The organism is Crocosphaera chwakensis CCY0110, from assembly GCF_000169335.1.
GTDB classification, from domain to species: domain Bacteria; phylum Cyanobacteriota; class Cyanobacteriia; order Cyanobacteriales; family Microcystaceae; genus Crocosphaera; species Crocosphaera chwakensis.
Genome location: NZ_AAXW01000025.1, coordinates 1 through 57,671, shown reverse-complemented (window position 1 = coordinate 57,671; position 57,671 = coordinate 1). Strand labels below are relative to the sequence as shown.

51 protein-coding genes (1 of these 51 running past the window's edge) are annotated in these 57,671 nt (G+C 36.9%); 19 read left to right on the top strand and 32 right to left on the bottom strand.

Going from position 1 to position 57,671, the window contains the following annotated elements; all coding sequences use genetic code 11:
- The 3 genes in view from CY0110_RS15905 to CY0110_RS15895 are tightly spaced (at most 28 nt apart) and all read left to right on the top strand, a layout consistent with a single transcriptional unit that may run on beyond the window.
- On the top strand, positions 1 to 451 hold the 3' portion of the coding sequence (locus CY0110_RS15905) for a hypothetical protein (RefSeq protein ID WP_008276506.1). Its footprint begins 344 nt before the window's first position; the window shows 451 of its 795 coding nt (coding positions 345-795); its start codon lies off the left edge, out of view; the stop codon is at positions 449 to 451.
- Positions 448 to 1,194 (top strand): RNA methyltransferase, encoded by a 747-nt coding sequence (locus CY0110_RS15900; RefSeq protein ID WP_008276505.1) that lies wholly within the window; start codon positions 448 to 450, stop codon positions 1,192 to 1,194. The genes CY0110_RS15905 and CY0110_RS15900 overlap by 4 nt, the downstream gene beginning before the upstream one ends.
- Positions 1,195 to 1,222: 28 nt before the next feature.
- The gene (locus CY0110_RS15895; RefSeq protein ID WP_008276504.1) at positions 1,223 to 1,783 is read left to right on the top strand and encodes a hypothetical protein; all 561 of its coding nucleotides are present in this window, start codon (positions 1,223 to 1,225) and stop codon (positions 1,781 to 1,783) included.
- 6 nt (positions 1,784 to 1,789) lie between these two features.
- On the opposite strand, the gene CY0110_RS15890 is transcribed toward CY0110_RS15895, so the two are convergent.
- Positions 1,790 to 2,650: an SWIM zinc finger family protein gene (locus tag CY0110_RS15890; protein WP_008276503.1), complete on the bottom strand. Its 861-nt coding sequence runs from the start codon at positions 2,648 to 2,650 to the stop codon at positions 1,790 to 1,792.
- 17 nt (positions 2,651 to 2,667) lie between these two features.
- Entirely contained in the window at positions 2,668 to 3,456 is a 789-nt protein-coding gene (locus tag CY0110_RS15885; RefSeq protein WP_008276502.1) for a M15 family metallopeptidase, read from the bottom strand.
- 190 nt (positions 3,457 to 3,646) lie between these two features.
- Here CY0110_RS15885 and CY0110_RS15880 point away from each other — a divergent pair, with 190 nt between their 5' ends.
- Entirely contained in the window at positions 3,647 to 4,378 is a 732-nt protein-coding gene (locus CY0110_RS15880; protein WP_008276501.1) for an ATP-binding response regulator, read from the top strand.
- Here the strand turns inward: CY0110_RS15880 and CY0110_RS15875 are convergent.
- Positions 4,326 to 6,578: an EAL domain-containing protein gene (locus CY0110_RS15875; RefSeq protein WP_008276500.1), complete on the bottom strand. Its 2,253-nt coding sequence runs from the start codon at positions 6,576 to 6,578 to the stop codon at positions 4,326 to 4,328. The two genes, CY0110_RS15880 and CY0110_RS15875, sit on opposite strands and share 53 nt — an antisense overlap.
- A 466-nt stretch (positions 6,579 to 7,044) precedes the next feature.
- Here CY0110_RS15875 and CY0110_RS27995 point away from each other — a divergent pair, with 466 nt between their 5' ends.
- The 5 genes from CY0110_RS27995 (at position 7,045) to CY0110_RS15850 (ending at position 16,007) form a co-directional block, all read left to right on the top strand.
- Positions 7,045 to 7,536, top strand: a complete 492-nt coding sequence (locus CY0110_RS27995) for a chemotaxis protein CheW (protein WP_008276499.1) — start codon at positions 7,045 to 7,047, stop codon at positions 7,534 to 7,536.
- A gap of 62 nt (positions 7,537 to 7,598) precedes the next feature.
- The gene (locus CY0110_RS15865; protein WP_008276498.1) at positions 7,599 to 11,714 is read left to right on the top strand and encodes a GAF domain-containing protein; all 4,116 of its coding nucleotides are present in this window, start codon (positions 7,599 to 7,601) and stop codon (positions 11,712 to 11,714) included.
- 181 nt (positions 11,715 to 11,895) lie between these two features.
- Positions 11,896 to 14,532, top strand: coding sequence for a hybrid sensor histidine kinase/response regulator (locus tag CY0110_RS15860; RefSeq protein ID WP_008276497.1), 2,637 nt, complete (start codon positions 11,896 to 11,898; stop codon positions 14,530 to 14,532).
- Positions 14,533 to 14,792: 260 nt separating this feature from the next.
- A complete protein-coding gene (locus tag CY0110_RS15855) occupies positions 14,793 to 15,125 on the top strand; it encodes a hypothetical protein (RefSeq protein WP_008276496.1) in 333 nt (110 codons plus the stop codon).
- A gap of 225 nt (positions 15,126 to 15,350) precedes the next feature.
- Complete coding sequence (locus CY0110_RS15850; protein WP_008276495.1) at positions 15,351 to 16,007, top strand: DUF4079 domain-containing protein; 657 nt, start codon at positions 15,351 to 15,353, stop codon at positions 16,005 to 16,007.
- A 234-nt stretch (positions 16,008 to 16,241) separates the two neighbouring features.
- Here the strand turns inward: CY0110_RS15850 and rpoD are convergent, their stop codons facing one another.
- The 3 genes from rpoD to crtE form a co-directional block, all read right to left on the bottom strand.
- Positions 16,242 to 17,531 carry an RNA polymerase sigma factor RpoD gene (gene rpoD / locus CY0110_RS15845; RefSeq protein ID WP_269719986.1) on the bottom strand — a complete coding sequence of 430 codons (1,290 nt, stop codon included), beginning with the start codon at positions 17,529 to 17,531 and terminating at the stop codon, positions 16,242 to 16,244.
- A 757-nt stretch (positions 17,532 to 18,288) separates the two neighbouring features.
- On the bottom strand, positions 18,289 to 18,747 hold the full coding sequence (locus CY0110_RS15840) for a divergent PAP2 family protein (RefSeq protein ID WP_035799631.1): 459 nt from the start codon (positions 18,745 to 18,747) through the stop codon (positions 18,289 to 18,291).
- An 18-nt stretch (positions 18,748 to 18,765) separates the two neighbouring features.
- Positions 18,766 to 19,695 (bottom strand): geranylgeranyl diphosphate synthase CrtE, encoded by a 930-nt coding sequence (gene crtE / locus CY0110_RS15835; RefSeq protein ID WP_008276492.1) that lies wholly within the window; start codon positions 19,693 to 19,695, stop codon positions 18,766 to 18,768.
- An 86-nt stretch (positions 19,696 to 19,781) separates the two neighbouring features.
- Here crtE and coaD point away from each other — a divergent pair, with 86 nt between their 5' ends.
- The 5 genes from coaD (at position 19,782) to CY0110_RS15810 (ending at position 23,748) form a co-directional block, all read left to right on the top strand.
- Entirely contained in the window at positions 19,782 to 20,264 is a 483-nt protein-coding gene (coaD, locus tag CY0110_RS15830; RefSeq protein ID WP_008276491.1) for a pantetheine-phosphate adenylyltransferase, read from the top strand.
- 185 nt (positions 20,265 to 20,449) lie between these two features.
- Positions 20,450 to 21,079, top strand: a complete 630-nt coding sequence (locus tag CY0110_RS15825) for a tetratricopeptide repeat protein (RefSeq protein WP_008276490.1) — start codon at positions 20,450 to 20,452, stop codon at positions 21,077 to 21,079.
- Between the two features lie 436 nt (positions 21,080 to 21,515).
- A complete protein-coding gene (locus tag CY0110_RS15820) occupies positions 21,516 to 22,472 on the top strand; it encodes an ABC transporter permease (RefSeq protein ID WP_008276489.1) in 957 nt (318 codons plus the stop codon).
- 132 nt (positions 22,473 to 22,604) lie between these two features.
- The gene (locus tag CY0110_RS15815; RefSeq protein WP_008276488.1) at positions 22,605 to 23,114 is read left to right on the top strand and encodes a hypothetical protein; all 510 of its coding nucleotides are present in this window, start codon (positions 22,605 to 22,607) and stop codon (positions 23,112 to 23,114) included.
- A gap of 289 nt (positions 23,115 to 23,403) precedes the next feature.
- A complete protein-coding gene (locus tag CY0110_RS15810) occupies positions 23,404 to 23,748 on the top strand; it encodes a hypothetical protein (RefSeq protein ID WP_035799639.1) in 345 nt (114 codons plus the stop codon).
- A gap of 177 nt (positions 23,749 to 23,925) precedes the next feature.
- On the opposite strand, the gene petH is transcribed toward CY0110_RS15810, so the two are convergent.
- Positions 23,926 to 25,152, bottom strand: coding sequence for a ferredoxin--NADP reductase (gene petH / locus CY0110_RS15805; RefSeq protein WP_008276486.1), 1,227 nt, complete (start codon positions 25,150 to 25,152; stop codon positions 23,926 to 23,928).
- A 457-nt stretch (positions 25,153 to 25,609) separates the two neighbouring features.
- On the opposite strand from petH, the gene CY0110_RS15800 reads away from it, so the two are divergent.
- Positions 25,610 to 26,608: a phosphoribulokinase gene (locus CY0110_RS15800; protein ID WP_008276485.1), complete on the top strand. Its 999-nt coding sequence runs from the start codon at positions 25,610 to 25,612 to the stop codon at positions 26,606 to 26,608.
- 285 nt (positions 26,609 to 26,893) lie between these two features.
- On the opposite strand, the gene CY0110_RS30435 is transcribed toward CY0110_RS15800, so the two are convergent.
- Genes CY0110_RS30435 through CY0110_RS15790 form a run of 3 tightly spaced genes read right to left on the bottom strand, consistent with a single transcriptional unit; the run spans position 26,894 to position 29,321 of the window.
- On the bottom strand, positions 26,894 to 27,055 hold the full coding sequence (locus CY0110_RS30435; protein WP_008276484.1) for a DUF5989 family protein: 162 nt from the start codon (positions 27,053 to 27,055) through the stop codon (positions 26,894 to 26,896).
- Positions 27,055 to 27,462 carry an SxtJ family membrane protein gene (locus CY0110_RS15795; protein WP_008276483.1) on the bottom strand — a complete coding sequence of 136 codons (408 nt, stop codon included), beginning with the start codon at positions 27,460 to 27,462 and terminating at the stop codon, positions 27,055 to 27,057. The genes CY0110_RS30435 and CY0110_RS15795 overlap by 1 nt, the downstream gene beginning before the upstream one ends.
- Positions 27,463 to 27,482: 20 nt before the next feature.
- Positions 27,483 to 29,321 carry a carbamoyltransferase family protein gene (locus CY0110_RS15790; RefSeq protein WP_008276482.1) on the bottom strand — a complete coding sequence of 613 codons (1,839 nt, stop codon included), beginning with the start codon at positions 29,319 to 29,321 and terminating at the stop codon, positions 27,483 to 27,485.
- A 271-nt stretch (positions 29,322 to 29,592) separates the two neighbouring features.
- Here CY0110_RS15790 and CY0110_RS15785 point away from each other — a divergent pair, with 271 nt between their 5' ends.
- Positions 29,593 to 31,626: a carbohydrate-binding module family 20 domain-containing protein gene (locus CY0110_RS15785; protein ID WP_008276481.1), complete on the top strand. Its 2,034-nt coding sequence runs from the start codon at positions 29,593 to 29,595 to the stop codon at positions 31,624 to 31,626.
- A gap of 505 nt (positions 31,627 to 32,131) precedes the next feature.
- Here the strand turns inward: CY0110_RS15785 and CY0110_RS15780 are convergent.
- The 6 genes from CY0110_RS15780 to nuoH all read right to left on the bottom strand — a co-directional run bounded on the left by CY0110_RS15780 (position 32,132) and on the right by nuoH (position 35,713).
- Positions 32,132 to 32,446 (bottom strand): hypothetical protein, encoded by a 315-nt coding sequence (locus CY0110_RS15780; protein WP_008276480.1) that lies wholly within the window; start codon positions 32,444 to 32,446, stop codon positions 32,132 to 32,134.
- A 2-nt stretch (positions 32,447 to 32,448) separates the two neighbouring features.
- Positions 32,449 to 32,625 carry a hypothetical protein gene (locus CY0110_RS30430; protein ID WP_008276479.1) on the bottom strand — a complete coding sequence of 59 codons (177 nt, stop codon included), beginning with the start codon at positions 32,623 to 32,625 and terminating at the stop codon, positions 32,449 to 32,451.
- Positions 32,626 to 32,895: 270 nt separating this feature from the next.
- A complete protein-coding gene (gene nuoK, locus CY0110_RS15775) occupies positions 32,896 to 33,201 on the bottom strand; it encodes an NADH-quinone oxidoreductase subunit NuoK (protein WP_198019428.1) in 306 nt (101 codons plus the stop codon).
- A 50-nt stretch (positions 33,202 to 33,251) separates the two neighbouring features.
- A complete protein-coding gene (locus CY0110_RS15770) occupies positions 33,252 to 33,878 on the bottom strand; it encodes an NADH-quinone oxidoreductase subunit J (RefSeq protein ID WP_008276477.1) in 627 nt (208 codons plus the stop codon).
- 92 nt (positions 33,879 to 33,970) lie between these two features.
- Complete coding sequence (gene ndhI, locus CY0110_RS15765) at positions 33,971 to 34,561, bottom strand: NAD(P)H-quinone oxidoreductase subunit I (RefSeq protein ID WP_008276476.1); 591 nt, start codon at positions 34,559 to 34,561, stop codon at positions 33,971 to 33,973.
- 33 nt (positions 34,562 to 34,594) lie between these two features.
- On the bottom strand, positions 34,595 to 35,713 hold the full coding sequence (gene nuoH, locus CY0110_RS15760) for an NADH-quinone oxidoreductase subunit NuoH (RefSeq protein WP_008276475.1): 1,119 nt from the start codon (positions 35,711 to 35,713) through the stop codon (positions 34,595 to 34,597).
- Positions 35,714 to 36,147: 434 nt separating this feature from the next.
- Here nuoH and CY0110_RS15755 point away from each other — a divergent pair, with 434 nt between their 5' ends.
- Together CY0110_RS15755 and CY0110_RS15750 are read left to right on the top strand one after the other, a co-directional pair.
- Positions 36,148 to 36,447 carry a type II toxin-antitoxin system RelE/ParE family toxin gene (locus CY0110_RS15755; RefSeq protein WP_035799635.1) on the top strand — a complete coding sequence of 100 codons (300 nt, stop codon included), beginning with the start codon at positions 36,148 to 36,150 and terminating at the stop codon, positions 36,445 to 36,447.
- A gap of 13 nt (positions 36,448 to 36,460) precedes the next feature.
- Positions 36,461 to 37,543, top strand: a complete 1,083-nt coding sequence (locus CY0110_RS15750; RefSeq protein WP_008276473.1) for a HigA family addiction module antitoxin — start codon at positions 36,461 to 36,463, stop codon at positions 37,541 to 37,543.
- Positions 37,544 to 37,935: 392 nt separating this feature from the next.
- Here the strand turns inward: CY0110_RS15750 and CY0110_RS15745 are convergent, their stop codons facing one another.
- The 9 genes from CY0110_RS15745 to CY0110_RS15705 form a co-directional block, all read right to left on the bottom strand.
- The gene (locus tag CY0110_RS15745) at positions 37,936 to 38,745 is read right to left on the bottom strand and encodes a PD-(D/E)XK nuclease family protein (protein ID WP_008276472.1); all 810 of its coding nucleotides are present in this window, start codon (positions 38,743 to 38,745) and stop codon (positions 37,936 to 37,938) included.
- A gap of 71 nt (positions 38,746 to 38,816) precedes the next feature.
- Positions 38,817 to 41,108 (bottom strand): secretin N-terminal domain-containing protein, encoded by a 2,292-nt coding sequence (locus CY0110_RS15740; protein ID WP_050780005.1) that lies wholly within the window; start codon positions 41,106 to 41,108, stop codon positions 38,817 to 38,819.
- A 128-nt stretch (positions 41,109 to 41,236) separates the two neighbouring features.
- Positions 41,237 to 42,055, bottom strand: a complete 819-nt coding sequence (locus tag CY0110_RS15735) for a hypothetical protein (protein ID WP_008276470.1) — start codon at positions 42,053 to 42,055, stop codon at positions 41,237 to 41,239.
- Positions 42,052 to 42,783 carry a PilN domain-containing protein gene (locus tag CY0110_RS15730; RefSeq protein ID WP_008276469.1) on the bottom strand — a complete coding sequence of 244 codons (732 nt, stop codon included), beginning with the start codon at positions 42,781 to 42,783 and terminating at the stop codon, positions 42,052 to 42,054. The genes CY0110_RS15735 and CY0110_RS15730 overlap by 4 nt, the downstream gene beginning before the upstream one ends.
- 3 nt (positions 42,784 to 42,786) lie before the next feature.
- Positions 42,787 to 43,902: a type IV pilus assembly protein PilM gene (pilM, locus tag CY0110_RS15725; protein WP_008276468.1), complete on the bottom strand. Its 1,116-nt coding sequence runs from the start codon at positions 43,900 to 43,902 to the stop codon at positions 42,787 to 42,789.
- 246 nt (positions 43,903 to 44,148) lie between these two features.
- Positions 44,149 to 44,442 carry a hypothetical protein gene (locus CY0110_RS15720; RefSeq protein WP_008276467.1) on the bottom strand — a complete coding sequence of 98 codons (294 nt, stop codon included), beginning with the start codon at positions 44,440 to 44,442 and terminating at the stop codon, positions 44,149 to 44,151.
- A gap of 193 nt (positions 44,443 to 44,635) precedes the next feature.
- Complete coding sequence (locus CY0110_RS15715; RefSeq protein WP_008276466.1) at positions 44,636 to 45,334, bottom strand: response regulator transcription factor; 699 nt, start codon at positions 45,332 to 45,334, stop codon at positions 44,636 to 44,638.
- A gap of 18 nt (positions 45,335 to 45,352) precedes the next feature.
- Positions 45,353 to 45,655, bottom strand: coding sequence for a YkvA family protein (locus CY0110_RS15710; RefSeq protein WP_008276465.1), 303 nt, complete (start codon positions 45,653 to 45,655; stop codon positions 45,353 to 45,355).
- Positions 45,656 to 45,845: 190 nt separating this feature from the next.
- On the bottom strand, positions 45,846 to 46,895 hold the full coding sequence (locus CY0110_RS15705; RefSeq protein ID WP_008276464.1) for an adenosine deaminase: 1,050 nt from the start codon (positions 46,893 to 46,895) through the stop codon (positions 45,846 to 45,848).
- A gap of 166 nt (positions 46,896 to 47,061) precedes the next feature.
- On the opposite strand from CY0110_RS15705, the gene CY0110_RS15700 reads away from it, so the two are divergent.
- Positions 47,062 to 47,946 carry a glycosyltransferase family 2 protein gene (locus CY0110_RS15700; protein WP_008276463.1) on the top strand — a complete coding sequence of 295 codons (885 nt, stop codon included), beginning with the start codon at positions 47,062 to 47,064 and terminating at the stop codon, positions 47,944 to 47,946.
- 125 nt (positions 47,947 to 48,071) lie between these two features.
- Here CY0110_RS15700 and CY0110_RS15695 read toward each other — a convergent pair whose 3' ends face one another.
- From CY0110_RS15695 to CY0110_RS15670, 7 genes are all read right to left on the bottom strand, one after another.
- Positions 48,072 to 49,484, bottom strand: a complete 1,413-nt coding sequence (locus CY0110_RS15695; protein ID WP_008276462.1) for a protein adenylyltransferase SelO — start codon at positions 49,482 to 49,484, stop codon at positions 48,072 to 48,074.
- 77 nt (positions 49,485 to 49,561) lie between these two features.
- The gene (locus tag CY0110_RS15690) at positions 49,562 to 52,024 is read right to left on the bottom strand and encodes a pentapeptide repeat-containing protein (RefSeq protein WP_008276461.1); all 2,463 of its coding nucleotides are present in this window, start codon (positions 52,022 to 52,024) and stop codon (positions 49,562 to 49,564) included.
- A gap of 41 nt (positions 52,025 to 52,065) precedes the next feature.
- Complete coding sequence (locus CY0110_RS15685; RefSeq protein ID WP_008276460.1) at positions 52,066 to 52,677, bottom strand: flavin prenyltransferase UbiX; 612 nt, start codon at positions 52,675 to 52,677, stop codon at positions 52,066 to 52,068.
- The gene (locus tag CY0110_RS15680; protein WP_008276459.1) at positions 52,677 to 53,429 is read right to left on the bottom strand and encodes a HEAT repeat domain-containing protein; all 753 of its coding nucleotides are present in this window, start codon (positions 53,427 to 53,429) and stop codon (positions 52,677 to 52,679) included. Before CY0110_RS15680 ends, CY0110_RS15685 begins: the two co-directional genes overlap by 1 nt.
- Positions 53,430 to 53,550: 121 nt before the next feature.
- Positions 53,551 to 53,736: a hypothetical protein gene (locus tag CY0110_RS28655; RefSeq protein WP_071943848.1), complete on the bottom strand. Its 186-nt coding sequence runs from the start codon at positions 53,734 to 53,736 to the stop codon at positions 53,551 to 53,553.
- A gap of 361 nt (positions 53,737 to 54,097) precedes the next feature.
- Positions 54,098 to 55,021, bottom strand: a complete 924-nt coding sequence (locus CY0110_RS15675) for a response regulator (protein WP_035799619.1) — start codon at positions 55,019 to 55,021, stop codon at positions 54,098 to 54,100.
- A gap of 3 nt (positions 55,022 to 55,024) precedes the next feature.
- Positions 55,025 to 57,671: response regulator (locus tag CY0110_RS15670; protein ID WP_008276456.1), on the bottom strand; the 2,647-nt coding region annotated here is incomplete at its 5' end.

The window sequence follows — 57,671 nt, the reverse complement described above, 5'->3', positions numbered from 1 at the left end:
AGACGACTTATCCTCTGGGGTTCCTATTAAAAGTGGAGACTTTTCGATTCGGGGACAAGTCGTTTATGCGTCCCATCCCAAAAAAATTGTCATTGTTAAAATTCGTCAGTCTCCTAAGAACGCCTCCGGAAAACCTAAGTTTTTTAAATTAAAATTACAAGGGACCCTTCCTGACAAAGCAGTGGGGTGTTTTTGGGACTTGAGTGTAGAACTGCTCGAAAATCAACTGACTATTAAAACAGGGACTAATTTAGGAAGTATGGGTCAAAAGAAGGGTTCATGGGACAAAAAACGAAGTTCATCACAATTTCGCCCTCAAAAACCCTCCCCAAAGAGCGACCACCCTTCACCTTCTAGCCCAAGTTTAGATCGTCCCCTGTCTTCTCCTCGTCGTCTTCCCTTACCGAAACCCATTAAACCAGTGAAAAATAATTATCATAAATCTGAATGAATGAAACTGCGCTGACTAGAGTTCGTATTGTTTTGGTAGAACCGGCAGGGCCTTTAAATGTGGGATCTGTAGCCCGTGTAATGAAAAATATGAGCTTAAATCAGCTATTTTTAGTAAAACCTCATTGCGATCGCCTCGGTGAAGAAGCTAGACTGATGGCTGTTCATGGAATTGATGTGTTAGAGAAGTCTCAAGTTGTTGATACCATTCCCCAAGCATTACAAGGGTGTCATCGGATCATCGCTACTACAGGGCGATCGCTTTCTCTCCCTACCCATCTCGAAACCCCACGCAACGCTTTACCCTGGTTATTAACTGACGATTTAAACACGGCATTAATATTCGGGCCTGAAGATCGGGGCTTAAATAATGAAGAACTCAGTTATGCTCAACGTTTTGTCTGTATTCCGGCTAACTCTGACTATTCTTCCCTAAATTTAGCACAAGCTGTGGCTGTCTGTAGTTACGAACTTTATCAAGTAGCGCAAAACCCCCTTGAAAATACATCAAATCCCTCTTTTGATCCTGCTGCTTTTGAAGCTTTAGAAGGATATTATCAACATTTAGAAGCGGTTTTACTGAAAATTGGTTATCTTTATCCTCATACGGCTAAAGCCCGTCTAGAGAAATTTCGCAGACTTTACAATAAAGCTAACCTAACAACAGAAGAAGTAGCCTTATTACGGGGTATTTTGCGACAAGTTGATTGGGCTTGTCAAGATTTTTCATCAAAAAATAAATAAGAAAAATATCAAATCAATTTAGTTTTTTATGGATACAGAAGAGTCTAGTTTATATTTAATATGTCCTGGATTTCATGATCTGGCTTTGACGGATTCTTTTCTCACAAATTTTAGCCATTCCTCAATTAATCGAGAGAATTTATTAATCTTTCCAACGGATAAATATCCCCCTTATTCTGGATTTCATTTATTACATTATTTACAAAAAAAATGCTATGAAAAATCACAAAAATTAACGATTATTGCTTTTAGCGCAGGGGTAGTTGCAGCTATTACTGCTGCTTGGCAATGGCAGTTACAAGGCAATACGATTAAAGGGTTAATTGCTTTTGATGGGTGGGGAGTTCCTTTATTTGGTCCTTTTCCCATTTATCGCGTTAGCCATGACCAATTTACTCATGATAGTTCTATTCTATTAGGTACAGGATCAATTAATTTTTATGCTGATCCTGCTGTTGAACATTTGGATTTATGGCGATCGCCTCATCTAGTTCAAGGTTGGATGACACAAACCATATCTTCTAAGCAAACTATGGTATCTCAGATGTCTTTAATTGACTTTTTAATCACTATAATTCCTAACATATAATATTAATTATTCATCTCGATTTAATGCTGTCATCATTGCTTGTTGTGACACCATTTGATAAACTTGTTGAAGATAATCTTTAACAGTTTTCGCTTCTTCATAAGCTAATGGTATGTTTCCTAGAACATCTAATACTGTTTTATTATCTGGAGGAGGGACAATAACAACTAAAGATGGATCTAAAGATTCTTTATATTGCCAAAAGTTTTTGACATTTAATTCCTGATGTTCTTGCTTTTCTTTTCCTTTTACTTTTTGCTCTTTTTTAATTACCTGTTCACTATTTTCTGATGGAGTTTCCTGGGGATTTCTTTGTTGTTTACGGAGTTGCCTCAAGCCTTCTAAGATTTGTGTTTTGGTTCTTCCTCTCAATTGAAAAATAATAAAAGGATCTTCGCTAAATCTTTCAGCCAATTGATAATAAATTGCTCCAATATGTTTGCAAGGGTTAGCTTTATCGGGACAACTACAACGGGAATGAACATCAGATAAAGTAAAAGGGAAAACACTCAAACCATTTTCTGTAAAAACTTTTTCAATATTATCAGGCATTTTTCCTGCTAATAATTGAGCAGAAAAAATAGCTTTTTTTGATAAACTTTCAATAATAAAATTCCAATCTTCATCCGTAAAAGGATCAAGAGAAAGAGAAACTTGATAAGGATCTGGTTCTGTTCCTTGGACTTTAGATAATACCTCAGAGCCAGAAAATTCAATACTTAATACATGACCTTCTCTAGCATAATTTCTTGCTCGTTCTAACCGTTTTTTAAAGCGATAGGAATCCAATAATTCTAACCAACGAATTACCCACCATTCCTGCTGAGGTAAATTATTACCGCCTTGTGCTACATTAGCTTGTGTCATAATAAATAAACTTGATCTTAATTAACTACATTTTCGTCAGAAGAGAAATTATTTTGTAATTGTTGTGCTTCGTAAAACGTTTTCAAACTATCAGTATCTCCCACATATCTCCAGTGCCAAGGTTCATAACTAATTCCCTGGGAATTATTACGGGGAAATGACAATTCAAAACTATATTTTGCTGCATTATTTTCTAACCAGCGAAAGGCAGGGGTTTGTTCAAAATTTTCGCTTAAATTAGTAGCAGGAACTTGACCATCACCGATATCAACAGCATATCCTGTATGATGTTCGCTATACTTTGGAGGTGCGCTAACTTCAGCCCTTTCACGAGTATCCTGGTTTCGTTGACGTTTAATTTCAAAAAATAAATATTTTTGTTGTTCAACGGTTCTAAAACCCGAAATTGGATTTAAAATAATGCCACTTGCTCGCGCATCTCGCTGCATTTGTAAGAAGCTATCGGCTGCTTTTTTCCTCAGTTTAATGTTTCCGTCGTTTGTAATAGCTTTTAATTGACTGGGATCAGCTTCTTCGTAAGGTAAATGTCCTAAAATATTTTCGATTGTTTCTGGTGATGGGGTAGGAGTCGGTGATGGGGTTGGTTCAACGGATACCGTATTAGGTTGAGACAAGGAGGAAACCAACATTATAATCCCTGAAATCCCAAGAACTATTATAATCAACCCACCTAACCCAAGCATAATTAGTCTAGGGTTTACAGAAGATGATTTAGGAGACACTGGAATATCTCGTAATGCTTCAGGAATATCTTCTGTGGATCTTTGTTTTTTTTTATTGTTCATTGATCGCTAATGAATAAATCAACCCTTATTCATATTTTAGAGGGAATTTAACATTATATCGGTTTTGTTGTGCAACTTGCTGAAGAGGGTAAAGGGATGATGACAACTGGTTAGATATCAATGGACTATAGATTTAACCTATATTATAGAGAAAGTACAAATTAACGTTATATTAAATGGATGGGGGAAAATGAAACAAAAAATTCTTATTATTGAAGATGATCGAGCAACTCGAACAAACCTTTTAAAATTTTTAGAGATAGAAGGATTTTATCCCATCGAAGCAGAAGATGGTCGTCAAGGAATTGAATTAGCTCAAATTCATTTACCTGAGTTAATTATTTGTGATATTTTAATGCCTGAATTAGACGGGTATGATGTCTTAAATGAACTACAAAAAGATCCTCAAACAGCAACTATTCCTTTTATTTTTCTTACAGTTTCTAGCAATAATGAGGATCTTCGTCATGGGATGGAATTAGGAGCAGATGATTATCTCAATAAACCTGTTACTAGCGAACAGTTGCGTGCAGCGATTACTTCAAGATTGAGAAAGAAACAAGTTTTCTTGCAACGATATTCAAACCTAACTGAATCAACTGAAACCTTAGAACAAAAAATAGAAAAACTGCAAGAATTACTGCAGGCGAAAGACACGCTTTTGGAATATTTATCTCATACTATTCGTAAACCCCTCTCATTTATGGTTAGTACCCTAGATCAGTTAAAAAATTCATCCACAGAAGAAGAACGTAATATTCATATTAAAACTTTACAACAAGAATCTGCGCGTTTTTTGGCAATGGTCAATAAAATATCGGAATTACAGAGAATTTTGACCCCTGAAAATGCTCAAGTGCTGAATCAATTTAATTTTCTTGATTCTGAGTTTGAAGACTATCAAATAAAGGACAAGGTTTAGCAATACCATAGCCTTGTGCATAGTCTATATTCATTTTCTGTAATTTTTGAAGAATTTCATTACTTTCTACAAATTCAGCAATAGTTTGAATCCCCATAACGTGACCAACTCGATTAATACATTCAACCATCTCACAATCGATGGGATCTTTAAGAATATCTTTAATAAAACTGCCATCAATTTTTAAATAATCAATGGGTAAATTTTTTAAATAACCAAAAGAACTCATTCCACTGCCAAAATCATCTAAAGCAAAATGACATCCTATTTTTTTCAGTTCACGAATAAACGTGATCGCTTTACTCAAATTAGCAATGGCAGTGGTTTCTGTAATTTCAAAACAAAGGGTTTCTGGAGAGATGGGATGTTCCTTTAATTGTTGCTTGAGAAAATTAAGAAACTGCTCACTGGTTAAACTACTTCCTGAAAGATTGATAGTATATATTTCCTGTTTTTGACTGTTCGTTAGGGTGGAATAATACTTAAAAAAGTGACTCACAACCCATCGATCTAAGACTGGCATCAAATCATAGCGTTCTGCAGCCGGGATAAAGGCCATGGGAGGTACGATCTTGCCTTCCCTATCGATCATGCGTATTAATAATTCATTATGATTGTTTTGACCCTTTTTTGAGGGGTTAACGGGGATAATTTTTTGTTGATATAAACAGAAACGATTCTCTTCTAGTGCTAAGTGAATTTTTGAGATCCACTGTCTCTCTTCTCTCTGCTTTGCTACTTCATGATCGTCCGCTTGATAGATGTGTAGTCGATTTCTACCATTGTCTTTGGCTGCATAACAAGCTGCATCAGCAGCACTTAATAAACTGTTCAAATCTAAGGTATCTTCGTTAATTTCAACTAAACCAATACTTGCACCAATGGCAAAGGTTTTATCATCCCAAGTAAATCGAAAATCCTCGATCAGCTTGCGAAGTTTATCAGCAATTTGTTTACCCGCTTGAAGAGGACATTGATGAAGAAGAATACCAAATTCGTCCCCTCCTAAACGAGCAATCTTGTCACTGGTACGAACTTGATGATTGAATAATTCTGCTAATTGACGTAACAATTCATCCCCAGCAATATGACCGCAGGTATCATTAACTACTTTGAATTGATCTAAATCCAAATAACAGAGAATATGGCTATTTTGATGGGTTCGTGCCTCTAAAATAGCTCTGTCTAGTTGTTCTTCAAAGCTGCGTCGATTCATTAATTTTGTTAACCCATCATGATTGGCTTGCCAAGCAATTTTACGCGCTAATTGACGGGGTTTGGTGACATCGCGGAAGACTAAAACAGTACCAATCATTTCTTGATTGTGATTGTAGATAGGGGAAGCTGATTCATCAATGGCGTATCGACTTCCGTCGCGAGAGATGAGTAAAATATCATCGTTAACACAGATTGAAGTTTCTTGACGCAATAGTTGGCATACACAACTTTCTATCGGTTCCTCATTGAGTTCGTTAATGGTTTGAAAGATGGCTGTTACGGGTTTGCCTTTTGCTGTCTCAACAGTCCAACCAGTCAGTTTTTCAGCTACAGGATTGAGATATAAAACTTCTCCAGAAAAATTGGTGGTAATGACCCCATCTCCAATGGATTTTAAGGTAACTTGAGCTAGTTCTTTTTCACAAAAAAGAGCTTGTTCAATTTCTTTTCGTTCTGTAATATCTTGCCAAGAACCAATAATTTCTGTTGCATTTCCCATCTCGTCTCGCATTAGTTTTCGTTGATCTTGTACCCAACGATAATTACCATTGTGATCTCTTAGACGATATTGGCAAATTTGGGTTTCTTCAGCAAATAAATTAAGGAGTTGAGCGCAAACTTCCAAGATGTCTTCAGGATGAATGCAATGAGACCAAAATTTTCTATCTTTTAAAAATTCTCTAGGTTGGTAACCAAATTGCTGAATACTATTACTAATAAATGTTAAAGCAAACCCGTCCGATGCTTGACGACTGTAAATCACCACTGGACTACAGGAGAGGAGACGATGTAACTGACTTTTGGTTGATAATAAAGCTGTTTCTGAACGTTGATATTTATGGACTTCAGCCTTTAGTTTTTCGTTGATTTTAAGTAATTTGGCAATTTGATAAGATTCTGGATGTTCTAAACTGTGACGAGTGTCTTGTAAAGCGATAATAGCAGACGCAGTGGTGTGAGGAGCTTTAGACGGGGAAGTCATAGGATGTCGTGAAAAAGGAATTATTTAAACGTTTTAAACGGAGAATTGAAAGTTAATATAGCAGTTCTCTTCTGGGTTAAGTACAGACAATTGAGTTTTGATATAGAAAGTAAAAAGTAATAAATAGAGATTTTGCGTACTTTTCACGTTAGAGAAAGGCTAGATCGCGGATATAAATTATAGAGTTTGTTAAATTGATTGGGAGGTCAAGGATGATAGACACAAAAATCTTAATTAATACTTAAGATTTTCGCCTATTATTCCATGAGATTTTAAGATTCCGAGGTTAATTAAACTCAGTATTCATTTTAGAATACCCAATCTTTGATATAAAAATCATATAAAACGGGATACTACAACAGTATAAACCCTGAAGTCAAGAATTTTAAGAAAATGCTATAAAACTTTGATAAGATACCCTTTTTTAGTCCAAATTCTCTGATTGTCAATAATTGTTAATGCTTAAATGAATACGAACTTTCCCCTTAACCGACATTATAAATTTTTATGTTTTCACCTAACCCCAGAGATTCAAGCTATGTTATCTACGAATATGATTAGAGAAATTATCAAGATTGCTCCTAATCATATTGTTCCTATCTATGGTGTCTTATCATCAGTCATGGGAGTTTATCATCGTCGAGGGGAAGTTTTATGGGTGGTTGACTTGGCTTGTCTTTTTACCCTTTCCCCTTTCTTACAAGAAAGTTATCATAATCCCTATAGTATTATTGTGATGCGTCAAGATAACAAGGTGATTGGGTTAGCGGTTCGTCAAATCGGACAATTAATCAGTTATGCAGATCTTAAACCACCAGAAGTGTTGATCAAATCCATTCCTTGGGAACTTGCTTATTGCTTGAATAGCGAACATCAAGGTAAAGAAAAACAATTATTTTTGCAATTGGAAGGAGAAAAAATCTTTGATTTACTTAAGAAAAAACAACTATCCTATTAATCCTCTATTTTGAGGGAGTCAAACCAACACCAACAAATAATATTAAATAGAGAAATTTATCCATGATACAAAATCCTAAAAAACAGTCTTCAACAAAAAATACGAATATTTACACTGACAATCAAAATAATGGTTCAATTCAAACAGAGAAAGGAGAAGAGCCAATCCTGAAATCAGAATATATTGCTAAAGTTTATAAAGGTTGGCGATCGCTAGGTTTAAAAAAACAAGTGACGCTGTTAGCAATAGTGGGATCTTCTTTACCTGTTTTATTAATTAACCTAGTTAATTCAATGGCAAAAACAACACCAATCACTCTAGTATTAGAAATCGGAATGGTGTCCTTAGTCGCAGGAATAACAACAACTTTACTGATTAAACGGACTTCAAAACAGATCAAAAATTCCCTCGATACCATTAAAAAATTAGATCAAACCCAACCTGATACATTAAAAACATCAGGGGATGATTTAACTGAATTAGAAACCCGTCTTCAATATTTATCGTCTCATTGGCCTGGTGTTCCTCAAGCTCAAGAACAAACAATACAACAACAAAAATTATTAGCAACCCTCGCTTTTCGTACCCGTGAAACAGCAAGTCTTGACGTTTTATACCAAACCACTGTTGAAGAAGCTAGAAAAAATCTGAACAGCGATCGGGTCGTTATTTATAAGTTTAATCCTGATTGGACAGGAACAATGGTAGCAGAATCTGTTGCCGAAGAATTCCCCAAAGTTCTCCATGAAACCATTGGTGATCCCTGTTTTGTAGAACGTCATGCTGTTCAATATCAAAATGGTCGTATTCGAGCTATTAATGATATTTATAATGAACCCGGTTTAACGGATTGTCATATTAATCTCTTAGAAAAATATCAAGTCAAAGCTAATTTAGTGGTTCCTTTAAGGGACGATGAAAAACTTTATGGATTATTAATTGCTCATCAATGTTCTGGTATTCGAGTATGGCAAAGATCCGAGATTAATTTTCTTTCTCAATTAGCGGTTGAAGTCGAATATCATCTCAAATTTATTCATACATTACATGAAAAAGAGCGAGAAACCAAGCAAAGACAACTCTTGAGCAGTATTGCTTATCGGACTCGTCAAACCCCTAATTTAGAGTCTTTATTTAATATTGCCCTAGAAGGAGCCAGAGAGATCCTCAAAACTGATCGGGTAGTAGTTTATCAATTTAACCCAGATTGGAGTGGTACGATGGTAGCAGAATCTGTCGATGACGAATTTCCTAGTGTCCTCAGTGAAACCATTATTGATCCCTGTTTTGAAAAACGCCATGCTGCTCAATATCAAAGTGGCCGTATTCGAGCTATTAATGATATTTATACTGAACCTGGGATGACGGATTGCTATATTAACCTCTTAGAACAATATAAAGTACGGGCTAATTTAGTCGTTCCCATTCGGGGAGATGAAAAACTCTATGGATTATTGATCGCTCATCATTGTTCTGGTCCAAAACAGTGGGAAAAAGAAGATATCGATTTTCTTTCTCAATTAGCCAACGAACTTGAATATCATATCAAATTTATTCACGTTTTAACGGAAAAAGAACGAGAAACCAGACAAAGACAACTGTTTAGTAGTATTGCTTATCGTACACGCCAAATCCCTGAATTAGATGTCTTATTGAATACTGCCGTTGACGGGGCCAAAGATATTCTGCAAGCTGATCGCGTGGTTGTCTATAAGTTTAACCCTGATTGGAGTGGAACAATGATCGCCGAATCAGTCGGCGAAGAATTCCCTTCTGTTCTCAGTGAAACCATTACCGATCCTTGCTTTGAAAAACGTCATGCTATTCAATATCAAGAAGGTCGCATCCGAGCCATTAATGATATTCATAATGAACCCGGTTTAACGGATTGTCATATTAATCTCTTAGATAAATACAAAGTCAAAGCTAATCTAGTCGTTCCTTTGCGGAAAAACGAGAAACTATACGGGTTACTCATCGCCCATCATTGTGCAGAGACTCATCTCTGGGAACCTTGGGAACTCGATTTTCTCTCTCAATTAGGGACTGAAGTTGAATATTCCTTAGATTATGTCAACTTTATTAACCAACAAGAAGCAGGATCTAAAAGAGCTTGGTTTTTTGGTGAAATCGCCTTCCGTACCCGCCAATCTAGAAATTTACAGGAAATTTTCCAAACCACCGTCAAAGGAACTCGCAAAATTTTGAACAGCGATCGCGTCTTAATTTATCAGTTTCACCCCGACTGGAGTGGTACGATGGTAGCAGAATCGGTCGTTGATGGCTTTCCTCACGTTCTCGCCCAAAAAATTGACGATCCTTGTTTTCGGGGTCAGTATGTGGAAGCCTATCAAAAAGGAAGAGTCCGAGCGATCAATGATATTTATAATGAACCCGGTTTAACCGATTGTCATATTCGGACGTTAGAAAAATATGAAATCAAAGCCAATATTGTCGCCCCCCTACGCCAAAATGGGGAATTATACGGGTTACTGATTGTTCATCAATGTGCAACTACTCGGTTTTGGGAAAAAGAAGAGATTGATTTTGTCTCCCAAGTCGCCACTCAAGTAGAATATGCTCTCGATCATTTGAATTTTATTGAAAAAATACAAGAAACAGTCGGACAAGCTCGTTTATTTGGGGATATTGCTTTTCGGGCCCGACGTTCTTTGAATATGGAAGATATTCTCGTCAGTGCGGTAAAAGGGGCTAGAAAAACCCTAGAAACCGATCGGGTGTTAATTTATCGCTTTAATGAGGATGGCAGTGGTATTATGATTGCCGAATCCGTTGCCGAAGGGTTTCCCAAAGTCTTAGGACAAACGATTGACGATCCTTGTTTTCGCGGTCGCTATATTGATTGGTATCGCAATGGTCGTGTCAGAGCGATTAATGACATTTACAATGAATCGGGTTTAACAGATTGTCATATTCGTACCCTAGAACAGTACGAAGTGAAAGCCAATTTAGTTGTCCCACTCCGCAAAAATAATGAATTATTTGGTTTGATGATTGCTCATCACTGTTCTGAACCGAGAGTATGGCAAAAATCAGATATTGACTTTTTATCTGAGTTAGCCACCCAAACTGAATACGCTCTCGACCATATCACTTATATTGAACAACTCCAACAAGCTCGTCAAACGGCAGAAACGGCTTCCCAAGAACAACGAAAGCAAAAAGAAGCCATTCAACGTCAACTCGATACCTTACTTAAAGATGTGAATGGGGCGTTTAAAGGGAACTTAACCGTTCGTACTAATGTATCCAGAGGAGAAATTGGCCGAGTTGCTCTATTTATTAATAAAACCCTCGAAAATTTACAGCATTTAGTCCTAAAAGTTCAAGCTGCCTCCCAGGCAGTTACCCAAACAGCCAATCGCAGTGCTGACGATATTAAAAGCCTTGCCCAAGAAGCCCAACAAGCCTCAGCAGCTATTACAGAAGCTCTCAGCCAAAGTCAAGAGATGGCTGATTCCATTCAAAGTGTCGCTGCTAATGCTCAACAAGCCAAGTTAAAAGTTGAACAAGCTGATCAAAGCGTCAAAGAAGGGGATGAGGCAATGAATCATACTGTAGACAACATTTTAGCCATTCAAGAGACAGTAGAAGAAACGGCTGAAAAACTCAAACGGTTAGGGGAAGCATCTCAAAAGATTTCCCGTGTGGTCAGTTTAATTCGAGATTTTGCCAGTCAAACCCAAGTATTAGCTTTAAATGCTTCTATTGAAGCCAACGAATCCTCTCCAGACGGACAAGGGTTTGCGGTGGTTGCGAATGAGGTTCGTTCTCTCTCAGAACGTTCAAGCGCAGCAGCAGAAGAAATTGAGGAAATGGTTGAAGAAATTCAAACAGAAACCAAACAGGTGATTATTGCTATGGAAACCGGACAAGAACAGGTAATTGCTGGAACTCAATTAGTGGAAACCACGAGAGAAAAACTTACCTCTATTGCAACAGTTAGCGAACAAATTCGAGCATTAGTCGAAGAAATTGCCCAAGCAGCAACCGTTCAAGCCGAAACCTCTGCGTCTGTTTCGAGTACCATGCAAGCAGTAGACACCATTGCTCAAAAAACCTCAGAACGTTCTATTGAACAAGCAGACTCTTTTGAGAAATTATTGAGGGTGGCTCAAGCACTGCAAAAAAGTGTGACACAATTTAAAGTGCGGTGAATCTAAACATAACCAATTACTAATAAAACAATGGTATTAACAGCGAAAAACGTCCCCGTAAACCTTGGGTGGTTTGGAAAGAAGAGGGTAAATATGCCTCTCTAATTATTGAATAACTATTAAATCCTAAACTATTACAATGGTTTCCGACTTTCACTCCCCAGAATCATATAACTTTTTTATGCAAGAATCTCCTGAAAGATTGCAGGAGTTAGAATCTGGTTTATTAAAACTTCGTTCAGATTCTAATCTTTTAAAAATTTATGATCTCATCCGAATTGCTCATTCAATTAAAGGAGGAGCAGCTTGTATTGGTTTAACCCAAATTCAACAATTAGCTCATGAATTAGAAACAATTTTTAAGATTGTTTATGAACGTAAACCAGTCATTGATCTCGAATTAGAAGACTTACTACTCAAAGCTTATGATTGTTTACGTTTTACCTTAGAAGCAGAAATAAAGACAGGAAACCACCAAGGAGAAGTAGCGATTAAAAATATTCAAGCTATTATGTCTCAAATAGAGGCAAAAACAGAAACCCAAATGGTAACAGAAGTAAAAGAAATACTTCTTCCTGAATCTCAACAGCAAAAAGAAACAGACGTTACCCATTTTCTCTTTTCAGAAGAAGTTAAACAGGGAATTAATCGCTTAGTAACTATCTTAGAAAATCCTAATCAAACTGTCATGTTAGAAGGCTTAAAAGCCCAAATTGAAATCTTCCAAGGATTAGGTGAATTGCTCGATTTTTCAGGTTTGGTTGCGATTACCAAAACTATCCTTCAAGCCTTAAAATATCATCCTGAAGCTGTTCAAGAAATTGGTCAATTAGCTTTAGAAGAATTACGATCGGCTCAAATAACTGTTTTATCAGGTAATAATACGTCAGAAATCGCTCCATCTCAAGCTTTAATTAATCTTGCAAAATCTTCTATCAACTCTCAAATCATTAATGAAGAAAATGAGACAAAAAAAGATGAAACGATTCAGGAAAATGAGGAAATAAAACAACCGAAAAATTTTGAAGAACAGACGTTTAATTATCAAGCGATCGCTGAATCACCTGCTCCTACATTAGAAATGAGAGTTGATGTTCAATATCTCAGAAAATTGAATAATTTAGTCGAAGATTTAGTGACGCAAGATAACCGTTTTTTATTACATAATCAACAACATCAAGAGACGTTAGAAAATTTAATTCAACGTTTTTCTCGGTTTCAAGAATTAACGCGTAATTCTTATAAAGAGTTGCCGAAATCTTTAAGAACCATGATAGATGATCTCGCGCAAATTAAAGAAGGAATTCAAGATTTTGTGTTACTAAATCAAGGGTTTCAACAGATTCTTCGGCAACGGCAAAAAACCCTAAAACAAGTCCAAATAAATCTACGACAAGCCCAAATGGTATCGGTTGGACACCTGCTTAATCTTTTTCCTCGTATGGTCAGGGATCTCGGCGCACAAGAAAATAAACAAGTTCGTCTGGAATTACAAGGTACTAATACATTAGTTGACAAAGCAATTTTAGATAAACTTTATGACCCCTTAGTTCATCTCGTTCGTAATGCGTTTGATCATGGGATTGAATTTCCTTCTATTCGTCAATCTTATGGAAAAAATTCCACGGGAACAATTACAATTTTTACTTATAATCATGGTAATCATACTTATTTTGAAGTTAAAGATGATGGTCAAGGCATTGATTTCGATAAACTAAAATCGAAAATAATTGAGATGGACTTATTATCAGAAACTGAAGCAGAAAAAATATCTCAAAAACGATTATATGAGTATTTATTTTTCCCTGGGTTATCTACAGCTTCTCAAATTAGTCAATTATCAGGGAGGGGGATGGGATTATCGGCTGTTCAGCAACAAATTCAAACCTTAAAAGGAACTTTAAAGGTTACTTCTGAAGCAGGAAAAGGGACAACATTTACCCTCCGTCTACCCTTGACATTAGCTATTAGTAAATTATTAGTGTTTCAAGTCCAGGGTTCTTTATTTGCTATTGCAGAAACTCCTTTAATCTCATTAACAGTTGTTGCTCAGCGAGACCTTAAAATTCAAAATGATGATGTATTTTATCGCCATCAAGGTAAATTAATTCCTCTCTATTCTCTGTTATTCGGTAAGCTCAAAGCTCAGGAAATTATTGTTCAAAATAACTCGCAAAAATCCCTGAAAATAACCTTACTATTACTATCGGATAAAACCCAAACAATTGCTTTCAAAATTGATCAAATTGTCATGGAACAAGATTTAGTCATTAAACCGTTTAATGAAGCGATTAATGCACCTTCTTATTTGTCTGGTTGTACCATTTTAGGAGATGGTCGTTTAGTTCCAGTTATTGAAGGACAAGTTATTCTAGAACAATGGTTTCGACGTTCAGAATTTGAGGCTAGTTTTCTCGAAGAACCTTTTGATATTCATGTTTCTATCCTACCTAAAATTCTTATTATTGATGATTCTTTAACTATTCGACAAACCTTAGCAATTACTTTAGAAAAAGTAGGTTATGAAGTGTTTTTGGCAAAAGATGGATGGGAAGGAATGCTATATATAGAAAATGAATCTAATATTACAGCTGTGATTTGCGATATCGAAATGCCACGAATGAATGGATTAGAATTTTTGAGTCGTTGTCGTCAGTTAAAAGGAGATGGGTTTCCCATTATCATGCTCAGTTCTCGTAATAGTAAAGAGTCTCGTGAATTAGCAAAATCCCTAGGTGCTACAGATTATTTGACCAAACCTTATTTAGATAAAGATTTGTTAGATATCTTACAGGTTCTACAGGATAAACGTCTCTAAACAATTGCACCAATGCTTACATACTGATACAAGATATCAGTACAAAAAACTTAACAATTTATACATAGACAATAAATTTGAAGGTACTTGAACTCAAAAAAAAATTCTATTGCGGATTGCCTATCTTTAACTACCTAATTTTGTCAAAGGTACAAAAGATAAGTATTTATGCTTTTTATGATTCTTAATATACTCTCGTCTTGACTTCTGTAACATTTTATACAAAAATTAAGTTAGATTAAAAATCCCTGATATTTCTTATGAATCCATCCTTTTTACCTCCCGATGATTTACCCTGTTGGGTTCCCGGCGATCTCGAATTATGTTGGGAATTCAATGATATTGTTAGCCGTTTGTTTTATAATTCTTGTGATGAACAAACTCAAAATTTATTATCAAAATGCGGTTGGAATTTAACGACTGGTCGTGATGGGTTAACTTTAGTGTTAATTTGTCCTAAAAATGGCTTGACTTGGCAAATTCTAAAATCCTTAGAGACAGTAAGCAATCACTTACATCAACTAGGAAAACAAGCGAGAATCCGTATTTATCCCCCACCACAAAGTGGGACTCCTCTTGAAGTAATTGTCTGAGTTCATAAGCAAGAAGAATAGGGTAGGTTATCAATAAATCATTAATAATTAATAATTGTTTTATCTTTGTCGACAACCTCCCTCTTCATTATTAATTAATGAAGAGTCATGATTTTCTCATCAAATTTTAAGTAATGGTTATTATAATTTGAGATATAGTTTCAGGTAGGACTTATTGGCTTGCTGAAGCTAACAAGTTATTAGTAATGAATAACGTTATTAATCATGAACCCTGTTGATTTTTTGCTCATTATTCATCCTGTATTAGCCATTATTTGCGTTTTCCCTTTGATTGGAATTGTTTCTTATTTTGCTTGGCAAACTCGTCAAAGACGCTTAGCTATTATTGACAATCATAAGAGTAAAATTCCTCCTATTGTGGGGTCAGAACATCTTAAAATAGGGCGTTGGTTGTCTAGTTTTGTGATAGCTGTCACTTTATTTGGACTAGCTTATCCCATTGGAGAAAACATTATTAAAAATCAGATGTGGTCTAGTAATTTCTTACAATTTATTTTTCTTATTTTAATGTTTATTTTAACTGCTGTTTCTCTCTATTTTCTTCATATTTCTAGACAGAAACATTGGCGGGGAATTTTTGCCACATTGACGGGAATGGGAATTATCATTTTAGGGTGTCAAGATGGAGTATTTCGTCGAACGAACGAGTGGTATATTTCCCATTATTATTATGGGATTACTGCTGCTTTATTAATGATTTTTTCCTTAGCTATTATTGAAGATATTTATAAAGATAAATCAAATCGCTGGCGAAAATTTCATATTATTCTTAATTGTTTCGCCTTATTATTATTTATGGGACAAGGAATAACAGGCACTAGAGATTTATTAGAAATTGGAAAGTATAAATTAGGAGGATAACTATTCTATTGCTCCTAAAGTTGGAAACTAATTACTTTTATATAGCAGTTCCCTTATTGGTAAGGTACAAAAGTGATCCCTATTGAAAGCTAGAAGGCAGATGTTGTGTTTACCTCATAACTCCGAGAAACGCTATAAAATAAATGAATTGGGATGAGATTACGCTCATCCCAATCAAGCTAAATTATTGTTGGCTAAATTCTCTCTTAAGATAGAAGATTTTAGCGAGTTGATTTAGCGAATATATTCTTTAAGAATACTATTACGGTTAGGATGACGTAACTTCCGTAATGCTTTTGCTTCAATTTGACGAATGCGTTCACGGGTAACATTGAAAATCTGGCCAATTTCCTCTAGGGTTTTCATGCGGCCATCATCCAAGCCATAACGTAACCGCAGGACATCTCTTTCTCTGGGGCTTAAAGTATCAAGGACATTCTCTAAATCTTCCCGTAAAAGGTTTTTAGAGACTTCATCTTCTGGGGTTTCCCCATCCGCTTCAATAAAATCCCCCAAACGGGAATCTTCTTCTTTCCCGATGGGGGTTTCTAGAGAGATAGGAAGTTGTGCTGATTTGGCAATGAAACGTAACTTCTCGATAGTCATTTCCATGCGAGTCGCAATTTCTTCTTCGGTAGGCTTGCGACGCATTTCTTGAGAAAGGAGTTTTGTTGTTTTCTTGATACGGGAGATAGTTTCGTAAAGATGGACAGGAAGACGAATGGTGCGAGATTGATCGGCGATCGCTCTAGTGATGGCTTGGCGAATCCACCAAGTAGCATAGGTAGAGAACTTATAGCCTTTCTCGTGGTCAAATTTTTCAGCAGCCCGAATCAAACCTAATGATCCTTCCTGAATCAAATCTTGGAAAGATAAACCGCGATTCATGTATTTTTTAGCGATGGAAACCACTAAACGGAGGTTAGAATGAACCATTTTATCCTTAGCTTTACGTCCTAAATATAAACGACGCTTAAACTTAGGAAGATAAGCTTTAGATTCTAGCTTCCAGGTTTTTTCTAAATCTGAAATTATCTCAGCCTTTTGTAACATATCTGTTACTTCAGACCATTTAGGTTCTTTCTCCTTTGATGATTGAGCGCGAAGCATTTGCTCAATATTTTCCCATTGAAAGATTCGTTTGCCCCATTGTTCATCCGTAGGTTCTTGATCAAGTTCTTCCCATAATGCTTCTCTAATTCGTTCAAGTTGGAGTAGATCAGCAATTTTACGAGCTAATTCAATTTCTTCTTCAGCCCGCAAAAGTCGAATGCGACCTATTTCTTGCAAATAAACCCGAATCGAATCCTCTGTGTAAGGTTTTTTCTTCCCAGGATCTCGACGACGAGAAGCAGTAATCTTGCGTGTTTTTTTACCATCTGCTTCAGCAATATCATTAGTAGATGTGTCTGGGTCTTCATCAATAAAGAATGCTACTTCCATCTGAGATTCAGTAAGGGTTAATAGGTCGTTAGCCTGCGTCATACCGTTTTCCTCTTGCTCCTTCGGTGCAAAACTAGAAATAAGGGTGAATGATTAGTTGAGTTAGTTAAATGAGTCTCGCTGGACTATTTTCTAGGATAGACCTAATTTTCTTAGACGATATGAGATCATGGCGATTTTTGAGGATAATGAGTTGTTTATTCCTAGATTATCTTCAAAATCTCATAGTTCTCACTCTATGAAAATTAAAGACTTATCCGATTGTAGCCTCGATTACCAAAAATCGGGGACAGTTTTTGTTTTAATGGCATCAAGATTGAATGAATCTTGACTCAAAGTCGTCCAAGTTTAGGGTTAAAGAGCGTAGACACTGAGTTTAACACTCAACTATTTTAGGTAGATTTTCGTCTGAGATCAGGTTATTCCGATAGAATAGATCAACAAAAAGTGGTATTTTTGTTTTTAACAGACGAAAAAATTTAGTTCTTTTACTCATACGTTAGCAAAGTTTTTGAGTGATCGATCTATTTAGGTTCGGTTAACACCCATAAAATATCAAAGTTTGATGACCCGTGATCCTCTTCTGGTCAATTCTTTCCGTTGTAATAAAGAATAACTGAAGATTGCACTGATTCCCGTCACCAAACTGACAGCAGTTTTTGACTGGGTGTATTAATAATTACTTTATTTTGAGTGAGTGTGGGAAGTGTGGGGAAACTTTCTAAGTTTGCTCTTGATTCAATGCAAATGAAAACTGCTATGAAATCTCACATCTATTCCCATACTACTCAATTGAGACGTTAGTTGATCTTAAAAGTCTCAAATTAGGTAAGGTTTTTCAAAGAACTGATATTGTTAATAGACACACTCCAACCCCCCAAGTTAAGCCAATTAAAACTTGAAAAGGGGTATGTCCGAGTAACTCCTTTAACCTCTCTTCTGTATTAAGCTGATGGGTATCATGTATCAACTCATCGAGTAATTGATTGAGTATTCGGGCTTGTTTTCCTGCTGCTTGACGAACTCCTGCTGCATCGTACATGACAATTACAGCAAATAAGCAAGCAATGGCAAATTCTGGACTTTCCCACCCTCTGGTTAATCCAACTCCTGTGGCCAAAGCGCCAACTAAGGCAGAGTGTGCGCTTGGCATTCCCCCTGTGGTAACGAGGTAGCGAAAGTTAATTTTGCGATAACGAATTAACTCAATAATTAACTTCAATCCTTGAGCAGAAAAACAGGCCATCAGGGACACCAACAGTATTTTGTTGTGAAAAATTGCTTCAAAATCCTGCATGATTAATGGTGAGAAAGTTTAATTTTTGCGAGCAACAATAAATTGGGCGATCGCTTTTAAAGGTTGAGCAGATTGCCCGTAGGGATCGACCTGGGCGATCGCATCATCAATAAGGGCTTGTGCTTGTTTTTGAGATTCTTCTAAGCCCCACAAACTAGGATAGGTGGCTTTTTTGTCCCTTTGATCTTTCCCTGCGGTTTTTCCTAATTCTTCCGTACTAGCTGTTACGTCTAAAATATCGTCGATAATTTGAAAGGCTAACCCAATATTCTGAGCGTAACGAGAAAGCCGTTCTACGTCCTCTTGCTTTGCTCCAGCCAAAATAGCTCCAGACACCACAGAAGTCTCTAATAATGCCCCTGTTTTGTGGATATGAATGAATTTTAAGGTGTCTACTGTGACATCTAATTTCCCTTCCGATTCTAGGTCTAATACTTGACCGCCTACTAATCCTGCAGCCCCTACCGTACGCCCTAAACGAGCAATCACATTCATAAGATTGGCTAAATCTACGTTACGAGTTTGAGTGGCCACATATTCAAAGGCGTAGGATAATAAAGCGTCTCCAGCTAAAATCGCAATGTCTTCTCCATAAACCTTGTGATTGGTCAGTTTTCCCCGTCGATAATCATCATCATCCATAGCAGGGAGATCGTCGTGAATTAAAGACATGGTATGAATCATTTCTAGGGCGCAAGCCGTGGGAAGTGACATCTCTACCGTTCCTCCCATTAGCTCACAAGTGGTTAAGCAAAGAATGGGGCGTAATCGTTTTCCTCCTGCTAAAAGCGAATAGCGCATGGCTTCGTAGATTTTTTCAGGACGGATAATGGGAAGGGACTGATCCAAGGCCGCTTCAACCAACTGTTTTTTATCTTTAAGATAGGACGCAAGATCAAAATCCGATGCTTCTGTGTGCGTCACACGGTCTTCACCTGTCATAACCATGTCTGAGTGCCTATAGTTAACTATTATTTTGTATCATTTCTATCAGTTTACTTTACCGCAAGTCTTCACTCAATGGAGTCTCTAAAATGATAGCCATTTACCCAGGCAGTTTTGATCCCATTACCCTTGGTCATCTCGATATCATTGAGCGAGGCGTTTTATTATTTGAAAAAGTCATCGTTACAGTTATGTACAATCCTAATAAACGACCTCTGTTTCCTGTAGAAAAAAGGGTCGAACAAATTATTGAATGTACGCAACACTTATCTGGGGTTGAAGTGGATAGTTACCGAGGATTAACGGTAGATTACGCAAAGTTACGGAACGCTCAGGTATTATTACGGGGTTTACGGGTCTTGTCTGATTTTGAGAAGGAATTGCAGATGGCTCACACTAATAAAACTCTGTCTGAAGATGTACAAACTATTTTTCTAGCTACTAACAAAGAGTATAGCTTTTTAAGTAGTAGTACCGTCAAGGAAATTGCCCAGTTTGGTGGCTCTATTGCTCATATGGTTCCTGAAAATGTGGTTCAGGATCTTCGAGAATATTATAAAAACAAAAAATGAACCCAATAATTTATAATATTATTATCAATTTCAAGATTTTAATTCAAAATTGATTTTATCCAAGAAATTACTTAATTTCTATGAGAAAAATTTGATTGAATTACAAAATTATACTTAGTTACAGTTAAAAATTATTCAAAAAAACTGTAATTATACTTATTGATAATTATCCCACTTATCAAATCATGAACACTTTTATTTCTCGTTTGTTAGTTTTTACCCTTTGTCTAACCCCAGTGACCTTAATCGTTACTTCAAGACCAACTTGGGCAGAAACCGAAAGTATTGAAACAACCCTACAACAACTGACAGAACAAGCCAAAATACAAACTGAACAAGGCCAGTCTCAACAAGCGATCAACACCTGGCAACAAGTTCTCGATATGGCTCAACAACATAATAAAAAAAACTTACAAGCCTTCGCCTTGGTGGGACTGGGGTTAAATTATCATGAACTTCAACAACCTTCGACAGCATTAGACTATTATCAGCAAGCGTTACCGATGGCTCAACAAAGTGGCGATCGCCGAGTTGTTGGTGCTGCTCTCAATAATATGGGAGCATCCTATCAAAGTCTTGGACAATATCAAGAAGCCTTGACTTACTATCAACGGGCATTACCCATTACTCAACAAGTAGACAAACCCGCAGATATGGCAAAAACGCTCAATAATATCGGAGAAGTTTACAGTTTAACTGGAAAAGTATCTACAGCTTTACAATACTACCAAGAGGCGTTATACATAGCCCAGAAAGCCAGTGATCCCATCTTAGAGCAAGAAATACGTCATAACATCGCTCAAGTTGGAAACTAAAAAATTGAAAAAATTACCCCTTAGAATGTAAGAAATCTTGCAATGTCGAAAAGTTTTGTTAGATGTAGTCAGCACTTGACTTAAATGCACTTACCCAATACAGAGTTTATCACTATGATAATCAAGAACCAAATTCGGCTTCACCACATTGCTGAAACTGAACGTCGCTAGCTATGCTTGGCTCGTCATCGGTATGCTACTGAATACTCACTGGACAAGGCATCCTTCTCAATTAGGTTTAATGTAAGTAAAAAGGGTGAGTTATACTCTCACCCCCTTCTATATACAAGTACGGTCAATTGGATTGGATTATAGCCGTTCTCAGTCAAATTATATACATTTTTTTTATTTAGGGTGATATTTTCTCACTCTATTTTTTTGTTGGGGAAGAAATTAACGCTTATAATACAGCAATTTCTATATCCGTGAGATATACATGACTCAATACTTAATTAAACGCCTATTAATTGCCATACCTACCCTAATTGCTATTAGTTTAGTTCTCTTTACTATTTTAGCATTAGCCCCAGGTGATCCATTAGGAGAATTCGCTTCTAACCCTTCTATCACCGAAGAAGTTAGAGAAAATATTCGTAAAAATTTGGGATTGGATCAACCTATTCATATCCGTTATATTAAATGGTTTTTTGCCTTTATTAGAGGAGATTTAGGCTATTCTTTTACCAGTCGAAGTCCTGTATTAAACCTTATTTTACAACGTTTACCCACTACTTTATGGGTAGTAGGAACTGCCTATATATTCAGTATTTTAGTAGCTTTTCCTTTAGGACTTATTTCTGCTGTTAAACGTTATTCTTGGTTAGACCAAATCATTACAACTTTTGCATTTTTAGGCTATTCGTTACCTACTTTTTTAACAGGATTATTATTGATTGTTATTTTTAGTGTTCAATTAAATTGGTTTCCTTTTATTTATAATAGTACCCTAGAAGTAACTAATTTTTCTACTTTTATCGAACAAGTAAAACAGTCTATCATGCCTATTGCTGTGTTAGCTTTATATCAATCTGCTGTGTTAATGCGCTTCATTCGTTCTGCTATTTTAGATGAATTAACCTATGATTATGTTCGCACAGCACAAGCAAAAGGATTAAGTAATTTTGCTATACTTAAAAATCATATTATTCGCAATGCTTTAATTCCTGTAGTAACCTTAATTGCCCTAGATATTCCCACTATTTTTACTGGAGCTTTAGTAACAGAACAAATATTTAGAGTACCAGGAATAGGGGCATTATTAATTGATTCAATTTATCGTAGTGATACCCCTGTTGTTATGGCCATCACCTTTATTTATGGCATTTTAATTGTTATTTTTAATCTGATTGCTGATATAACCTATGGTTTTCTTGATCCTAGAGTTAAATATTAAGAAATGTTAGAGATAAGGACATTATTTATAGTATGACTGATAAAGACTAACGTAAAGATATTTATCAAAACCTGTGAATCCCCACTCATTTCCTTTAATAATGAAAATAGGACAATAAAGGAGAAAAGTCCGATGAATGCCTTATCTAATAATCGTTGGAAATTTCTTAGCTGGACAACTATTGTAATGTTTGCCCTGGGTTTCTGGCTAAGTAGTAGTCTTATGCTTGATTGTGTTGTCATTCCTGGGTTATCTTTATCAGGGATGATGAGCCAGGGAAGTTTCGCCAGTGCAGGGTTTATTATTTTTGGATTATTCAACCGCATTGAATTAGTCTGTGCAGCTATTGTTTTAACGGGATTTTTGATTTTCCGTCGCCATCATCTTCTTATTCATCTTCAGGAACGTTGGTCAATCATTTTAGCCAGCGTTTTACTTGGTATCGCTTTAATTTACACTTATTTCTTAACGCCAGAATTAAGTGCTTTTGGTTTAGAAATTAATCCGTTTGCAGCCACCAACACGATGCCTTCTGCTATGATTTCTCTTCATTGGAGTTATTGGGTTTTAGAAGTGGTTAAGTTTGCTATTGGTATTACTTTGTTACGCTGGTGTTATCGTGATTCCTGTGAATTAAAGTAGATTGAGTCATGAAATTGAGTAAATATTTCCTCCCATTTGGGGGGATTTTTTATTAGATGACGACATAGCAGACGTTACTGTAGTGTGGGTATGTGGGTAATGCAAACCTTACAAGGTTTTGTAATTTTATCGATATCTTAATCATAATGCGTAGTACCATAACCGCCATATCATCGAATTCTCAGATAACTTAGGTAACTCTTATTTTTCACTCAGAATTCAGTCATATCCTTTTAATATAACTCTCCCATACTAAGAATAACGAAACAAAGCAATGGAGTTATTAATCATGAAAGGGTTTATTATTACTGGTTTATCTTCTCTCGTTTTAGGTAGTTTTTTCACTCCTGTTAATGCAACTGAAATTATGGCAGTTAATTCTACTGTAGAACAAAATCAAATCTCTTATTTATCCCCCATTAACTTAGTAAGTCACGGAAGAAGTGGTACTTTTAGCGAACAAGGAATCCCTAGTCATATTCGATTTAGTTTAGCGATTAAATCGGGTAAAGTTGATGCTGAGTCTTTAGTTAAAGCTGCTGTGGAAGCTGGACGTTTATCTTCTGAAACCCTTAATAATTCAAGTTATTTATCTAATGTTCAATTTGAGTTATCCCAAGTCGATAATGATTAATTTTTGTACTTCATTCTCTCACCACTGTAACAGACTAATATCTCTTTAATTTTGAATTCTACTATTTTCTAATTAATTGAAAATAGTAGGATTTTTCTTTATTTCAATCATAGTTCTCAACAAAAAAGGGTGAGACTTGCCCACCCCTTGCTTGTACATTCAAAATAACGCTGAAACTTAGTAAACTTCAACGTGCCAACGATGTTCTTTTTTCAGTCCTTTAACAAAGTCAGACCATTCTACTCCTTGTTTTTCAGCAAAAGGTTTTAATCCCTCTTCGATACCAGCTTCCATCCCTTTGAGTCCACACATATAGAGATGGGTTTTAGGATCTTGTAACATATTCCATAACTTTTCAGCTTGTTCAGCAACACGGTGTTGAATATACATCCGGCCACCCTCACTATTCTTTTGTTCACGACTAATAGCGTAGGTTAACTCAAAGTTATCAGGATAGTTTGTTTGAATTTCTTCTAACTTATCTTTATAAAGAATGTTAGCGGTGTAAGGAACCCCAAAGATTAACCAAGACTTACCTTTAAACTTGTAATCTTCATGCTTCTCAAAGAACATCCGCCATAAGAAAGCGCGGAAAGGCGCAATGCCGGTTCCAGTAGCTAACATGACAATATTAGCATCTTCATCGTCAGGGAGTAACATTTCCTTCCCCACAGGGCCGGTAATAGCTACATCTGCACCCACTTCTAAGTTACAGAGATGGGTAGAACAAACACCATAAACCGTTTCATTGGTTTCGGGATGTTGATACTCTAACTGACGAACACACAAAGAAACAGTCTTATCATCTAACTTATCCCCATGACGGGTAGAAGCGATGGAGTAGAGTCTTAACTTGTGGGGTTTACCATTGTCATCGGTTCCAGGGGGAATAATACCGATACTTTGTCCTTCTAAATAGTGAAGGTCACCACCAGAAATATCAAAGGTCAAATGTTGAACAATACCACTACCCCCTTCAGCGACCAAAGGATAATTTTCGACACATTTGCCAATGTAGGGGTTTTTGGGCTTATAAATATTAACAGGAACTTTTGTTTTCGCTTGAGTCATAGGTTTACGTTTCTTTTCCGTTGGGTTGCTTTGCTGTGGTTGAGCAACTTCAGCTTTACTAGAACGGTTAGAAGTAGAAGTCGGCTTGAGAGGGGTTTCAGCGTCGAGAGGTTTAATGCTGACAATACGGCCTCCCATGCGAGTAATACGACGCATTTCTTGATTCATCCGTTCGTAGGGAACCGTAATGAAGACGCTACCACTACGACGAATGGGATAGTCAAGACTGTCATTGTCTGTATTTTGACTTAACCCTTCCACTTCATAGACAAACAGACGGCTTCCATAGGCTGTTGTCTTGCCGGAAGTTGCTGCTAAGGCTGAACTGTACATCTATCTCTCCTGAAATTATGTTACATATCATAACTGCTCTATTTAGCCTACCATCGGGTGGTAATCTTAAATACAGAGTTATGAATTGCTTAATCAAGAGGGGAAACCTTAAATTAGATCAGCGCGTTCATAGAGCATAACGAGATTATTTATAAAAATCTGTTAAACTTGCATCAGTTTTATATTTTTTTCCAAGAACGATTTTGGAAATATTTATTGATGACAAATGCCTTGTCTCTTGTGAAGAGTGATGTCGGTCTGGTAAAATCCATTGTCAGTATTTAATACGTATCTGGATCTTGTTAGGATCTCGTCAACTTTAGGGTAAAAAACAGAGTTATTACTCTGCAAAAAATTTTATCCAACAATTGACCAATTATGCTCCCTTTATGGGAGACTTTAATGACAAGGTAATGAAACCGGGTTAACAATTCTGTTTTGCACTTAGAGGGAAGCTATGACCACAAATTTAGACCGCGTGGTTCTTATTGCAGTTGCCGGAGATTCCGGTTGCGGTAAATCTACTTTTTTACGTCGTTTAACCGATTTATTTGGTGAAGAGTTTATGACTGTCATCTGTTTGGATGACTATCACAGTTTAGATCGCAAGGGAAGAAAGGCAGCCGGTGTGACTGCTTTGAATCCTAAAGCGAATAATTTTGATCTGATGTATGAGCAAATTAAAGCCTTAAAATCAGGTCAGGCCATTGATAAACCTATTTATAATCACGAAACGGGAGAACTTGATCCCCCAGAACGGATAGAACCGAATAAGGTAGTCGTCATTGAAGGATTACATCCTTTATTTGACGAAAGAGTTCGTGAATTGGTTGATTTTGGGGTTTATCTCGATATTAGTGACGAAGTTAAAATCAACTGGAAAATTCAACGAGATATGGCAGAAAGAGGACACTCTTATGATGATGTCTTAGCCTCTATTAATGCTAGAAAGCCTGATTTTACGGCTTATATCGAACCCCAAAAAGAACACGCTGATGTAGTTATTCAAGTGTTACCTACTCAGTTAATTGAAGACCACGAAAGTAAGTTATTAAGAGTTCGTTTGGTTCAAAAAGAAGGTGTTGCTAACTTTGAACCTGCTTACTTATTCGATGAAGGATCAACCATTGACTGGCGGCCTTGTGGACGTAAGTTAACTTGTGCTTATCCTGGTATCAAGATGTACTACGGTCCTGATAACTTCATGGGTAATGAAGTGTCTATCTTAGAAGTGGATGGTCAATTCGATAACCTTGAAGAAATGATCTACATCGAAAGTCATCTCAGTAAAACGGGAACCAAGTATTATGGTGAGATGACCGAACTTTTACTACAACACAAAGATTATCCTGGTTCTACCAATGGAACTGGTTTATTCCAGGTGTTAGTAGGTTTGAAAATGAGAGAAACCTATGAAAAGTTAACTGCAGATCAGCCAGTTCCTGCTCAAGTTTAATTATCCCATTTAACTCATCTAAAAACCGTGAGGAAACTTCGTTTTTTCTCACGATTTTTTTTGTCAAAATTAAACTAATACGGCTCTCCCGTACCTGTGGTGATAAGTACGGCTTATTAAAATAAGCAAGCTAACAGTTTTTCTCTCATATTATTGAAGTCTTTAAACCCATAACTTTGTTGCTGTTTATCATTATAGTGTCTGTTTTCATTATCTATTTTAGATTAGCAATCAAAGCAGTAGATACTATCCAGCGTATTCATTGCTCTTTTCATTTAATAATTTCTAAAACAAAGTATAAATAAAAGGAGCGATCGCAGATCCTTGGGTAAAAATAATTAAGGCACCTAATAACACTAAAGTAATAATTAATGGAGCTAACCAATACTTTTTCCGTTCGCTTAAAAAGCCCCATAAATCTTTTAATAGTTCTATAAATCCTTCCATTAATAAGGTTTCTCCATACTAATTTTGTTTTTAATTTGACTAGAAGCTCGATAAGTTTCTAACCTTATCTCAAATTTTCTTTTCAAAGGATCTCGCTTAATGATCTTCATAAATAAGCCCATTGGTGTCACAATAATAAAGAAAATAATCCCTAAAATAAGACGACTATTGACCCATGCAAGTACCTGTGCAACTCTCATCCATCCTTGATAAATAGGGGCAAGAGATTGGGGAATTAGTAGCCCTAAACTACCTAAAATAACTGCAATAATCCAAGGAATTAATGGTAAAGCATGACCCCATAATAATGGTAAAATTAAGCCAAATAACAAGCCAATAAATATCCCTGTTATTAAACCAAATTCTCGTAAACCCCTTTTATCTAACTTCGGTATTTCATGAAACATATTTTAACCTCTTTTATTAATTAATCTAATTCAAATTCGTTTTTCCAAGATTCATCTTTTCGCCATTGGCGTTGTTTAGACTTAGCTAATAAATAATTATTAATCACTAAATAATCCATCTCTGTCCGCATAAAACAACGATAGGCATCTTCCGGCGTACAAACAATGGGTTCTCCCCTAACATTAAAGGAAGTGTTAACTAAAACACCACAGCCTGTCAAGGCTTCAAATTGTTTAATTAATTGATAGTAACGGGGGTTCGTTTCAGGGTGGACTGTTTGCACCCTTGCTGAATAGTCAACATGGGTGATAGCAGGAATCTTTGAGCGAGGTATTTTCAATTTATCGATGCCAAATAATTGTTTTTGTTCTGTTGTCATGGCGATATGTAAATCTTTTTTTACTTCAGCAACTATTAACATATAGGGACTGGGTTTATCCAACTCAAAATATTGGTCAACTTTCTCTGCTAAAACGGAAGGAGCAAAGGGGCGAAATGACTCTCTATATTTAATTTTTAAGTTCATTATTGATTGCATTTTCTCATTACGAGGATCACCAATAATTGAGCGATTTCCTAATGCTCTTGGTCCAAATTCCATCCGTCCTTGAAACCATCCTACTACATTACCTTGTGCTAAAATTTCTGCTACTTTGTGAAACAGATCATTATCTTCTAAATAAATATAATTAGCTTTAACATCATCTAGATACTGCTGTGCTTCTTCATCAGTAAATTGAGGTCCTAAATAAGCCCCTTGCATAGCGTCACAATTGTTGGCGTAACGAGGCTTGTCTAAATATTGATGCCAGATAGCTAAAGCTGCCCCAATAGCTCCACCAGCGTCCCCTGCTGCTGGTTGAATCCAAATATTTTTAAATTTACCTTCTCTTAAAAGTCGTCCGTTAGAAACACAATTTAAAGCAACTCCTCCGGCTAAACATAAATGATCAGTTCCTAATTCTTGGTAAGCTGTATTCGCTAACTTTAAGACGATTTCTTCAGTTACTTTTTGAATAGAAGCAGCAATATTCATCTCCCGTTGTGTAATTTCGCCTTCAGGTTTTCGAGGAGGTTGACCAAACAACTGAGCAAATTTATGATTAGTCATAGTTAAACCTGTCGCATAATTGAAGTAATTCATATTAAGGCGAAAGGTTCCATCTTCTTTAATATCAATTAAATTTTCTAGAATTAAATTAGTATATTTAGGTTCTCCATAAGGGGCTAAACCCATCAATTTGTACTCACCAGAATTGACTTTAAATCCTGTATAGTAGGTAAATGCAGAATATAATAAACCCAAAGAATGAGGAAAGTCGATTTCCCACTGAGGAATCATTTGATTACCCTCCCCTAACCATAAGGAGGTAGTTGCCCATTCTCCCACTGCATCTAAACATAAGATAGCTGCTGTTTCAAAGGGACTAGCAAAGAAAGCAGACGCAGCATGAGATTGATGATGTTCTGTAAATAATAAAGGAGGAAGTTGAGAGGTTTTACAGTTAGCTAATTTTGCTAATTCTTTCTTTAAAATTGTTTTTAAATACAACTTTTCTTGTAACCATGCTGTCATTGCTGTGACAAAAGAACGAAACCCTTTGGGTGCATAAGTAATATAAGTTTCTAAAAGTCTTTCAAAGGTAATTAAAGGCTTTTCATAAAAAACAATATAATCTAAGTTCTGTAAAGAAAGATTAGCTTCTGTGAGGGCATAACAAATGGAATTTTTAGGAAACCTAGCATCATGTTTCTTGCGTGTAAATCTCTCTTCTTGCGCTGCGGCCGTAATTTTTCCTGATTGAACTAAAGCGGACGCACTATCATGATAATAGGCCGAAATGCCCAAAATGTTCATCTTAAACTTAATCCTCCACCCTGCAATACCAAACTAACGATGAGTAAGAGATAATCTCTAATCCATAAATAAATAAACATAAGGATAGCATAGAAGACGTAAAAAAATAAAATAAGCTCCTCAACACACAAAAAGTTAAAGAAATGAAAAAAAAATTAAGTTTATCCCCAAATCCAAAAATTGGTAATAAATAAAGCTAAACTAGCAGCTAAACCTTAGCTGAAGCAAAGCTAAGAAATAAGTCAAATTATTGGTAATATAGAAAAAAATAATGCTGTTCAAGTCACTGTGGTATGATTGTCGCTGGTTAAAGCGATTTACCGCCATAATTACCATCAGCTTATTACTCCTATTTTCATTCCCCGCATATGCACAAAGCCAACCTCCGGCTAAAAATGTCATGGTGCATTTGTTTGAATGGAAATGGACAGATATCGAAGCTGAATGTGCTTATCTTGGGGAAAAAGGCTATAATGCCATTCAAGTTTCACCCCCGAACGAACACGCTGTTAAAGCCAGCGATGGCTATCCTTGGTGGCAACGGTATCAACCCGTCACCTATGAATTGGATAAAAGTCGTAGTGGTAATTTAGATCAATTCAAAAGTATGGTAGACACCTGTTGGAAAAAACATGGTGTCAAAATCTATGTTGATGCCATTATTAACCACATGGCTGCAGGAGACGGTATCGGTTCAGCAGGAACTTCCTATAAAGGGGCTTCTGACTATACCCTCTACGACAAAGACAGTACAACGTACAAATACAGTAATTTAGATTTTCATAATCAATGTGGTATTAACTGGGACGAAGATGTTCCAGCCAGAGAAATTCGAGATTGCTGGGTTGCAGGAGGCGGACTTCCTGACTTAAAAACAGAATCAGATTGGGTCAGGACAAGGATTATCGAGTTTCTCAATAGTATGATTAATATGGGTGTGGCCGGTTTTAGAATCGATGCGGCCAAACACATGAACCCCGAAGATATTACCTATATTGCAGCTAACTTAAATGATTTACGTTCGGATGAGGGTTGGTTTTATCCTGGTAGTCGCCCCTTTATTTTCCAAGAAGTGATCTTCGGTTATGGTCAAGATTCAAAACCGAGTGACTATGATAATACTGTCAAAGGCAGTAATCTTAACGTTACTGAATTCCGTTACGGTACAGCAGTCGGTCAAAAATTTCGTAATGACGACTCCGGAACCATCTCCGATTTTATTAAATATAATTTTCCTGTGGCCAGTGGCGGTTGGGGAATGTTAGATAGTGCCTTTTCTGTGGTTTTCACCGATAACCATGATAACCAAAGGGGTCATGGTAGTGGGTATTGGACTAGCGAAGATGACAATAGTATTGGCGGTATTGTCACCCATTTTTATGATGGTCGTATTTATAATTTAGCTAATGTTTTTATGTTGGCTTGGCCTTATGGGACTCCCAAAGTAATGTCTAGCTATAATTGGCCACGGGATGTTCGTTGTAGTCCATCAGGGTGTAAGGATGTGAACGATGGAGTTGGACCTCCTTCTGATGGCAGTGGCAACACTAAAAATGTAGCCTGTTTTAAAGACTGGGTTTGCGAACATCGTTGGACTTCTATCGCTGGTATGGTCGGCTTTAACAACTATGTCCAAGATGCCTGGAATATTGGCAATACTTGGCATAATGATCGCAACCAAATCGCTTTTTCTAGGGTGACACCCACAGGAGCTGCTAAAGGTTTTGTCATCATCAACCGAGAAGGATACGATCTTAATCGTTCTTTTCAAACGGGACTCCCCGAAGGCAGATACTGCGATGTAGCACGAACAGACTACACTTTAGGCAGTACAAAATGTGATGGTTCAGTTATTGATGTTGATCGTTCAGGGTTTGCTAACATCCAACTTAGTCCCATGAGCGCATCTGCTATTCATATGGGTAGTTTGATGACAGAGACAGATGTAGTTGTAGACCCAGACACTGAAACGGGTCCGGATACTACAGTCAAGAAGGTTGATGTCAGCTTTAGTTGTCAAAATGGCCATACAGAACTGGGTACCAGTGTTTATGTGGCTGGTAATATTAAAGAACTAGGCAACTGGTCTGTTAAGGATGCTTCCCAAAAACTTGCTCCCACCGACTATCCAACCTGGACAGGAAGTTTAACATTACCAGCTAAAACTAACTTGGAATGGAAATGCGTCAAAGCTTTGGAAAGTTCATTGAAAATTACCCAATGGCAAGGTAATACCAAAACCAAATCAGGAAATAACGAGGTATTCGTCGGGAATTCTAATGTGTCCGTCACTGGCGGTTTTTAAGGCTAGACATTAATTACCTAAAATGGAATAGGAAACTTACTCCTATTCCACTTTCTTGACAACATATTAATAACTTTATTGTGGAAAACCTTACAAAATTGCCACTATGGCCAACGTAACGCCAGTCCAAAATAGGGTCTTACTACGAGCAGAACATAAGCCGGGTAACATCATAACTGTTTATCTCCATAAAAAATAGAGAAGTTAGCTCTATCTATTTTTAATATACTATTTCTATTCTGAAATTAACTCAGTATATTCTAGGTAGAAGGAGACTCTTTCGTTACCCTCTCAGCAATTGCCACGAGTCCCCAGAGAAAGATTACTATTGTCATCATACTCATCATCGGTGTTTCCTCTTATATTAACTTTTGTAAATTTACTTAACTACATTTTAACTTCGTGTCCTAATGGTCTGTAGGGAGGATAACCGTATCAGTGTAAATACTGGGCAAGAGCAAAAGTCCATAAATCTCAAAATAGAAGTAATCGTAAGACACAAGTTTTAGATATGTCCTGTCCTTTCTTGCTGAAGAACTAAAGCGAGTTTTTCAGGGATTTTATCTAAATCAGCCAATATTTCAGTTTCTGAGAAAGGAGAAACAAACGTATAACAAGGATCACATTCTCCATCGTCATACACTTGCATCACCCATTTATCAGGTAAATTATTCACTGTAACCTCAACGATATACCACCATCTATCATCAATTTTCCGAGAATTTTCCACCGTAAATAGCTCTTTGTCTTGGTCAGATAATTCCCATTCTTCTGCAATAAATTCAATAGCTTTTCGTTCTGCTTCAACTAGAGAAATCATTACTAATTTTCTACCTCATTGACTTTTTCAACTTCCCAGTGATCAGCGTCTATTTCTCCTAACAAGGCTTGTAGCTTTTCTTGTGCTTCTACAGATGATTTTGCTTTAATACAAAAACAGGCACTAACCACAATTTCATAAAGCTTATCAGGATTGAACTTTTGAATACTGTGTTTCATAGAATTTTTTTAGTATCATAATGCTAAAATGTAAGCAGTAACCAGGAATAGTTTTATTCTAACTTCACTATAAAATAGAAATCTATAAAATAAATCTTAATCTTCTAGGAATGTTTTCATTCTATAATTTCTTAGCTAATAATCCTTTATGTTCTCGGGAAAAATTAAAATTATAATAACTGGTTAAAAGAGCAACTTAAAACCCGAATCAAAAAAATCACCCGACAAAATATATTTTATCGGATGAAATAGAAAAGTATGCTTATTTATTTACCATTTCAACAGATTAAATTGTTCCATATCTGTTGTTTCACGGTTACGATAAATAGTCAAAACAATAGCTAAACCTACTGCTGCCTCTGCTGCTGCCACAGTAATAACAAACACGGTAAAAATTTGACCTTTAATACCAACAGGATCAAGAAAATTAGAAAATCCCATTAAGTTAAGATTAACCGCATTTAACAGCAATTCAATAGACATTAAAACTCGTACCGCATTACGACTAATGACTAAACCATAAATTCCAATACAGAAAAGGGCTGCAGCTAGTAATAAACAGAACTCTAATTGTATTTCCATAACACCTCAATCTTAGACAAAAACTAACAGTAAATTTTCACTTTCTAGGAATTTGGTGATTTAGAAGAAGACAATTGCCTTGATTCTAATTCACTTAAACGTTCAGGTAACTGCAACGAAGTGACTACCCCGTCTTCTGTAGGTAATGTATCAGGAATAAAGTCACGACGAGCTAAAACAATTGCTCCTACCATTGCCATTAATAAGAGAACAGAAGCCAATTCAAACGGTAAGAGAAAATCACTAAAGAAATGTTTACCAATTTCGACAACTGTATTTTCAATTAATCCAGGTGCATTAGTTTCTAAAGACCAAGGGGTAATCAAAACCATAGTCGCTAATAAAGCGAATAGTCCCCCACACACTAAAGCAGTTGCCGATCTTTTGAGCCATCGTCCGGGTAAGTTTGAATAATCTTGTTTTTTATTGACCAACATGATAGCAAACAAGATTAAAACATTCACTGCACCCACATAAATTAATACCTGTGCAGCGGCCACAAAATCAGCATTTAATAAAATATAAATACCTGAAATACTGATAAACACACCACCTAATAAGAAGGCAGAATAAACAATATTTTCCAATAACACCACACCCAAAGCAGCAATGATTACTAAGGCTGCTAAGATGGCAAACGAAATAACTTGAACTCCCTCAGCTAAATTCACGTTAATTGATACTCCTTTTCTTACTTAATCCTTGAGAGCGAATCGTGAATAGTTGATGGAAAATTAATAATTTCTCACCAACTATCCTTAGTTTAGGAAGAGGCTTCTGCTTCTTCAATGATTTCTTCAGGGCGTTTACCCGATCGCTGACTGCCTTCGGGTAAATCATGGGAACTGATCACACCTTTAGGTAAATAGCCTAACTCTCGTAACGGGGTTACCATTGGGTCTTGAGTGACCTTATAAGGTAAACGTCCCAAAGCGACGTTATCGTAATTGAGTTCGTGGCGATCGTAGGCCGCTAATTCATATTCTTCTGTCATGGATAAACAATTGGTAGGACAATATTCCACACAATTACCGCAGAAGATACAAACCCCAAAATCAATACTATAGTGTTTGAGTTCTTTCTTTTTCGCGTCCTTATTAAATTCCCAATCCACCACAGGGAGATTAATGGGGCAGACACGAACACACACTTCACAAGCGATACACTTGTCAAATTCAAAGTGAATTCTACCCCGATATCTTTCTGAGGGGATCAACTTTTCGTAAGGATATTGTACGGTAACGGGACGACGACGCATATGATCGAAGGTTACAGATAACCCTTGACCAATATATTTGGCCGCTTCAACCGTACCTTTTGCGTAATCGCCGACTTGTTTGAGAATGCTAAACATGATGTTTATTCCCTAATATGTTAACAACAGAAATTAACCACCGAATGCCATTGGAAAGGCTAATTTCAAGGCAGCCGTTAATAAGAGATTCACCAGAGAGATAGGTAAGAGGAATTTCCAACCTAAGTCTAATAATTGGTCAATGCGGACACGGGGAACTGTCCACCGCATAAGAACCGCAATAAACACCAAGAAATAGGCTTTTAACACAGTCATGGTAATCCCTAAAGAAGCAGTAATTACCTGTAACCAAGAACTGTCTTCACTCACCCCTAACCATCCGGCTAACTTATCTAAGGGAACGGGAAACTCCCACCCCCCTAAGTATAGGATGGCAAAAACGAGAGCAGATAACACTAAGTTAACGTAGGAGCCTAAATAAAAGAGTGCAAATTTCATCCCAGCGTATTCGGTTTGATACCCGGCTACGATTTCTTCTTCTGCTTCGGGTAAGTCAAAGGGAAGTCTCTCGCATTCAGCTAAAGCAGCGATCCAAAAGATGAAAAAGCCTACCGGTTGTCGCCAAATATTCCAGCCTAGAATGCCATATCCTGACTGTTGTTCGACAATATCGATGGTACTAAGGCTATTGGACATCATGACAATGGCTAAGACAGACAACGCCAAAGGAATTTCATAGCTAATAGATTGAGCAGCAGCCCGTAAACCTCCTAACAGGGAATACTTATTATTAGACGCATATCCCGCCATTAATAAGCCAATAGGGGCAATACTCGATAAAGCGATCCAGAAAAAGATCCCCACATCGAGGTCAGTGATAACAAGATTTTGACCAAAAGGGACAATTAGATAGGATACGAAGACCGGAAGTACCACTAAAACGGGGCCCAAGGTAAATAACCAAGGATCGGCTTTAGCAGGGATAATGTCTTCTTTAAACACTAATTTAATACCGTCTGCCACCGGTTGTAGTACCCCCAAAGGACCAGCATATTCAGGGCCGATGCGTTGTTGAGCTGCAGCCGAAATTTTTCTTTCTAGCCACACAACTACCAATACCCCCACTGTTGCGCCGATAATCATTAAAAAGGAAGGAAAAGGAATCCATAAGGCTTTGGCAGCCCCGCTAGGTATTCCTAACTGGTTCAGAGATTCGATAAAACTTGCTTGTAGGTCGATTCCTGAGTTCATTGTAGTTAAGACAGGTTATAAGTTCATATCCTTATGTTCATTGCTTAGTATATCGCTGTCTGTAGAATCGGTTGGTCAGTTTTAGGTTAATTCCTGAAATTCTGTCTTGAGTATTACGCTAGTGCTAGGGTTTTTTGATTTAACTATTGCGCTAGAGAAAGAGTGACTCAAGGATACTGGTTGTAAAGATTTAGAAAAAATTTTAGATTTCTATATCTGGTGTAGTAGTACAGGCTAATTAGTCATTTTACAAAAGTTAAAGCCCTATATATGGTGCTAATTCCTAAACTCCCCATTACGCATAGGGTTGACTACACCGATAGACAGTAGCTTAATTTTCAAAAATGTCATATTATTAATTAAGCGATTCACCCTATGTCTGAAGTTAACTGTATTATAATGCAGAAAGAAACAGCATGACAGAGGGAAATGTTGTGAGATTTAAGTTTAAAACGAAAAAAATAGAGTTACTTTATACCGAGGAAAAAAATGCTCACAAATATCCCGATGTTGTGGACAAATTCTTTGACATTATGTCAGTTATTGAAGCAGCAGAAAGCGAACAAGACTTATATGCTTTAAAAGGACTGAGGTTTGAAAAATTATCAGGAATAAGAGGAAAAGAGAGACAACGCTCTTTACGTTTAAACAATCAATGGCGTTTAATTGTGGTAATTGAAAAAGATGATCAAGGAAAGTATATTTTGATTATTGATATAGTAGATTACCATTAATAGAGGGAGAAGTATGGGTAACAATTTAAAAGCGGCACGAGTTAGTCCACCTGGACGAATTCTTAAACGAGAATTAGATGCTCGTGGATGGACTCAAAAAGATTTGGCAAATATTATGAATCGTCCTCCTCAAGTGATTAACGAAATCATTAAAGGAACGAAACAAATTACACCAGAAACGGCAATAGAATTATCGAAAGCATTCGGAACATCAGCAAAATTCTGGCAAAACTTAGAAGCTAATTATCAGCTTTTTTTAGCAAAAAAGCAAAAAGACGACTCTGATATTCAGCGTCGGAGTCGTTTATATACTATTGCTCCTGTTGCTGAATTAATTAAACGTCAATGGATTAAACCCACTGACTCTTTAGATGAATTAGAACAAGAAATTTGTGATTTTTTAGGAATTAATGACCCTTCACAAGAACCAATTTTAGGTGCTAATTTTCGTCATAACTATAACTTAAATCCTAAATACATATCTCTAGTTGCTTGGAAAAAAAGAGTTGAATTTTTAGTTAAAGAATATCAAATTGCCGACTTTGGTCTTGAAGAGTTCAAACAAGCAATTTCTAGTATTCTTGCTTGTGCAGAAAAAGAAGAAACGATTGCTAAAATTCCAAATATATTAGAAGAGTTAGGAATTTATTTTATTATTGTTCCTCATCTTAATAAAACCTATCTTGATGGATCAGCATTTTACGTTAACAATCATCCTGTGATTGCACTTACATTAAGATACAATCGCATTGATTCTTTTTGGTTTACTTTGATCCACGAAATTGGACATATTTTTGCAGGACATCAAGGAATTTATTTGGATGATTTAACAAAACTAGAAAATAATCAAGAAGAATTAGAAGCAAATACACTAGCTAAAAATTGGCTAATCGATTCTGACGCTTTTGAAACATTTGTTAGAGAAAATAAATCTAAATTTTCAGGAAAAGCAATTACTGATTTTGCTAAAAGTCAACAAAGACATCCTGGAATAATATTAGGTCGACTTCAGGATGAAAAATTAGTTGATTATAAAAATTTACGTAAATATTTAGTTAAAGTTAGTCCTTATTTGACTAATTGGATAGATAATTAATTAAAATATTAATTTAACTATTGAAACTATGAAGACTATAAACACTACTGCACCTGATACTATTTGCAAGTTCTAATTTATTGTTTATAATTAATTCTAAGGATTAATTAATAAAAATGACTTCAATTATTTATAAATGGTCGATAGATGAATGGCACCAACTGGTTAACTCTGGAATCTTATACTAGATCCGCTTTAGATAGTATAGTATTAACTTTCGGAGCAGGGAGCAGGGAGCAGGGAGTGGGGAGAAAAAACGTTACTCTACTAAAATAAGCGGATTTGGTATTATTACTGAATATTTATAAGGAAACATTACGTCTCAAGCCTTTCCTAAGATTAAGATTGACTTAAAAAAATTGTTACTTTACTAATTTTGAGCATCTTTATTATTAAATACTAACTTCTTCTATTTCATCGATTATTGAGAATAAATTACTGTTTTCTTCTGTTTCATTCAAATTTATTATGTCGGAGAAAAATAACTGGTAATATGGGCAATTATCTTCACAAGTTTTACGATGAGGAAAATCAAGATTACTTTGATGATAATCTAATAAATAATTATCTAAATCACTTAATAAGTTTTCTAATTCTAGAGTTGTTTGATGATGTAACTGTTGATTATATTCAAATCTTAAAAATTGAGGTTCATGGGGTATTTTAACAAACCAATAAGTCATAGAAATTTGTTCAGGAAAATAATCAGAAGTTTCTGCTAACAGATATAAGTATAATTTAGTTTGCCAATTATTTTCTAATTTTTTCTTATTTTGAGGTTTTAAATAAGTTTTCCAGTCTAAAATCTCTGCTTGATTTTCATTAATAATAAGTAAATCATAAATGACACTTAATAAATAATTTCCCTTCTCTAAAGCACGATAATGTTCTGCTTCTGTCCAAGACTCAGCATTAAGATTATGTTGTTCATTAACGCCTTGTAATAAAGCTTCAATGATATTTTTTAAGTTTGGATTAACTTCTAAAATTGAATCTAGAGGTAACTTTAAAAAATATTGCTGCATTAATTGATGAAATTGATTACCCCAGAGTAAATTATCTTGAACTTCTGGACTAACAGGTGAACCTAACTGTTCTAAGTAAAGGCGTTGAAATTGAGGAGGACACAGTTCTAAAAGATTTAATTGAGCTTGAGAGAGACGAATTAAAGATTGATTATGAGAATTATCAATATCATTCATAAAAAAATAGGGATCAACTACCGTTGACCCCTATAAGATATCAAATTTTGTGGTCACTTTTTACTGTTCAATTAAGGAATTAACTGAACAGGGAAACCTTGATCCCGTAGAACATCAGCCGTTCCTCGTCCAGGTTGATAGTTGTAACCCCATTGACCGTTATCGTGGAGAATTTGAGGGGTTAATAAGACAATAACCTCAGTACGTTGAGACGTATCCGTTTGACTTCTAAATAAAGCCCCAAGCAAAGGAATATCTCCCAATAAAGGAACTTTACTGGTAGTAGACTGATCCGATTCACTAATAATGCCCGATAGGATTAAAGTCTGACCATCCCTAAGACGAATTAAACCTGAACTCAATTCTCGACGGTTTAAAAGGAAGAGGTTATTCGTACCTCCATCAGCTCCAGCATCAAAGGCTTGAACATCCCCGACGGCAGCAATGGTGGGACTAACGGTGAGATTAATATAACCGTTATCATCAATTTTATCGACGTTAATGGCTAAAGTTAACCCTGCATCTTGTAAAACTGGGGTTGTTGTCCGTACACCACTGAGGGGGTCAACTTGAGTGGTGATGTTTTCAATCACCTTTTGAGTTAATTTTACTGTTGCTTCTTGTCCTTCTTGAACCACGAGAGTTGGATCAGTCAAAATCTTAGCGTTACCACTTTGGATATTGGTTTCAATTTGGGCTAAGAAGCGTCTAGGAAATTGGAAGAAACTAGGAAGACCTGCCTCGGCTGTTGCGATGCTTCCGGGAGTGACGGTGGTGGTAATAATTCCGTCCTCAACGGTTCTCTCAAACGTATCTGGTTCGCCGGGGGTAATATCAGTAATCCCCGCAAGAGTAGGGTCCATAGAAACACCAGCCACCCGTCCAAAAAATTGTGCATCGCTAGACAGACGAATTAAGTTTCCTGCATCGTCGAGAAACAGAGTTCCGCCCCCTTGTCCTGGAGCAATAATAGAGCGATCAAAATCAATAAAGGTATTACCGTCGAGTAAGGGGTTATTAATGACAGGGGGATCAATCACCCGACTCGGCCCATTGTTGATATCGTCACCGCTAGCAGGGCTAAAGCCCCCAAATCTTAGCACTGCAGCCCCATCGTCTTGAACAATAAAGGCATCCCCAGAACCAAAGGAAAAATTACTACTAAAGGATTGATCGTTAGTTAGGGTGACATCAACTACCTTGACGTTAACGGCCACTTGACGACGACGGGCATCCATTTGAGTCAAGAGGGATGTGGCCACTTGGACATCACGGGGTTCTCCTACTAAAGTGACAGTATTGAGACGATCATCAGAAGAAACGGTTAACCCCTTAAGTAACATCGCACCGGTTGACCCCTCGTCGGCTTCGGAGGTCAAAGATTCGAGGGTACTAGGCAGTTCTCTACGTCCTACCACCCTTTGAGTTAAGGGATCGATAATGTCTTCGGTTTGAGTCACTAAGCGCTGAAATTCCGCCCCTTGGGAGGCTAAAAATACCCCTGCGTTAGCGGATTTTACTTGGTTAAGGCGCAGGGTACGACTGACTAAGTTACGGGCTGCTTGAGGCAAGCGAGAACCAACAAATACGGTGCGGCCTCGACGGTTAGCTTGTAGTCCCGAAATCATCAACACCGAGTTAAAGACATCTTCGACGGGTTCATTTTCTAAATCTAAAGATACCGTCGGTTCCGTTGCGGTTTGTCCCTGTGCTTGACCTTGGCCACCCCCAGGGGTATCAGTAAATACCAAATTGACTCCAGCAAAACGGGCTAATACCGCTAGAACTTCTCTGGCCGGCGCTTCTCTAAGTACCAGTCGTGGCACAATAGCACTACTACCTAAATCGATTTCAGATGCTCCTGCATTGATATTAGAGATAGCCATATCTCCCACCGGTGGAGCGATCGCCCGTGGCAATGTAGGGGCTACGGGCATGGTGGGTTGTAAGCTATCGGGAATAGAACTCCCGTTAGACTTGATGATAACTTCAGGGTTAGGAACTAGCACTTCTGACTCGCTCATCGGGCCAGAAGGGGGGTTAGGGGTAGGAGCTTGATAGATTTGTTCTGAAGGTGGGGAATACGTGGGAGGAGCAGGGGAATAGTTAGGAATTTGAGCGATAAAGGGATCAGTTGATTGCTCCTCAGACCATTCTGAAGCCATAACAGAGACTTGCTTATTATCGCTTTTTGTGTCTAACTCTGGTAGCTTAGCACTAACTTTTTCAAACAGGAACTGGGTTTGAGGAAAACTCTCGTTTTTTTGCTCTGGTTTCTCTTTGCCGATTTCCCGATAATCCATCTTGTCTAAGAAAGATTTAGACGATTCTGATGCCATTATAGGTTCATGGCAGAAGAGCATTAACAACACTCCACTGATTATAAGCGGATCATGATACTGTTTCACGGTTCACTCCTTGTTTACACACAACACACACACACAATGTCCACTAAGGTATTAGGAACTATTTTAATGATTTCAGATGAGGATTATTGTCCTTCTGTTGGTTCCTCTCCTTCAGGAGTTTCTCCTTCAGGGGTTTCTCCTTCAGGAGTTAATTTTGCTGCTTCCTCTGGACTTAAGGGTAAGATAGCATCTAAAGTAAAACTGGTTTCTAAAGAATCGTTGCCTTGGCTGTTTGCTTGTCCTGTGACAACCGTTTGCCCTCCTTGTTGTTTTACGTTAACAATGTCAATGATAAATTGTTGTTCGGCTAAATTAGATTGAAGTCCTTGAATGACTAACAAGGGTTGTAGCCGTTCTAAATCTCTGAGAAGACTTTGAGTTGAGCCAAAATCCCCCCTAACGGTTAAATTAAACTGCTGCCGTTTGAGACGACCATTTACTCCTTCTCCCAGGGAGCCATCATTAACCACTGTAATGTTTCCATTGGGTTGAAAACTCACTAATTCGGCTTGGTGTTTTTGAACTAATTGATTAATATCAAACAGAAGGGTTTTGAGGCTCTCTTCGCTAGAAAACAAGGATAATACTTGGCTTCTTAAGGCTTCTGACTCTCTCAATTTTTGCTCAGCATCTAACATTTTTTTGCTGAGTTCTCCTGATTCTTGCTGCTCAACTTGAGCTAATTTCTCAGCTTCGGTAGCTCTGAGTTGAGTATAGTTATCGTAGGCTGGTTTAACAAACGTCAATGCGACATAGACGGAACCCACTAATCCCAATAATCCTAAGCCAATGCCACTGACTTGTGGGGTAAAGGTTATGCCAAAGGCCGTCGGATAATTACTACCAAGGTCATCAAAATCTATATCGGTTTGTGTACTGGTAAATTCTTCTGAGAAGGTCATGGTTTAAGCACTCCTTTATTTTCAAGGGTTCTAATGCGATTAACAAGACCAGTCGCCCCACTACGAGCAAATTCTTGAAGTAACTCCGACGACGGACGATCGCTAATGGCTGTGGTAATGGTATATTTAACCCCTTGAGGAAACTCAATTTCTACATTTTCAGGGGCATTATTGGTTTCTATAGGAAAGTCTTCTAAAGTGGCTGTCTCAATCATTGTTTGTTCTGCCTTGAGCAAAGGAGAACTTTGTAAGGTCAAGACAAAGTCATTGAGGTCGTCATAACCCATGGCATAACCCCCAATGGTCACTCCAGTATCCGTTTGCACAATAGACCCGACTTGAACATTGGCAGGAATTTGCGTTTCAATTTCTCTCAAAATAGCTGACCAAGGGCGAATTTGATTAAACACAGTGACTAAAGATTGAACTTCTTGGTTATTTTGCTCGACTTTGGCATTAATTTCTTCAATACTTTGGTTCTGTGAGTTTAATTGTCCTAGTTGAGTGTCTAATTGTTGAATTCTTTGTTCGGTTGAAGAAGATAACTGATTCAATAGCAACAATGAACTGGCAGTGATAGCAGGTAATACGACCATTACTGCACCCCCAATTATCAAAGGTAATTGTTCTTTTAACGATGGGCCACCACGAGTTTGGTTGACTAGGGTTGTTTTGCTACTGGTTTCAAGATGACGATCTTTAAGGAAATTAACATCTAAACTATACATGGACTACACCTCCCGTAATCCTAAACCTAACACTGTTCCAAGGGCTGGCCGTTGAACGGCAGGAATGTCCTTATCCATTTCTAAGGATAAGGCAGCAATGGGGTCAATTTGCATAGTCGGTAAACTAAGACGATGGGTAAAATATTCGTCTAACTGTACTAACCCCCCTCCTGGCCCTGCTAATAATAATTGAACCACTTCTAGTTCTTCACTTTGGTTTAAGTAAAAGTTAATAGAACGGCGTAACTCGTCGGTTAATTCTCCTAATACTCGCATTAATGCGGTCATTCCGGGGTTAACGGCTGTTCCTTGGGTGGTTAAACTATCAAACTGGGTCACAGGAATAGTCATTCCTTGAAGAATCTCTGGATTACGAGAAGGGGGTAAATTCATGGCCCGTGAGAGAGCATTTTGCATCTGAAACGTTCCAATTGGAACGGTTCGAGAAAATTGGGGAACCCCATCGACTACAATAGCAATCTCTGTGCTATCGAATTCCACATCTACTAATACAGCAGCTTCTCTTGACCCAAATTGTCGCAATTGTTCTCGAATGGTACGAATCACAGAAAAACTATTGATCTCTAAGACATCAATTTGTAATCCTGCTTGACCAAAAGTATCCATATAAGAGTCTGTAACTTCCCGTCTGGTAGCTACGAGCAGAACTTGTACTTTTTCGATCCCATCTTCGTCTTCAAAGAAGCCTAATTTTTGGTAATCTAGATCGACTTCTTCTCTGGGATAAGGTAAGTACAAAGCAGCCTCATGGTTTAAGACCATATCCCGCAATTCTGCTTCATCTAGTTCGGCGGGAACAGGAATAATGCGAATAATGGCTTCTCGCATGGGGACTGCTGTGGCAATTCGTTTGGTTTTGATTTTGTTCTCAGTTAAGAACTCCTGAATCAGTTCAGCTAATCCTGGAGAGTCAACAATTTTTCCCTCTTCAAAAATGCCTTCAGGTATTTCAGCAGTACAAAACTTTGCTATTTTATAGCCTTGACCATGTTTGGCGAGTTTGGCTAGATTCAATCTTTCAGAGGTGATTTCTAAACCTACCCCATCAGATTTACCTCCGAATAAACCCCCAATGGTCTCTTGGATACGGCTTAACATATCTTTAACTAAATGGAACTTGATCTATTCTTTAGTGGACAATGTTGGCAACCAATGTTGATCGAGATCACATTTATCTGGTTCCCGTTCTAATGTAACTTAAATTTTCCTGACATCCCACGGACTTAACGTTTTGTTGTATGAAATAGAGGAAAACTCTGATAATAATGGTTAATTCGTTGTATAACTCATTCGGTTAAGTCAATACACTCGGAGAAAATTCGGTAAGGATAAAGAGTATCAGGGTTACAACCAGGTAGAAACTGACCGCAAAGCTTGAGGAATAGGAGTATCTACATCAAACTCTAATAAGGTTTCTGAGTCTCCTAAATATCCTGACTCAGCAAAGGATAACAACATACGACATAATGCCACCCAAACCACGGCATCAAATTCCCAATCTTGTCCTCTTCTTGAATAACAACTAATGGATTTTAATGCCCAAAAATAACTATTTCTTACTATTGATCCGCCTTTTTTATAGTGAGGTAAATCTTCTTGATTAATATATAAAAGATCATCTTCTAAGTAAACTCTCATGCTCAAAATACACCAGATAAGTTCTTAGTACAAAGCAGAATAATTATTTATTGAGGTATTCTTTCAGCATTATAAGGATCATATTGATTACTGACAAAATTTTACGAAAAAATTCGCTGTATTACTTACGAAATCCTAATAAGTCTAAATTTTTCATCAAGCTATTTTCATACATTTAGTTTTAATTTTTATTTTACTCTGTTAATCCATGTTTTAAGGCGAAACGCACTAATTCTGTACGACTATTTGTCCCTGTTTTACTAAACAAACGACTGACATATTTTTCTACATTTCTCACACTTGTCTCTAAACGGGCTGCGATTTCTTTATTCATTAAACCTTCTGCAACCAAGTCTAAAACGCTTTGTTCTCTAGGGGTTAAATCAATTTTTATCGGTGGTGGTGTAGTGATTAAAGTGTTTTGTTGCTGTCCTAGTTGTTGTTTTAATTCTCGAATTTCTTGGGCAATTTCTTCTAATTTTACTGAGTCAGTAGCGGTTTTCTCATTTGTTTTGCGCCGTTCTAATAAATTCTTGACAATTGCTTCTAATTCTTCGGGATCAAACGGTTTGGGTAAATAAGCATCACAACCAGAATGATAACCTTTAATGCGATCAGAAGTCATTCCCCTAGCGGTTAGGAAAATAACAGGAATTCCTTCAAATCTAGAGTCATTTCTTAACTTTTCTAAAAACTCATAGCCATCTACTTCTGGCATCATAATATCAGAAATAATTACATCAGGAATTGTCTTTTCTAGCACTTGCCAAGCATCCGTTGCATTACTTGCAACTTTAACTGTTAAATCTCCACTATATTCTAAATAAGCTTGTACCGATTCTCTAATACTCGGTTCATCATCTACTAATAATATTGTTGCAGAATCACTCATGATTTTAGTTTATCTATTCTAATTTGAACTGTCATCTACAGAAACCGCATTCACCTCTATTGTCTGACCTTCTGGAGAATCTTCTACGGTCACTTGATTGGAGTTTTGTAATCTTTCAACTACCATTGAAAATAACTCTGTTATTAATAATGTTAGTAACACGAAATCATCAATTTGTCCAGCAATAGGAAAGATATCGGGAGAAATATCAAAGGGACTGACAAAATAAACTAACGTTCCTAAAATTACCAGCCAACCATATTGAGGATGACGAATCACTCTACGATACCAATCATAAACAAATTGTAAAGGAAATTTCATTATATAATTATTAATAGGTGTTGTTAGATCATTAAACTACTATTTACAGTTTAGCTTAAATAATTTGTAATCAGTTAGGTACGGATAACCGATATTATATAGATTTTGAACAACTTCTAAATTATTCATAGTTGATTTTAGTAGTTTTATTTATTGTAGAGATGTTTTATTAAACACCTCTACGGAAAGATTAAACCGACAATAATTCTTGTTCCTCTTCTGAAGAATCATCATTAAGCAAACCAATTAATAAAGAAGCAGGAGGTTCCTTATAAGGCCAAGCGAACGCATGACGAAACGCTGCATCTTGACAAGCTTGCAACTGATGAAAATCGATCACATCTTGAGTCAAAAGATTTTCAAATTCAAACGGTAAACGAACATTATGAAGCCCTGCATTATCCGTACAAATAGCTATATCAACCCCGGCATCAAAACAGCGATCAAACACTGTTTTTAACTGGTATAAATCCTCTAAGGTTCCTGTTTTTAAATAAGTGGTAGGACAAACTTCTAAACATTGATTAGCTTCAGCGAGTTCGGGTAATAGTTCAGGATGCTTTAAAGGAATTTGGATACCATGACCAATCCGCATTAAATAGGGTAACAATTCAGGATAACAACCATCAGGGGTTTCATAAACATGGCCAGTGGTTTTTAATCCGAGCGATCGCGCATATTTATACAGATCAATAAACTCATCTAATCGTTCCCCATAGTGAGAATCTCCCCCGGCTACATCAATAGCACAGACATAATCTCTCATGTGTGCAGCTAAATCAACGATCGCCTTATTGACTTCATAGGGTAAACGAGAGTGCATACAAAGAATTTGACTAATAATAATCGGATATTCTTTGACTTGACTAGCCTTACCAACTATCTCGACAATATTAGTCATCGCCTCAATTCTTTGAGACTGATTAAGATGTTCTGGAGTCCGAAGATAAGGGGTATAACGTAATTCTAAATAAGCCAAATTTTCAAAAATATAAGCTCCACGAATTAAACGATAAATGAAGTAGGGAAGGGTTTGTTCAGTTTGTACACTTTCGACTAAAGTATGGAGTTCTAAATATTCATCCAGGGTGTTTCGTTTGCGCGTATAAAATTCTTCAAAACTAGGGTATTCAGGAAACCGTTGCGCCATGTCTGGGTTATGACGCTTGAAATATCGCCAAAGAATGCGAGGAACCACAGAACCTCCGAGATGACGATGTAAGTCCGCGTAAAGTGCCACAAAAACCTCCTGGTGCTGTATATTAAGATTTATTTTATAGCGATTATCCAGGGAATGTTACAAATTAGGAAACATGAAGGACAAACTTTAATTCCCTTGATAAACTAACTCATAGAAGAAAAACCTTTAAATTTTGACCATAAGCTTAAAATAGTCTTAAAGATTAATGATCTCTGTCTATATTCTGACCTATAACGAACAAGTCGATATTGCCGAGTGTATTGAGTCGGTAATTGCTTTATCGGATGATGTGATTGTGATTGATTCTTATAGTAGCGATCGCACCACAGAAATCGCTTCTCGTTACCCTGTAAAAATTGTTCAACACGAATTTGAAAGTCACGGAAAACAACGGACTTGGATGCTAAAAAACATCCCAACGAAACATCCATGGGTCTATATTTTAGAAGCGGATGAACGCATGACCCCAGAATTATTTGCTGAATGTGTAGCAGTCAGTCAAAGCAAAGAAGCGATTGGCTATTATGTAGCAGAACGGGTTATCTTTATGGGTCAATGGATTCGTCATAGTACCCAATATCCTCGTTATCAAATGCGTTTATTTGAAAAAGGTCAAGTCTGGTTTGGAGATTATGGCCACACCGAACGAGAAATTTACACTGGACCCGTGGGTTTTCTTAAAGAAACCTATCCCCATTATACTTGTGGGAAAGGGTTAAGCCGTTGGATTGAAAAACATAATCGTTATTCTACCGATGAAGCGAAAGAAACTCTCTATCAATTAGAACAAGGGGGTATTAATTGGAAAAAATTATTTTTTGGTTCAACAGAAGTTGAACGTAGACGAGCCTTAAAAGATTTATCGTTAAGACTGCCTTTGCGTCCCCTTGTTCGTTGGTTTTATATGTATTTTATTTTAGGGGGAATTTTAGACGGCAAAGCAGGGTTTGCTTGGTGTACTTTACAAGCGTTTTATGAATATTTAATCCTCTTAAAAGTGGATGAGTTAAGAGAAACTAATTTAGAATCTCCTTACCCTAATTCTCTCAAATATCCAGATCCTGAAGAACCCGCTAACCCTTTATGCTAAACCGTCTTGTTAGTAAATAAAGAATGCTAGTAACAAAACACCTTTTTATATTCAATAACAGCGATCGCTCAATTCTGACTTTGGACTGTGCTAAAACTCCCTAAGCGCAAGAGATCGTTATATCACTACCGAATTTTGCTAACTAATTCATTAAAAGGTTGCCAATTATTTTCATTAGCGATCGCTTCCCATACTGATTCAATTTGAGGTCTCAGCAAAGGTACTTTACTATTAAATTCATTCATCTGTTTAATTATCTCATCGATCTCATCAGGAGAAATTTTACGAAGGGTTTGGTAATACAGTTTTCGCCAATTTTTCCAATGAATTTCGGGTAAATTGCTATTTTCTAAGATAGTAGATTCATCTTCCCACCAACCTTGATTAATTTGGGTCATTATCTCAATAAAAAATTGATGATAAGGAAATTGACTCTTTTTCAAAGCATCGATAGTTACTTCAACTAATTCATTCCCGTTTTCAATTAACCCAGATAGTCCCAATTTTTTCAACATTTCTTGAGTATACGCACTTTGATAGTAATCATCAAAATTATTTAAAGCGGTTTCTAAACTTCCAGGAGAAATAATTGTCATTAACGGTAACTGTAACATCTCCAAATTAACTCGAACAATTAAAGGTTGATTTTTATAAGCATAACGCTTCCCATAATCAAAATAAGCAGCCGTAAAATTAGGATCATAGGTAGGAATAAAAGCATAAGGACCGTAATCAAAACTTTCCCCTGTGATGGACATATTATCAGTATTCAATACCCCATGACAAAACCCTGCTGCCATCCACTGTGCTGTTAATTGAGCATGACGTTTCACTAATTCTTGATAAAATAAACTGTAACAATCCGATGAATGTAAATCAATTTCTGAATAATAAATATTAATTACAAAATCTAATAATTTCTTGATTAAATCTGGTCGTTTAATATAGTATAAACGCTCGAATGTTCCAAAGCGAATATGAGAACGACTCATACGAATCATAACAGACGAACGAGTAGGGGACGGTTCATCTCCTCGCCATAATGCTTCCCCAGTTTCTACTAAACTTAAACATCGGGAGGTTTTTACACCAATTCTGTGTAAAGTTTCGGCCGCAAGGACTTCTCTAACCCCTCCCTTTAAGGTTAATTTCCCGTCACCACCCCGCGAATACGGAGTCTGTCCAGACCCTTTTGTGCCAAAATCATATAATTCTCCGTCAACCCCTCTAACTTGTCCATAAAGGAACCCTCTACCGTCTCCTAGAAAGGGGTTATATTCTCCAAATTGATAACCATGATATCTTAAGGCTAAAAAGGGTCTGACTCCTTTAAATTTGCCAAACGCTTCAATAAAATGGTTGTCATTTACACAATTGGATGATAACCCTAATTTGGGTAATAAATTGTCATTACGAAACCTTAAAATATGTTGAGGAAATTCTGCAGCTGGTACTTGATCATAGTAGTCTTCTCCTAAATTCTCTAAAGCAGGTTCATAATTAAGATTAAGAAAAGGATTATCTCCGTTTAAAGTCATAGAATTGGTTTCAGTTTTCAGTGATCAGTTATTACTATTTTAATTTTACCTTTATCTTGATTTATCATCTAATTTTATCAGTTATATTTCATAATTCCCTGAGTATTATTGAGAATAACATTGGTTAAATCTGCATTGGTTAAATCTGCATCAGTTAAATTGGTATTTGTTAAATCAGCACCAATTAATTTTGCTTTCACTAAACTAACCCCTTTTAAGTTAGCATTTTTCAAATTAGCTGCGATTAATTTAGCACGGTTAAGGTTACTGTATTGCAAATTTGCACCAGATAAATTGGCACCGATCAAATTAATATTTTCTAAGTTAAGTTTCTGTAAGTTCATGTTAGAAAGTTCTGCTTGTTGAAAGTTTCTTTCTCCTAATTGATAGCGTTGTAATAATTCTGCTGCTTCTGTAATCATTATTTCTCTTTGTTGAGGATGACTATAAGTTAAGGTGAATTTATCTTTTTGTTTGAGAACATTTTCTAACTCTTGATACAGAGAATAATTACCAATTCCACTGATGGTTAACCATCCTCGTGATCGCGTCATGGCTACAAATAATTGATTACGAAATAATAGGTTATTTTCTACTTTAGCAATTTGATCTAATCCCACAATATAAACCATATCCGCTTCTTGTCCTTTTGTACGATGAATACGAGAAATAGTTACGCCTCCTTCATACCAAAATTGATTAGGATTATTATCATTTTCTTGGCTTAAATTATTACAAGTTTTACTACCTGGAATATAAATATCAATTCCTTGTCGAATGAGAAAATTAGCTATGGTTTGTTGTAATCTAAAGGACTCAAAATAATTCCCTAAAACTAAAACTAAAATTTCTTGGCTTGGTCGTAATCCGTCTCGACGCAAATTACTGTGAATATTCTGAAATAAAGCACTAATCTCTTGTTGTCTCGATAAGTATTTATTAAAATCAATCAATGATTTTTTCCAGGCTTTAGGTAAAGGATGAGGTGAATTTTCTAACGGTCTAGTAATAGTTATATTTTGTCCTTCTTTTAACTCTCCTTCAATTTCGTAACCTAATTTTTTCCAGTCTTTTTTGTCCGCGATGCCTGTTAATATTCCTTGAGAACGTAACCATCCCATTACCATAGCATGAGCAGCTATAATGATCAAATGAGGTGTACGATAACAACAGGACATTATTTCTGTTTTGTTAATACCATTATCATATTTTCCTGTAACAATATTACCGAATTTTTCTCCAAATATTTCACTCGAATTAGGAACTTTTAAATTCCCTAAACTTTGTAATTCGTCATAAGTCCAGATCAATCTTTTTTGTTGAGTATTAACAGTATCAACAGGACGTAATGCTTGATAAGCTAACCAATAAAAAGGCTGTTTTCCTTGGTAAAGCCAGTTTTTAACCATAAAATCTTGCCCCTCATCAATCAAAATAGCATCAAAAATCTGAGGAATAGCTATTTGATTTAAAAGATTAAAACACACTTCTCCTAATGCTTCTGATGGTTCTTGAAAAGTTGTTTGATCAACTCCTAGAGGAACCACCCCAGTCACTTGACATAAAAAGCGATAAAATCCTAATTGTTCTCTAGAACCCCAACCATGAAACACTTGTAATTGTTGATTATTTTTATCATAGGTTTGTTGTTGATGCGTAAAATATCTAACCCATTGATCAATTTGTTGTATAATTTCTTCATAAAGACTGCGAGAAAAAAAAATAACAGCAATTTTCCATTGAGGATATTTTAAGTGCATTATTGCTGCTTTTTGACATAATAAAACAGTTTTTCCTGAACCTGCAATCCCTCGTATTCTTTGAAATCCAGAAGGTATTTGTTTAGCAGTTTTTTCCTGCTGTAAATCAAATTGATGAAGATGATTTCTGAGTTTTTGTAATATCTTTCCTTTACTCTTATCTTGACTCAAAACTGGATGGAATTTTCGACGTAAAATAGGAGTTCCTGATAAAATATTTAATAGCAAATTCCATTGATAGTTATTGATTTTTTTTCCTTTAATAATAGGTGGCGTTTTGAAGATAATTGTATCAATAGTTTCTAATGAAAGCAGATGCTCTTGAAAAAGAATAGGAGGATTACTAGCCAATTTATGAAATCCTCTGATTTGCCATTGTTTGGAGGTAATAAACGGTAAAGCAATTAATACTTTTGCTGTAATTTGATTACCTAAGCTAGGTTCTTGTTGTAAATATTCTAATAAAGAAAATAATTGAGCTTCTGCTTGTTTATAAGGACTAGCTGAAGGGGTATAAAAGTTTCGATAATTCCAATTATGTCCTTCAATACTAACAATTTGATCAATGAGTAAAGATTTAACTTCAATAATAATTAATCCCAAGTTAAAATCTGCAATTAAAATATCAGCTTCTTTACGATTTTTTTTCTTGATTCCAAAAATAGGGTAACGCCAGTAAATGAGACATTTTCTCTGGTCAAAAAGTTGTTTTATTTTCTCCCATACAATTATTTCTCCCTTTTCTCCTCTATATTTAAAAGATTCAGTTGTGATAAACATTGTATTAATAATTATCAATGAACCCCTGAATGATAACTGACCTAAGTTCCTCCTTGCCAACGAGTGATAGGAATACAGTCAATATTCAATTGATCCAAAGTACGAGCTACCACAAAATCTACCAAATCTTCTATGGTTTGGGGTTGATGATACCAAGCAGGAATAGCAGGAACAATTCTTACCCCTGCTTCTGCTAACGCAGTTAAATTGCGGAGATGAATTAAACTAAAGGGAGTTTCACGGGGAACCACCACCAAGGGACGACCTTCTTTAATTTGGACATCAGCAGCCCTTTCTAAGAGGTCGGAACTTAACCCATTGGCTAATTTAGCCACCGTACTCATACTACAGGGCATAATAATCATCCCTAAAGTCCGAAAAGAACCACTAGCAATGGTTGCTCCTACATCGGCCCAACGATGACACCGTAATTTTCCCTTTAGGGGGACTCCTGCTTGTTCTCGCCAAAATTCCTCTTGTAAATCGGGTTCAGCCGGCATTTTTACATTTTGTTCTGCTTTCCAGACCATGTAAGTTGCCCTCGAAGCCACTACGTCAATCTCATAGTCAGCTTCCAAGAGAAACTTTAAGGCACGAACAGTATAAATTAAACCAGATGCCCCACTGATGCCTAAAATTAACGGTTTGGTCACTAAATCAGTCCTTCTAATTCAAGATCCTCGATCATTTGCATTCCTCTGGGATCGCCTACTCGCAATAAAGCAGTTTTGGCATCTTCTTTTACACTGTAGTCTTCATCCTCTACCAATGCTTCAATTAAAGCATCAATAGCAGTGGCATAAACTACGTTTGAGGGTAGTTCACGACATAATTGCCCAATAGCCCAAGCACAGTTTCCTCTGACTGCGGACACTGAGTCTCGTCTTAATCCTTCAATGAGAGGAGCCATAGCTGCGATCGCATGGTCATATTCTAGTTTAGCAATTTGTGCTAAGCTACTAGCTGCCCAAAGACGTACGGCAGAAATATCCGTTCTTAGGGCATGGATTAGTGGTTGAACACTTGCGCGATCGCTGCCATTACCCAAAGCCCAGACAATTCCTTTGCGAACATATCCGTTCCATTCTCGCCCCAGCAGGTCGATTAAAGCTGTCACCGCTTCAGAACTGGTATTTCTGCCTAAAGCATAAGCCGTACTAACTCTGACTAAAGGGCAAATATCGTCTAAAAGTTTAATTAATGGGGCAATGGCTCTAGGGTCTTTTAGTTCGCAAAAAGCTCTTGCTGCCAACATTCGCTGTGATGGGTCTTCATCACTCAATTTTGGCAGCATTTCCTCAGGATCGGGACTAGGATCGTTTGTATCCACAGATTCTAGGCGATCCAAAGGGTCATCAAATTGATCTACACTCTCAATTACGCTGAGGTCTTTGTCACTTTGCATAGTTGTTAGAATAGCCTATTCCTAACTATTTAATCAGGTTTCTTGTCTCTTGTCTTATTCTGTCGCTAATGAGACAAGGCCTATTGTGTCAAATGGCTTTATTTTGATAAGTTAATCTATATCATTCTCTGGGATTATCTAGATAAATACGAGTCGGAGAAGAGGGAACTGCCTGACTTGAAGAGTAATAGGCAATGGCCGATATGGGCAGTGTGAGGGTTAGCATAGCGATCGCTATTCCCATAAGGTGAGTCCATCTGTGGGCAGGAGGTTCAGAGACCTTCCCTGACGGGCTACTAGATTCCATAAAATGATTGTTTTGATTTACTGTTAAAGGATATAGAGAGAAACTTAATAAAATTCCTCTTCTCTATTGTACTAATTTTTTTAAGAGATTAACAGATAATATTATGGTACTTAACAATAAAAAACCGCCACTGAAGTGTAGGCGGTCGCAATAAGCAATCGGAGGGTGATAATTGACCAACAGTCACAGCAGGCTCCATCGTCTCACCGTCAGTCCAGTGCGGTCTTGGTGGTTTCCGTCGAGGAGCAACTGGCGAACCCGAAGGGCGGAGTAATCTGTGACTTTATGTCTTAATGTGAGTTTATGGTAAGCCAAAAAATTTTGATGTAACCAATTTAACGGAGTCGTAGATTTTTCTTAATTAATCAATTATCTCAGAAGTAAATGCTAATAGATTGTTTATATAACTCAGATATTCCCTTTCCCAGGGTTTCCATGAATAAGCTGAGCGACAATGATGAATCCATAAAATGCCCCATAATTTTTCCTTGACTAAAAGAGGCATTAGGGTAAGACATTTAAGGGATAATTGCTTAAAACAAGTGAGTGTTTCGTCACATAAGTCAATTTCTTGGGAAAAATCGAGTGTTATAGTTTCTCCTTTTTCGTAGGTAGATTGATAATCTGTTAATAAAGTTATTTTGTCCCATTTTAACGTTGTCACCGAGGGGTAACCAGGGGCAATAGCCTCGGCCATCAATTTTCCATCTCCACGATAAATACCGACCCGTTCTGCATTAATTAGAGTTTGTAATTGTTCTAAACACTCTTGAAAAATCGATTTAAGGTGACCAGACTCTTGCCACCGACGGGTTATTTGAGTTCCCAGATGTTGCCATTGTTGCTGTTTAGCCAATTTTGTTTTTAAAGCTGCGGACTCTCTTAGAGCTTGACAGGTCAACAGTAGATGATTAACCCGTTGTGACAAAACAGACCAAAAAATTGGTTTAGTAATATAGTCCGTTGCTCCTGCCAAAAAAGCTTGATCAATTGAATCTTGGTCATCGAGAGCGGTAATCATCAAAATGGGAAGAGAAATATTACCCTTAAGAGAACGCAGTTTTTGACAGCAGGTAAATCCGTCCATCTCTGGCATGATTGCATCTAATAGAACCATATCAGGCTGATGACGACTATATTCTTCGAGACATTGCTGACCATTTTTGGCTTCGATAACTTGATAGCCTTCTTCTTCCATGGCTATCTTTAAGAGACTTCTCATAGTGCGGTCATCGTCGACAATTAGGACTAAGCAATCTTCGTGTTTAAAAGTTGGGTGCTTCACGATTTAGTGATAAGAGGATAACTTATTTATCAAAGGATGATTATTCAGTTCTTTTTGCAGACTGTGGCAAACCCGATCATACTCAACTTTGAGTTTTAAGATTTTTTGCTCTGTCCCTTCGAGAGTTCTCCGACGGGCAATTGTTTCGATTTCCTCACACAATTGACAGAGGGTGGTCGCTCCTAAATTGCCACTTGGCGATCGCAGAGCATGGGCTGCCTGGCGTAGTTTCTCAGGATCTCCAACCTCTATGGCTTCTTTCATCGCATTGAGGCGTAGGGGAGCATCTTCGAGATATCCCATAATAATATCATTCATTCGTTGTCCTGCCATGTTGCGTAATTCGTTCAAAATTTTGTCATCAACTGCCCCAGATTTTGCCCTAGGTTTACAGCGACTTAGTGCTTGTTTTAGTTCTTCAATGCGTATTGGTTTGGCAATGTAATCATCCATTCCTGCAACTAAACATTTTTCGCGATCGCCGGGTGTTGATTCTGCGGTCATGGCAATAATTCGAGGACGTTCTTCAGCCGATAGGGTTCGACAAATGTGATGAGTTGTTGTTAAACCGTCCATTTCAGGCATTCGCACATCCATTAAAATAAGATCATAAGAGCGAGTTTTTAGGGCTTCTAATACTTCTTGTCCATTACTCACCATATCTGCCCAATAACCCAGTTTTTCTAATAATAGATGGATAACTTCTTGATTAACGACCACATCTTCAGCCACTAAAATTCGTAAGGGAATTGTTTGTGCCAGTAATGATTCTTCTAAAGATTGATCGGATTGTGATTTGGTGATTTTGATAGGATTCCCTGCAAAAATCTGCATCAAACTATAGTAAAGTTGGGACTGTTGCACGGGTTTAATTAAAACGGCTGCAAATTCTTCTTTACTGTTTTGAGCAGACATTTCTGCTCTGGTGATAGAACTCAGCATTACTAAGGGTAACCCCTTGCAGTTCGGTTGTTGACGAATTTGACGAGCTAAGTTTACCCCATCCATATTAGGCATATTCATATCTAAAATAGCCACATCAAAGGTAATTCCCCGTCGCAGCCATTCTAGGGCTTTTTCCCCGGAGTCTACGGCACAGGTAAACATTCCCCAAGATTGTGCCTGATTGGTTAAAATCTTTTGATTAGTAAGGTTATCGTCAATAATTAACATTCGCTTACCCATTAACTCCCGTTCTCCTTCTTGAGATGTGGCGGGAGAAGAACTAGGAGCAGCTAAGGTCTGAATGGTAAAGTTAAACGTTGAACCTTTGCCTTCTGTACTATGAACCCACATATTACCCCCCATCAGTTCACTTAATCCTTTGCTAATGGCTAATCCTAGACCGGTTCCTCCATATTTTCGGGTGGTAGAAGCGTCTACTTGACTAAAGGGTTGAAATAGCCGATTACAGCGATCTGAGGGAATACCAATCCCTGTATCTTTGACAGCAAAACGGAGTTCATATCTAGAGTTTTGTTTGCTATCTTGTCGGCTTTTTATTGGTGTGGCATTGACATAAATAACCACTTCTCCTTTTTTGGTAAATTTGACAGCGTTACCAATTAGATTGGCTAAAATTTGTTTTAATCGGGTACTGTCTCCTATAATCGCACTAGGCGTGTTGGATTCGATCAAATAAGCGAGTTCTAAATTCTTTTTTGAAGCTTGGGAAACAAATAAACGTAATACCTCTTCGATACAAGGTCCTAATTCAAAAGGTTGTTCTTCTAACTCTAATTTTTGTGCTTCAATTTTGGAAAAATCGAGAATATTATTGATCATCGTCAGCAGGTTTTCCCCACTATTACGGATAATACTGACAAATTCTTTTTGTTGATCATTTAATTGGGTATCTAGTAGTAACCCTGTCATTCCTGTGACGGCGTTTAAGGGGGTACGAATTTCATGACCTATCATGGCTAAAAATTCACTTTTCGCTCGATTAAGCTCTTCTAGAGCTTGTTCTGAAGCTTTTTGTTGAGCCATTTTTGTCTGTAAGTCTTGAAGGTCTTGAAAATATTGACCTAAAGTAGCAATTAATATTTCTAATTGATGCAGTTCGTCCCGTTGTGTTAATGTTGGGCGTTTATCCTGGGGTAATAAAGATTGGGTTTTATTAACTAATTTTCCTAGGGGAAGTTGTACTTCTCGCCTAAACATGACAAACATGATTAGGATTAAAATACCACTGACAATTAATGAGGCGATTAAAATTTTGCCGGCTGACCTCAGATTACTTTCTTGTGTGGGTTGTAGGGTATAAGCTAGACGAACTTCTCCTAAAGATTGTCCAGATTCTATAATAGGTTGGCGTATTTCTCTAATTTGAGGCTCTTGGAGAAATTTTTGTAATTGTGTTTCTACTTTTCCTTGTTTTAAATCGGAAAAGATCATGGAATCTGCAAAATTTTCCTGATTAAAAAAGCTAGTGACCGCTTGTCCTTTTTCATTGATCACTAAGCTGTATATTAAGTCATTACTGACACTGGATTGCCTCATTAGTCGTTCTAAAGTAAAGTCGTCCAGTTTTAGTTGGGATTCTTGATAAATAATACGAATTTCTTTACTTAAATCCTCTATCCTAGTTTTTAAGTTTTCCACCCGTTGATAATATCGCCAGCGAACTTGAATCACGCCAAATAATAAC

Bases quoted from the DNA above. Each gene is read 5' to 3' on its own strand.
- CY0110_RS15900 (WP_008276505.1), top strand. From the start codon at position 448: ATGAATGAAACTGCGCTGACTAGAGTTCGTATTGTTTTGGTAGAACCG.
- CY0110_RS15895 (WP_008276504.1), top strand. From the start codon at position 1,223: ATGGATACAGAAGAGTCTAGTTTATATTTAATATGTCCTGGATTTCAT.
- CY0110_RS15890 (WP_008276503.1), bottom strand. From the start codon at position 2,650: ATGACACAAGCTAATGTAGCACAAGGCGGTAATAATTTACCTCAGCAG.
- CY0110_RS15885 (WP_008276502.1), bottom strand. From the start codon at position 3,456: ATGAACAATAAAAAAAAACAAAGATCCACAGAAGATATTCCTGAAGCA.
- CY0110_RS15880 (WP_008276501.1), top strand. From the start codon at position 3,647: ATGAAACAAAAAATTCTTATTATTGAAGATGATCGAGCAACTCGAACA.
- CY0110_RS15875 (WP_008276500.1), bottom strand. From the start codon at position 6,578: ATGACTTCCCCGTCTAAAGCTCCTCACACCACTGCGTCTGCTATTATC.
- CY0110_RS27995 (WP_008276499.1), top strand. From the start codon at position 7,045: ATGAATACGAACTTTCCCCTTAACCGACATTATAAATTTTTATGTTTT.
- CY0110_RS15865 (WP_008276498.1), top strand. From the start codon at position 7,599: ATGATACAAAATCCTAAAAAACAGTCTTCAACAAAAAATACGAATATT.
- CY0110_RS15860 (WP_008276497.1), top strand. From the start codon at position 11,896: ATGCAAGAATCTCCTGAAAGATTGCAGGAGTTAGAATCTGGTTTATTA.
- CY0110_RS15855 (WP_008276496.1), top strand. From the start codon at position 14,793: ATGAATCCATCCTTTTTACCTCCCGATGATTTACCCTGTTGGGTTCCC.
- CY0110_RS15850 (WP_008276495.1), top strand. From the start codon at position 15,351: ATGAACCCTGTTGATTTTTTGCTCATTATTCATCCTGTATTAGCCATT.
- CY0110_RS15840 (WP_035799631.1), bottom strand. From the start codon at position 18,747: ATGCAGGATTTTGAAGCAATTTTTCACAACAAAATACTGTTGGTGTCC.
- crtE (WP_008276492.1), bottom strand. From the start codon at position 19,695: ATGGTTATGACAGGTGAAGACCGTGTGACGCACACAGAAGCATCGGAT.
- coaD (WP_008276491.1), top strand. From the start codon at position 19,782: ATGATAGCCATTTACCCAGGCAGTTTTGATCCCATTACCCTTGGTCAT.
- CY0110_RS15825 (WP_008276490.1), top strand. From the start codon at position 20,450: ATGAACACTTTTATTTCTCGTTTGTTAGTTTTTACCCTTTGTCTAACC.
- CY0110_RS15820 (WP_008276489.1), top strand. From the start codon at position 21,516: ATGACTCAATACTTAATTAAACGCCTATTAATTGCCATACCTACCCTA.
- CY0110_RS15815 (WP_008276488.1), top strand. From the start codon at position 22,605: ATGAATGCCTTATCTAATAATCGTTGGAAATTTCTTAGCTGGACAACT.
- CY0110_RS15810 (WP_035799639.1), top strand. From the start codon at position 23,404: ATGAAAGGGTTTATTATTACTGGTTTATCTTCTCTCGTTTTAGGTAGT.
- petH (WP_008276486.1), bottom strand. From the start codon at position 25,152: ATGTACAGTTCAGCCTTAGCAGCAACTTCCGGCAAGACAACAGCCTAT.
- CY0110_RS15800 (WP_008276485.1), top strand. From the start codon at position 25,610: ATGACCACAAATTTAGACCGCGTGGTTCTTATTGCAGTTGCCGGAGAT.
- CY0110_RS30435 (WP_008276484.1), bottom strand. From the start codon at position 27,055: ATGGAAGGATTTATAGAACTATTAAAAGATTTATGGGGCTTTTTAAGC.
- CY0110_RS15795 (WP_008276483.1), bottom strand. From the start codon at position 27,462: ATGTTTCATGAAATACCGAAGTTAGATAAAAGGGGTTTACGAGAATTT.
- CY0110_RS15790 (WP_008276482.1), bottom strand. From the start codon at position 29,321: ATGAACATTTTGGGCATTTCGGCCTATTATCATGATAGTGCGTCCGCT.
- CY0110_RS15785 (WP_008276481.1), top strand. From the start codon at position 29,593: ATGCTGTTCAAGTCACTGTGGTATGATTGTCGCTGGTTAAAGCGATTT.
- CY0110_RS15780 (WP_008276480.1), bottom strand. From the start codon at position 32,446: ATGATTTCTCTAGTTGAAGCAGAACGAAAAGCTATTGAATTTATTGCA.
- CY0110_RS30430 (WP_008276479.1), bottom strand. From the start codon at position 32,625: ATGAAACACAGTATTCAAAAGTTCAATCCTGATAAGCTTTATGAAATT.
- ndhI (WP_008276476.1), bottom strand. From the start codon at position 34,561: ATGTTTAGCATTCTCAAACAAGTCGGCGATTACGCAAAAGGTACGGTT.
- nuoH (WP_008276475.1), bottom strand. From the start codon at position 35,713: ATGAACTCAGGAATCGACCTACAAGCAAGTTTTATCGAATCTCTGAAC.
- CY0110_RS15750 (WP_008276473.1), top strand. From the start codon at position 36,461: ATGGGTAACAATTTAAAAGCGGCACGAGTTAGTCCACCTGGACGAATT.
- CY0110_RS15745 (WP_008276472.1), bottom strand. From the start codon at position 38,745: ATGAATGATATTGATAATTCTCATAATCAATCTTTAATTCGTCTCTCT.
- CY0110_RS15740 (WP_050780005.1), bottom strand. From the start codon at position 41,108: ATGCTCTTCTGCCATGAACCTATAATGGCATCAGAATCGTCTAAATCT.
- CY0110_RS15735 (WP_008276470.1), bottom strand. From the start codon at position 42,055: ATGACCTTCTCAGAAGAATTTACCAGTACACAAACCGATATAGATTTT.
- CY0110_RS15730 (WP_008276469.1), bottom strand. From the start codon at position 42,783: ATGTATAGTTTAGATGTTAATTTCCTTAAAGATCGTCATCTTGAAACC.
- pilM (WP_008276468.1), bottom strand. From the start codon at position 43,902: ATGTTAAGCCGTATCCAAGAGACCATTGGGGGTTTATTCGGAGGTAAA.
- CY0110_RS15720 (WP_008276467.1), bottom strand. From the start codon at position 44,442: ATGAGAGTTTACTTAGAAGATGATCTTTTATATATTAATCAAGAAGAT.
- CY0110_RS15715 (WP_008276466.1), bottom strand. From the start codon at position 45,334: ATGAGTGATTCTGCAACAATATTATTAGTAGATGATGAACCGAGTATT.
- CY0110_RS15710 (WP_008276465.1), bottom strand. From the start codon at position 45,655: ATGAAATTTCCTTTACAATTTGTTTATGATTGGTATCGTAGAGTGATT.
- CY0110_RS15700 (WP_008276463.1), top strand. From the start codon at position 47,062: ATGATCTCTGTCTATATTCTGACCTATAACGAACAAGTCGATATTGCC.
- CY0110_RS15695 (WP_008276462.1), bottom strand. From the start codon at position 49,484: ATGACTTTAAACGGAGATAATCCTTTTCTTAATCTTAATTATGAACCT.
- CY0110_RS15690 (WP_008276461.1), bottom strand. From the start codon at position 52,024: ATGTTTATCACAACTGAATCTTTTAAATATAGAGGAGAAAAGGGAGAA.
- CY0110_RS15680 (WP_008276459.1), bottom strand. From the start codon at position 53,429: ATGCAAAGTGACAAAGACCTCAGCGTAATTGAGAGTGTAGATCAATTT.
- CY0110_RS28655 (WP_071943848.1), bottom strand. From the start codon at position 53,736: ATGGAATCTAGTAGCCCGTCAGGGAAGGTCTCTGAACCTCCTGCCCAC.